This window comes from Leptospira sarikeiensis, from assembly GCF_004769615.1.
Classification (GTDB): domain Bacteria; phylum Spirochaetota; class Leptospiria; order Leptospirales; family Leptospiraceae; genus Leptospira_B; species Leptospira_B sarikeiensis.
On sequence record NZ_RQGF01000030.1, the window covers coordinates 230,685 to 278,101 of the forward strand.

A 47,417-nucleotide genomic window follows, 5' to 3' on the forward strand; every position below is an offset into this window, starting at 1 on the left:
AAAAGAGAAGGTAAATCCACTTCCAGACTTCTCATCTGGATCATCGTTCTGAACTTCGTAAACCTGGCATTCTTCAAGTATTTCTATTTCTTCTTGGATAGTTTGGACTTCTTTACAAACTCTCTTAAGTTTTCGGAATTCGGAAAAGGGTTCCATATCCCGCTTCCTCTTGCGATCAGCTTTTACACATTCCAACTTGTTGCATTACAAGTGGATATTCATAGGGATCATGTTCCGGAAAGAATTTCAGCCTTAGATTATTTTCTGTTTATCTTATTCTTCCCTCAATTGATCGCAGGACCGATCATGAGGACTACGGATTTTCTTCCTAAACTAGATAAACCTGCGATCGATTTCAATCGTGTTCAATGGGGAGTCTTTCTAATTCTTTCGGGTTTGTTTAAGAAGGTTGTGATCGCTGATAATATTTCCGGGATAATCTCCGGAATTTATCAACACCCTGGAGAATATAATTTCTTCAGTTTGTATCTGGTCACTTTCGGATTTGCGAGTCAGGTATATTGTGATTTCAGCGGATATACGGATATCGCGAGAGGTTCCGCTTATCTATTAGGATATGAGATCCCTGAAAACTTTAGAGGACCTTTCCTCTCTCCTACGTTTAGAGAATTCTGGGGACGTTGGCATGTTACCTTATCCACTTGGTTAAAGGATTATCTATATATTCCTCTGGGAGGAAGTAGAGGCGGTTTCTGGAGAACCCAAGGAAATTCCATGATCACCATGACCTTAGGAGGTTTATGGCATGGGGCAAACTTCGGTTATATATTATGGGGAGCTTATTTAGGTCTGATCCTTGGCATCGAAAGATTCTTCTCCGGAGATCCCAAAAAAGAAGTAGAGCCTAGAGGTTGGAAACGATTCTGGAAAGTTGCACTCATCGTACATCTATTTGCCATCTCCGGGATATTCTTTAGGACGGGAGTCGCAGGAAAAGATTCTCTACGACTTGCTGGAGAATATTTTGGCGGTTTCCTAAACTTCATCGGAGGAAAAGCTCTTCTTAGATGGGAAGAATTAGCAGTCTTTATTATTCTAACATTCTTCTGGAATGCGGTTCAATATTACCCACGTATTAGAGAAAAGATCCAACTTCGTTTTAGATGGTTATTGCCTGCCTTCTCCATTATAATACTCTTATTAATGGGTATTTTTGGGGACGGAGGTGGAGAATTTATTTACTTCCAATTTTAAGAGTCTGAGCTAAAAGTTTTAGGCTCTTGAAGCATCGTTTTAGAAACTATTGGAATATTTCCGTTTGCCTTTCGGGAGCCATTAAGGGAATCTGGAGGTCTGATCCTGAAAGAAACTTGCAAATAATGTAATTTTCTTTCAGACGCGGAACTCCTATTATGAAAAGTAAACTAAGGACTTTTGGGATACTCATTCTCTTTTTATCCTTTGTTTACTGTTTTCCTCCTTCCTGGATCCGCCATTTACCGGAGCAACCCGAATCTTCTTCCGATACTTTTCTAAAAGGCAGATACGCAAAAAAACTGCCTCCCTTCTCTCCTCTTACATCCACCTCTTATAAAGAAAACCAATCCGAAATCTTACATTTTTCCGATCTTAAAAAATCTTTCCAAAAGACCTACTTAAGGGAGATCGAAGAAAAAGGAACCGTTCGTCGTATTCGTATAGATGGATCCGGGACTTATGAGTCTAGAGGAAATTGGTTATTACTCTTAACTGAGAAGATCAGAAAAGAAGAATCCGTTTGGAAAGACGGAAAACAAATCTCCGAAACCGAAATAAATTCTCTCGAATCTTCTCACAAACTATTGTATCATTACGATTCTTCGAACGATACTTTGATCCCGATGATCTATGAATCAGGTTATAGGGAAAAACCCTTCGGTGTAGTAGAAGGAACAAAAAAACCATATGAGGAAGACGAACTATTTCGGATCTCTCGTAGGAATTATTCCAAGAAGGAATACCAAGGCCATGCCTATTATAAGGTAAAATGAGAAGTTCTACAACACTCAAACAATATATAAAGGACGCCTGGCCGGTATTGATCGTCCTGAATTTTTCCATTTTGGGTTGTTTGGGGATCGGTTTAAAATTTTACACTCCTCCGGTTAAAGTGCCGATCGTTCTACTCCTCGTCTGTTGTTTTACCCTATTCATTAATTTCTCAGCTTTCGTTCTATTTATCACTGAAAGAATTCTTCCTAAAGAACAGGAATTCGGAAAGATCATCAAACGATTCAGAAGAGGAGACAGTAGGATGCAAAACTACGTTCTTCCTTTGGACTATGTAGATGAGAACTACGAGATCCGCGGAAGATGTATGACCTATAATCCGATCGGTGGGGACTTCTATAATTTTCTAAAAGACCAAAACGGGAATTATTGGATGGGGATCGGAGATACTTCCGGTCATGGTTATGTGGCTGGTCTATTCAGTTTGATGATCATGCACCAGATGAGCCACCTTGTTCATAAATCCGAAACACCTCATGAGATCATAGATCAAATGATAGAACATTTGGAAGAAAGAAGTGCAACCTATCCTCATATTCATAGAAGTTTATATGCTACTTTTCTATTAATGAAGGCAGACAGAAAAGGAAATTTTTTACATTCAGGGATCCATCCTAGTTTGGTCCTATACAGTAGTAAGGAAAATACTACAACTGTTCTTAGCACCGACGGGAAATTCCTTTCTACTGTGATGAACTCTCCCTTAAAAAAAGCAAAACCTTCCCAGAGTTTTAAGATGGAGAAGGATGATATACTTTTCTGTTTTACGGACGGCCTTTTTGAACAAAAAAACAAAAGTATTGGCGGATACTATGGAGAGAACCTCTACAAATTCTTAGAAACTGCCCCCAAAAAAAATATACGTAAACTCATAGATGATCTGTTTACAGACGTAGTCAAACATACCGGCGGTAGGATCCAAGACGACATGAGTCTACTTGTGATCAGAAAATTTTAGGCCGAGAATTTCATCTTGAACAAACCGTATTCTTCCCTGAATCTGTAAGAATGGACCAAGAATACTGGATATCTAGACTTACAGGGACACTTGTCTGGAATGAAAGAGATATCCGAAAGATCCTAAGAGTAGTCACCGATTCCACCTTAGTCACAGGCATGACGGAAGAAGAGACATTGGACTTCCTACAATACGGTTGCGATTCGGAAATCGAATCCTTAAAACATACGTATGATTGGACCGCTTTCAAAAAACAACTCATCTCTAAACTTTCTAAACGAGAAACAAAGGCACCGGGTCTTTCCGTTTTAGCTCCTGATTTAGTAGAAGAAGATTATTAATCCCTTGGTTTAAATAGGCAGAGATGATCTATTTCGAAGGGGAAAATTATCATTTTTTCTTTTGTAATCCGGACTCTGTCGCAAGAGTATCTTCCAAAATTTCTCCCTTTTACGATTTCCCTTTATCAACGATAGAAGAACTTCCTCATCTTTATTCAGAACCTTCTATTATTCCGAAATTTCTATACGAAATGGAATACGATCGAAGAGTGATTCCGAGTTCCGCGATCCAAACACCGCCCTATTTACGTTTCGAAAATGGTGCCCTCTATTCTGAAGAGTCCAAATTCCCTAAAGAATCCTCTGAGATACATGAAGGGAATGAATACCAGATCAAATCCAATCCTTATAGGACCTTAGCCAATCTCCCGGTTCTAATCCAAAGAGAAAATAGACTCACACAGATCGGACCAACTGTGAACGGAAAATTTTCACTTTTTAGAACTCTGAGAAGGAGAATGTTTTCCACAAAATATCTTTCTCTAAGGGATATAGTGAATCCAGAATTGGATGAAGAAGCAGTCATTCAAAAGATAGAAGAACTATATTTCGATCCTGAAAGTAAAACCTACCTGTTCCGTTTGGTAAAGATCTTATATGCAGGAACTCCAAGAGAAGAACAACAATTGGTATCGAATCTTTTCACTTTTGAAATAGAATTCGCGAAATTTCTACGTGATAGGATCTTTTCTATCGAGATCCTTCCTTTAATTCATGGTCCTTTTTTAAATTCTATTTTAAACAAATTGGATGAAAGGATCCTAAAATTTTCAGTTCCAAAACTTTCTCCTCCGGTCCGCAAAATGGTAGAAAGGAACGTTTCCAAAAACAAATGGAAACAGATCTTGGATGGTCCTTCTAAGAAACCTGAACCCGGAGAGTCCTTTCCTGAAATCGTAGAAAAGGAAATATTCAGACGATTTTCCAGAAGGATCTATTATGAAGAAGGAAATTTCTCCGTCTATAAAACTTCCGAAGAAGAAGATAGCCTGAAAATTGAAGTAAAGTTTGAAGGGATCTCTGGAGAAAAATTTAATCTAAATCGAACTCGGAACGAAATAGAATTATATTCCGTTACTTCGGATAAAATCTTATTTAGAGTCCTGAAATATATGGAAGTGATTCGAATGGATATCTATCTTTCTAAAAAAGAAAAAGATACATACGAATTTTTCAAAATTTCACCCGATTCTATTTTAGAAATCCCGAAATATGATCAGGCAAAATTAATCGTAGGAGCAGGCATTAGCTCCGAAAGAAAACCTTTGGAATTTAGCCTGCTCTCTTTTTCTTATTAGTTTAGGATTCTGTGGAAAGTATTCTTTTGACCGAATTTTTCCAAACCCGAATTTCTTTCTCTCTTAAACTTCCTACCAATTTAGGAGTAAATTCCTTACTCGTCTTTTGGTTCTTTTTCAGATCGTTTACGGAAGAATAAAATCCTCTCTCCAATCCCGCTAAGTATGCAGCGCCTAAGACGGTAGTATCTAGGTTAGAAGGCCTTACGATCTTTTTACCCAGAATATCCGCTTGGTATTGCATGAGCCAATTATTAGCGGTTGCTCCCCCATCCACTTTTAGGACTTTCAATTTGGAACCTGTATCATTCTCCATAGCTTCCACAAGTTCATAAGATTGTAATGCAATCGATTTTAAGGCAGCTCTAGTGATCTGCTCTTGGGTAGTGTCACGAGTTAATCCTAAAATAGCACCTCTAGCATTCATATCCCAGTAAGGAGCACCGAGACCCGAGAACGCAGGAACAAATACCACCTCATCTTCTTTGGTCACAGAAGAGGCCATTTTTTCTGAAAGTTTGGATTCTTTAAAAAATCTTAAATTATCTCGTAGATACTGGATAACCGCTCCACCTATAAAGATAGAACCTTCTAAACAATAGACTGTTTTTCCTTCCGGCCCGCATGCAAGTGTAGTGATCAGATTATTTTTAGAGATCTGGAGCTTATTTCCAGTATTGAACAGTAAGAAACATCCGGTTCCGTATGTGTTCTTTGCCTCTCCAGGCTCAGTGCATAATTGTCCGAAAAGTGCACCTTGTTGGTCTCCGACTAGAGAAGAGATCGGTATCCCATCCGAAAGTCCTTTTACACCTTCCGTTCTTCCGAATAGACTACTGGAATTATGGGTCTCAGGTAGGATCGCTTCCGGTATTTGCAGGATTTTTAATAATTCCTTATCCCATTCTTTCTTTTCAATGTTGAAGATGAGAGTTCTACTTGCATTGGTGTGATCCGTTTTATGTGATTTACCTGCTGTCAAACGATACAATAAATACGTATCAATCGTTCCGAATAATACCTTCCCTTTCTCCGCTCTTGCTCGAACCCCTTTTACATTATCCAAGATCCAACGAATCTTGGTCCCGCTAAAGTAGGCATCTACTACGAGTCCTGTCTTTCTTCTGAATGTAGGCTCTAAACCTTCTTTCTTGAGACCGGAACAAAAGTCGGATGTCCTACGACATTGCCAAACAATCGCATTATAAACCGGAGCCCCGGTATCCTTATCAAATAATACAGTAGTTTCTCTTTGGTTTGTGATCCCGATCGCGACCGCTTTTTCAGGTTTTAATTTTCCGTTACGGATCGCTTTTAAGATCAATTTTTCTGTCTTTGCCCAGATCTCTTCAGGGTCATGTTCTACCCAGCCCGGTTTCGGAAAATATTGTTTAAACTCGGAATAGGCGCTTGAGATCACCGTTCCGGATTTACTAAAACAAAAAGTACGTATACCGGTGGTGCCGGCATCGATCCCGATTATATATTCGCTCATCCGATTTCTCCCTGATCGACTAGCTTAAAGATTAAATTTGGATTTCCAGACCTTCTCTGGCCATGATGATCTCTAATTGGTTATCCGGATCAAACATTTCTTTGTATTTGATCGCTCGCAAATAGACTGCGTCCAATTTTTCATCATCATAAGAAGGATCATGGTGGAACATGACTAATTTTTTAACATTCGCTCTAAGAGCAATATCTGTGGCCATAGAAGCAGTGCTATGCCCCCAGTCGATCTTCTGCAAAGATTCTTCAAATGTATATTGAGTATCGAAGACGAGCACATCGGCTCCTCTGAAATAATTCAGATAGTCCTCTATATTCTCCATCTCATCCAGATTGAACTCTGCATCTGACGCGAAGATAAGTGCCTTACCGTCTTCTTCAAAACGATAGGAAAAACTTCCTCCAGGGTGTCGAACCGCCTTGGAAATCGCAGTCACTGAATCCGTGACTCGGAAGGCTCTTCCCTCCGGAACATGACGAAATACTTTTTCTGCCTGGAACCCGTCGAATGCGACAGGGAAATGAGTGAAATTATGTTGGTATCTAAGTCTTTCTTCCAAGTTCTCTACTGAACTTACGAATTCGAATTTATTTCCAGGAGTATAAAGAGGAACGAAGAAAGGAATTCCTTGGATATGATCCCAATGAGTATGGGTGAAGATCCAAACTGCCTTCCCTTTTCCGGAAGCGTAACCTTCGTGAAGGATTGAGTTCCCCAATTCTCGAAGACCTGTACCTCCGTCTATGATGACTAGTTTGTCTTCCTTATCTCTGATCTCGATACAGGTCGTATTTCCACCGTAGGTGCTCCAATTGGATAAAGCCAGAGAGTCTAAAAAATCCTCTATGGCCTCCGGACTTTGGAGATCAGACGGAGAAGCTAGGCTAAGAATTCTGAGAATCTTAGATCGAATCAGGTCACCCTGGACGGGGGAAGAAATGGAGCCCCGCACTCCCCAAAATTTGATCCGCATACAGTCTTAAATATCGTCCGAAACAGGTGGTTTTCGTAAGAAATTAGAGCACTCAGTTTTCCCGAATCCTTCCTTTTTGCGAGCTATTTCTTATTTTATTTGAAATAGATTTCGATCTATTTTCGTTCTAAAAAAGAGTTTACCTCCTCTTTGCCACAAATTAGTCTATTGGATCGGGTTCCCTTCCGGTTTGGAAATTTATTCTCAGTTTTCTTAAGGGATCCGTTGTTTTTTAGCCCCAGGATAGTCAGAGAAATAGAGAGTCGGAGCCACTCATTGGAAGGTTTTCAAACAGATGTATCCCTAGAACAAGGGTCTTGTATAGTCAAGATCCAGGGGAACGTAAGCCTAAAGAACGCATTCGCGTTAAAAGAACTCATCATTCGACAGTTTGACGAGGGGCATAAGGATATCATACTCGATTTCGAGGGAGATGTGTATCTTGATTCCTCTGGCATAGGTGCGATCTTCAATACCCAAAAATACGTCACAGAAAGACATGGTCATCTCAAACTTAGAAATTTGAGTAGAGATGTGATGACGATTTTAAGGATCGCGAACCTAGACAAACATCTGGACATTATCCAGTAAAAAGTATTTCTTCTAATTTCCATGCTGGAAGTTCTGAGAATTTACACAAACAGTCCCTTAAGAAATTTTTCCTATTTAGTTAGAGAACCAGAAACTGGTAAAACTTTATCCATCGATCCATTCGATCCGGATCAAATTTCGGAAATTCTAGAATCCAAATCCTGGAACCTAGATTATATTCTGAATACCCACGAACATCATGACCATACTTCCGGGAACGAAGGCCTGTTCCAAAAATACGGCTGCGAAGTTTTGGCTCATCCGGGTGGAATGAATAAGATTCCCCATGCAAAAAGAGCTCTCTTGGAAAAAGAAAGACTTTTGGAAAATCAATCCGGATCTTCTTATCTAGAAGTTCTCTATACGCCTGGGCATACTTTCGCTCATATATGTCTTTTACAAATGGAGAATGGGACGCCTGTTTCCGTTTTTACAGGAGATACGATCTTCAATTCAGGTGTCGGAAATTGCACAAGAGGTGGAGATCCTTCTACTCTATATGAAACTGTTCTGAAAGAATTCCAAACACTTCCGGGTTCCGTTCGTCTCTATCCGGGTCATGATTATATGAAAAATAATCTTAGATTCAGCCTTTCTATTGATCCGAAAAATGAAGCAGCAAGTAAGGCATTGGCTAAAGTGGAAGGTTTGAAAGATGATGTGGAATTTTGGACCACCAATTTTTCGGAAGAAAGAACATTTAATCCGTTCTTCCTAATATTCGATCCGAAAGAAAATTTAATCTCCGGGATCCGGAATAAATCCGGAAGTCCCACTCTTCCTTCAGATCCAAAAACTCTCTTTATTTCTTTACGTTCCCTCAGAGACAAATGGTGATCCCTGAAATAAGGCCCTCTTTCAGATTTATTTCTCCGAAATGAAAGGCAGATCGATCTAATATTTTGTGGATCAGGAAAACAAAGAGTTTAAAATTCCGAATTTGTTCATAGTTTTCTCAAAAGAATTCTTTTCCAATATTTACCTCCAATTCTCCATTGAATAAGCCTCATGAAAAAGTATGATATTCTTGTAATCGGTTCCGGCGGAGGGACCAAACTAGTCACTCCACCTTCCAAATTAGGATACAAAGTCGCCATTTTAGAAAAAGATCGGTTAGGAGGAACCTGCCTGAATCGGGGTTGCATTCCTTCCAAAATGTTAATCTACCCTGCCGAGATCCTAGCCCAGGCAAAAGATGTTTCCAAATTCCAATTGGGGATTCCCGGCCCATTCTCCGTAGATTTTAAAACCTTGGTGGAAAGAGTTTCTGCAACTGTAGATGCAGATTCTGACAGCATCATTCCCGCTTATGAGAAAAATCCGAATATAGACTTCTATCCTTACGAAGGCAGATTCGTAGAAGATAAAGTCCTCAAAGTGAACGGAGAACTTCTAACCGCAGATAGGATCTTTATAACGGCAGGTTGTAGGCCTTCTATCCCGGATATCCCTGGACTTGCAGGAACTCCGTTTATGACAAGCAGAGAAGCTCTCAGAAGGACCGAACTTCCGAAACGTCTTCTTGTGATCGGAGGCGGATATATCGGTTTAGAGTTAGGCTTCGCTTATTCCGCATTCGGATCCAAGACAACATTTATCGTCCGGAATAGAATGCTCTCTCATGAAGATAAGGATATAGTAGACGGTTTCGAAAAGGCCTTCAGCAAAAAAGAGGATGTAAGACTCGGAACGGAAGTCACCAAAGTAGAATATCAAAACGGCATCTTCCGATTGGAATGCAAAAATTCCAAAGAAACATTCTTTTTAGAGGGAGAAGCTCTTCTTGTTGCAACTGGCATAAAACCCAATACGGACTGGTTGGACCTCCAGCATACGAGCATTCAAACCGATAGGAAAGGTTTTATCAAAACAAACGAATACTTAGAAACCACTGCAGAGGGAGTCTATGCATTTGGTGATATCATTGGAAAACATTTCTTCCGACATTCCGTAAACTTTGAGGGAGAGGCATTATTCCAGTCCTTGTATTTGGACAAAAAAAGAACACCGGTCGAATACCCTCCTGTCCCCCATTCAGTATTTACCCATCCACAGGTGGCAGGAGTGGGCAAAACGGAGCAACAACTCCAAGCAGAAGGCATAGAATATATTTCCGCGATCAATCCATATTCCAGTAGTGCAACAGGAATGGCTAGACTATCCGAGGATCAATTCGTCAAAATATTAGTAAGTCCGAAATCTAGAAAGGTCCTCGGAGCCCATATCATCGGTGACGAGGCATCCAATCTGATCCATCTTTTTATACTCCTGATGACAATGGGTGGGACTCTAGATGACTTGCTAAAAATGATTTATGTTCACCCTGCCTTACCCGAAATCGCGAGGAACGCGGCAAGAAAGGCAAGAGAAATCTTAAGCTCTACCTAAAGCCAAAAGATTGTCTAAACAGGGCTTGTTCAAAATCATAGAACTGGAGCGTTTTTTCGCGAATGAACAAAGCCTTAGAAATAAAAAATTTGGTGAAGACCTATGCCGGGGGGGTGCAGGCCTTAAAAGGGATCGATCTGACCGTTGACGAAGGAGACTTTTTCGCACTCCTTGGTCCGAATGGTGCCGGAAAATCCACAACAATCGGGATCTTAAGTTCCTTAGTAAATAAAACTTCGGGAGAAGTTAAAATTTACGGAGCGGATATAGATACCCAACTCACATTAGCAAAATCTTATATTGGGGTCGTTCCTCAGGAATTCAATTTTAATATTTTCGAAAAAGTAGAACAGATCGTTATGAACCAAGGCGGTTATTACGGACTTGCGAGAAAAGTAGCGATAGAAAGGACCCATAACTATTTAAGCCAGCTCGGACTTTACGAAAAGAGAAAAGAAGGCGCAGGAAGACTTTCTGGAGGAATGAAACGTAGGCTCATGATTGCAAGGGCACTCGTCCATAATCCAAAGGTTCTGATTTTAGATGAACCTACAGCAGGTGTGGATATAGAATTTCGCAGATCACTATGGGACTTTTTAGTTAAACTAAATGAGTCTGGGATCACGATCATCCTTACTACGCATTACCTTGAGGAAGCGGAAAATCTCTGCAAAAAGATCGCGATCATTGATCAGGGAAAAATTGTTGAAAACACTTCCATGAAAGAACTGATCGTGAAATTAGACTCCCAGACGTTCATTCTGGACCTAAAACAACCGATCAATTCTCCAATTGATCTGAACGGATTCCATTTGAATAAAGTGGATGATCTTACCATCGAAGTTGATGTAAGTAAAAACAATTCTTTAAACGAGTTATTTAGGCTCTTGGATAAGAGTGGAGTCCAAATTTCCAGTATGAGAAATAAATCCAATCGATTGGAGGAATTATTCCTAAAATTAGTGGAGAAAAAACTATGAACTTCCAAGAAAAATTTAACGCATTCTCCACAATCGTCAGAAAAGAAACTGTTCGGATCCTAAGGATCTGGATCCAGACTTTGATCCCTCCCGGTATTACGATTTCCTTATACTTTCTGATCTTCGGAAGATTGGTAGGATCTCAGATCGGAGATGTTGGAGGTCATACTTATATCCAATTCATCGTTCCGGGCCTTGTAATGATGTCTGTCATTCTGAACGCATACAATAATGTGGTGTCTTCATTTTTCGGTGCAAAATTCGGCAAAAATATAGAGGAACTTTTAGTCTCTCCTACTCCGGCTTACCTGATCGTATTAGGTTATTCTATCGGAGGAGTGATCCGGGGGGTTTTGGTCGGATTTATCGTGACCTTAGTTTCTTTATTCTTCACTGAATTGAGACTATATGATGCATGGATCGTAATCGTAACCGTTGCGCTTTCGGCTTTGATGTTTTCTATGGGCGGATTTCTAAACGCGCTTTATGCCAAAAAATTCGACGATGTGACGATCATCCCTACCTTTATCCTTACACCACTGACTTACTTGGGAGGAGTATTTTACTCCATCAAGATGCTTCCGGAAGGATGGCAGATCGTTTCCAAGTTCAATCCGATCCTATACATGGTAAACGCATTCCGTTACGGATTTTTAGGAGTAAGCGATATTGACCCTTGGGAAGCGATCACTCTTTTGATTCTAGGAACAATTCTACTTTATTCAGTTTCCGTATTTATGCTTAGCAGAGGATACGGAACAAGGACATGAGAGAATGCAGGATATATTGGTAGAAATGGAAAGGCTTCTCAAAAACGGCCTTTCCCCCTCCGAATTAAAAATAGAGGATTTTTCGGGCGAGCATGCAGGTCATTCCGGCAATCCGGAAGGTAGAAAAAGAACTCATATTCGTATATTCATCACGAGTCCGGATTTCCAAGGAAAATCTCTATTAGAACAACATAGAGCGGTTTATAAAATTATGGACCCCTTTCTAAAAAACTGGGGAGTCCACGCTCTGGAATTAAAGACCTCGGCGCCTTAGAAAAAAGATTGTCCAAGACAGCTTTCTAAAAAGAGCTGATAATAGAAGATCAGAGTCTAAGAAGTAACAGATGACCGTACAAGAAATTCGGGAAAAAATACAAAATGGCCTTCCTGGGTCCGAAGTTGTGATAGAAGATCCGTACAATGACGGAGTTCATATTAAGGCGATCGTAAAGTTTGCCGGTTTTTCCGGAAAATCGATCGTTGAGCAGCATAGAATGGTATATGCCACTTTAAAAGACGAACTAAAAGCGGAAGTCCATGCTTTAGGACTAGAAACTAGGGTATCATAAATTCAATTAGGAATAATACTATGGAAAAAGAATTACAAGATAAGATCGAAGGTTTAATCTCTTCTAAAAAAATTTTCCTTTTTATGAAAGGAACTCCTGACGCTCCTATGTGCGGATTTTCTGCAGGAGTAACCAATGTTCTTCGCAGCCTTGGCGCAGATTACAACACATTCAATGTTCTTTCCGACCAAACAGTTCGTGAAGGGATCAAAGAATTCGCGAATTGGCCGACTATTCCTCAGCTCTATATCGACGGAGAATTTATCGGTGGCCATGATATCGTAGTTGAAATGGCAAGAAGCGGAGAGCTTCAGAAGAAGATCGGAGCTTAATTCAAATGATGAAACTCTACCAATTCCTCACCTGCCCTTATTGCGCTTATGTCCGGGATCATTTTTCCAGACTAGGCCTGAAAGAAGGAAAAGATTATGAATTGGTAGAGGCAAGTAGAGGAACTCCTGGCAGAGAAGAAGTGATCCGATTGGGTGGAATTAGCCAGGTCCCATTCTTAGTAGACGGCGAGATCCTTATGTATGAATCCAGAGATATAGTTGAATACATAAAGGATAAAATCAATAATTTAGGAAACGTAACCTAATACGTCCAAAATTTTCTCTCCTACATTCCTATTCTTGCCTGAATAGGGATAATTATGAATATATAATACAGGATTAAAGTTCAATTCCAAGATCCTGTAATCACCTTCGGACTTCAGATCTTTTACTATAATATCCACACCGCAAATCTTCGCCTTTGCCGCTTTTGCAGCTTCCACAGCTAATTTTTTAAGAGAAGGATGAGCAATATCCGTTACATCTACAGAATCACCACCGGTGCTGATATTTGAATTCTTTCGAACAAAAACAACTTCTCCAGGACTCGGGACAGTATCCGGTGATTTTCCGGCTTCTTTTAAAACTGATAACTCAGTCTCTGCTAATTGGATCTTTTCGAGAGGTGTAACATGACCGACCCCTCTTCTAGGATCTTTGTTTTTCTCTTCTACCAACTCTCGGATCGTTTTTTTGCCGTCACCTAATACGTTTGCAGGGATCCGATTACAAACCGCGACACATTCGTCCCCGATCACCAAAAATCTATATTCATTACCTTCCGCAAATTCCTCTATGATTGCTGTTTCAGAGAAACCTAAGGCGATCTCAAGAGCCTTTTTTCGGTCTTCTTCGCTTGCTGAAGACTGTAAGATACTGATCCCGATCCCAAAGTTCGTAGTCACAGGTTTGACTACCATCTTTCTGTCAGAGGTCTGTTTTAAAAAATCCAACCCGGAAGATATATCAGAGACTGTAATTCCCTTTGGAACGAGTATATTTGATTCTTCTAAAATACGTTTCGTGACTGTCTTATTTTCCATAACCAAAAAGGTCATGTACGAATCCAGTTCTGTTTTAGAAGCTTCTTTTACGAGTCTTGTTTTTCCCTGGCCCTTCAATCGGATAAAATGACTTGGACGATCCAATATTTCCACTTCCAAGCCTCGATTCAAAGCATCTCGGATCACGATCTGTGTGGAAATTTCTAGATCCTCAAATCCTTTTAAAATAAATTCATTCGGATCTAATTTTTCTCCGGGCCCTAATTTATATTTCAATGGTTACAGATCCTTGCAGTAGGATATTTTTTTACTTTCTCGGATTCTTCTATTTTGACTTTTTCTGCCAAGGATCTTTGAACCTCTTTGACGAACATATTGAATTTTCCAGGAGTTAATTCCATCTGAGATTGATTTCTGAAATTTTCCTTAGCTAAGTGGATTCCTAGATCTCTGTATTCCCAATCTTCTTTAATGATACGGTCCATCAATTTGCCGGAAGGAGTGCATTTAGGATCTTCCCAACGAGCTCTCATTACATTCAATGTTTCTTGGTAGAATCTTTTTCCAGTATGGCGATCCAATTCTTCTGCGATCGGGACAAGAGATTCGGTGAATTCTTTTCCTTGTTTCAGAAAATCAGTCTCTTCTCCATTCTCCCCTAAAACTTTTAGGCCCGGCTTTCTGCCTTCCCAAATGATCCGGTTCGTGTTCTCTCTGATCCTGAGTTTTTCTTTTTGATCGATAGACTTACTTTCAGTAAGAAGCCCATTTAACAAAACCATCTGGATATAACCTAAACTAGGCTTATGAATTCCGGTCGGAGATTCAGGTTGTAGATCCAAACAGCGGATCTCAATGTATTGGATCCCACGGCTCTGTAGCGCGTCCAAAGGTCTTTCGTCATTCTTAGGAACTTGTTTCGGGCGAATCGGAGAATAGAATTCATTCTCTATCTGCAAATAATGATCATTGAGCTGGTTCGGTATTCCACCAAAAGGTTGGTATTTAGGATAAGGAGTGCTTACTGCATAACACATTCCATTGATATATTCCTTTAAGGAATTATAATTGATTGGAAGCTCATCCTGGACCTTACTCGTGTATCCGATCTCGCTCATTCGAAGTGAGGTAGCGTATGGAGCGTAGTACGTATGATTTTTATGTTTTACAAACGGAAAATCGCTCGGAACCGGCAGAAATGTTTCATCGAAAACAGGGGTTGCACCGGTAAGATATAATATTTCCGGTACCCTTCTCATAAAATTACGGGTAACGGAAAGATATAACTCCGAAATTTCTTCTTTAGTGAATGCCTGGATCTCTTTTCCTAATAGCTGTTTCAGAAATAGATTAGAGAAGGAAAAATTATAATGAACACCTGAGATTGTCTGCATTCTTCTTCCATAACGTAATCCTAAACCGTTCCTATAGACAGTTTTCCATTCTCCTGAAAAGGAATGGCCATATTGACCTAGAGGGATATGCTTATCTTCCTTTGGAAGGATGGGAGGCATACTGAATGGCCAGATCCATTCATCTTTTAAATGCCTTGAGGTGAAAATATGCAGATCTTGCAATTCTCGGACGATCGCTTCTATCCTTGGTCTCGGATTCGTAGCAAATTCTAATTGTGGTTCAGAAAAGTCAGTTTTAATAAAATGATTTGTTAAACTAGAACCTAAGGACTCCGGATGAGGAGTAGTGGAAATTTTTCCGTCAAAAAAAATACGCATGCTTTCTTTTTCCAAACCGTGTTTGGCTTTTACCGCATGCCTTAAATTCGGGTAAACGGAAGATTGGGCGGGCCGATTCATTCTAAATTCCTTTTTTATATTATTCCCCTAGAGGGATTCCATCGCCCCTAGGATCCGCAGCACCGTATAATTTACCGTTCTCTCTTTTTACGCAGAAAAGTTTCGCGGCATTATTTCCGAGTCGTATCTCGTGTTTTTTCGCTTTTAATTGATTGAATGTAGCAGTATCCGTTGCAGGACCTTCGACAGATAAAGCATCCGGAAAGAATTGATGGTGGATACGTCCCCTTGCCACCGATTCGTACAAGGTGAGATTTAGATCCAGAGTGAACAGTATAGATTGTAAAACTGCATTAACGATATAAGAACCACCGGGAGCACCGGTCACTAAAAAAGTTTCTCCATTCTTCAGAACGATCGTAGGAGACATCGAACTTAAAGGAGTTTTTCCAGGTTGGATAGAATTTGCTTCTGCACCTATTAAGCCGTATACATTTGGCTCTCCAGGAGAACGACTAAAATCATCCATCGTATCGTTTAAGACAAAACCGTATCCATCCAAAACAACAGCTGCACCAAATCTATAATTGATAGAATGAGTGGTCCCAACTGCATTTCCTTCTGCATCCACAACGGATAAATGTGTGGTTTGAGGTGACTCTGCTTTCAAATTTAAACGGCTTAAATAAGTGGAACTCGCAGTCGCTTTCCCGGGATTAAAATCTGCGATCTTATCCTTTGCGTATTCGGAAGAGATTAAAGTCTCTACCGGAACCTTTGTGTATTCAGGATCTCCTCCTAAAACAGCTCTATCAGAATATCCCCTTCTCATCACTTCGGCAAGAAAATGATAATAATCGCTTTGGGAAAAATCGAACATGGAATGAAGTTCTTTTGTTTCCAGCATCTTTAACATCGTAAAAAGATGAACCCCTGAAGAAGGGGGAAACATGGTACGGATCGTATAATTTCTATAAGTAATTTCTAATGGCTTTCCTTCTCGTACCTTATAGTTCTTTAGGTCAGAGAATGACAAAAGGCCTCCATTAGAAGAAACTTCTTCAGCAAGGGCCTTTGCAATTTTTCCGTTATAAAAATCTGAATCTCCTGTTTCAGAAATGATCCTGAGGGTTTTTCCTAGATCCTTTTGGACCAGGACTTCGCCGGGTTCCGGAGCCTTCCCGTTCGGCAGGAATATTTTTTTCATGCTCGAACTCATATCTTTTTCGGATTCTTGGATAGCTTCGGTAAGATCCGGATATACCACAAAACCTTCTTCTGCCAATCGAATGGAAGGAGCCAAGACATCCTTTAAAGGAAGTTTACCGAACTTCTTATGTATCTGCACAAGTCCTGCAACCATTCCTGGAACACCTACAGATCTATATCCAAGAAGAGAATCTTCCTTCGGTTTTCCCTTATACATATTGCGGTTTGCAGAAGAGGGAGCTCTTTCTCTAAAATCGAATGCGTAGGACTTCCCACTCTTAGCATGATGATAGACTAAAAATCCCCCACCACCAATCCCAGTAGAAGAAGGACGAGTTACTGAAACCGCAAAGGAAGCAGCAACCGCAACGTCGATCGCATTTCCACCTTTCTTATAAACTTCCAAACCGACCTTAGAGGAATCTATCGAGTCGGTGGAGATCATGATATTCTTAGATTCTGCGAATAATGTGTTCGCATCTATGCCGAACTTAGGGGCCACTAAATTCTGAGTGGATACTTCCCTGCCTTCTATGAATAGAACGTTCTTTTTACAAGAACCGAAAGCAAGTAGTAGAAAGATGGAAAATAGGAAGAAACTTTTAGAAACAATTGTAGTTCTTGGGAAAAACATTATTTTTCTCTCGAACGGAATACTAATTTAAGTTCCTCATTTTGTATTTCCAAATTTACATCCCCACCTGTTTTTAATTCCCCAAAGAGAATCTCCTCGGAAAGCCTTTTAGAAATATTGGAATCGATCCATCTTTGCACCGGTCTTGCCCCGAACAAAGGATCATAGGACTTTTTAGCGATCCAAAGAAGTACATCCTCTCCATAATGGATTTGGATACTTTTCTCTTTCAGTCGGACCTCCAACAATTCCAACTGTTTACGGACTACCTTGGAGACTGTACTTTCTTCCAGAGAGGAGAATTCAATGACCGCGGTCAGCCTATTTCGGAATTCCGGAGAGAACTGCTTTTCTATCGCTTTTAAGCCCCGATCCGTAAGAGCAGTATTATCAAATCCTAATGGATTAGAAGCCCTTTCCCTGGCACCCGTATTTGTGGTCATGATCAGGATTACCTGTTTGAAATCCGCCTTTCTTCCGTTGTTATCCGTAAGAGTGGCATGGTCCATGATCTGTAGAAGAATATTATAAATATCCTCATGGGCCTTTTCTATCTCATCCAAGAGTAGAACACAATGAGGTGTGCGAATGATTGCATCCGTCAACTGCCCACCTTGTTCGAAACCGACATAGCCTGGAGGAGATCCGATCAACCTAGAAACTGTATGCTTCTCCATATACTCGCTCATATCAAAACGGAGAAACTCAACGCCTAGAATGGAAGCAAGTTGTTTGGAAAGTTCCGTTTTTCCCACGCCAGTAGGCCCCGCAAACAAGAACGATCCTACAGGTTTTCCAGGTTCCGAAAGTCCGCTTCTGGAAAGTCGGATCGCCTGTACAAGTTCGATCACAGCCTTGTCTTGGCCGTAAATTTTTCCTTTTAATTCCTCATCCAAGTTTTTTAATTTTTCGCGATCGTCCGCTTTGACAGTCCTCGGAGGGATCTTAGAAATTTTAGAAACTAATTCTTCTATTTCTTTCACGCTTACGATCTTGGATTTGGAACTGGCTCTTAATTTTACTTTTGCACCGGCTTCGTCGATAAGATCGATCGCTTTATCTGGAAGCTTTCTATCGAGGATGTAGCGTTCAGCAAGTCTTGCCGCCTCTTCTACAGCGCCTGAAGAATATTTTACAGAATGGAATTGTTCGTATTTAGGAAGAAGTCCTTTTAGGATTTGGATCGTTTCATCTACGGAGGGTTCGTTTACTTCTAATTTCTGGAATCTTCTGGATAGTGCGTGGTCCTTTTCAAAGATCGCCTTATATTCTTTATAAGTAGTCGTTCCAATACAACGAAGTTCCCCATTAGACAATGCAGGTTTTAAAAGATTAGAAGCATCTAAAGAACCTCCGGACACGGCCCCAGCTCCTACGATCGTATGGATCTCGTCCACAAACAAAACATTATTCGGATCTGCTGAAATGGCCTGGACTACATTTTTGAGCCTTTCTTCAAATTCACCTCTGAATTTCGTTCCCGCGAGAAGTAATCCCATATCTAACGAATACACTTTCGTATTTTTTAATACATCCGGAACATTTCCGTTCACGATCTGAAGTGCGAGGCCTTCTACGATTGCGGTTTTTCCGACCCCGGCATCTCCTACAAAGATCGGATTATTCTTCCTACGTCTTGCTAAGATATGGATCGTTCTTTCTATCTCTTCCGCTCTTCCTACAAGAGGATCCAATTTTCCTTGGCTTGCTTTTTCAGTAAGATTCACACAGAAATCGGACAGAGCATCTCCGTTCTGTTTTTTATTGGTCTCTTCTGCGCCGGAACCTTCGCCCACTTTTTCGCCGGACTTTTTGATCCCATGAGAAATATAACGAACCACATCGTAGCGAGTGATATCCTGTCTTCCTAAAAAGAATACTGCATGAGACTGATCCTCTCTAAATAAAGAAGCGAGAACATAGCCACCGTCCAATTTTTTCTTTTGAGTGGATTGCACATGGAAGGCCGCGAGTTGTAATACTCTTTGGGCGCCTATCGTATATTCAGGTTCTATCTCTCCGAAAGTTTCCGGGACAGATTCCATCTCTGTATCTAAAAATTCTTTTAATTCGGAACGTAATTGTTCCAGATCCGCGCCGCAAGCCAAAAGGACTTCCGCAGCAACAGGATCATTGGTTAAGGAAAGAAGAATATGCTCGAGGGTAATGTATTCGTTCCTTCTAGTGAGTGCTTCTGCTCTAGCTTGGCCCAGAGATTTTTCTAATTCTTCGGATAAGGTCATAATTCTTCCCCCTCTTCTATTTCCATTTGGCAATGCAAAGGATGTCCATGTTCCTCTGCGAGCATATGTGTTTCGTTTACTTTGGTTTTTGCGACGTCATGAGAATAGACTCCACAAAGAGCCTTTCCGGTCGTATGAGCCTGGAGCATTATTTGTTCGCTCTCGACTTCAGTCCTATAAAAGACCACTCTTAGGATCCAGACCACGAAATACATTGGAGTATAATCGTCATTTAAGATCACAACCCTATACTTTGGAGGTCTTTTTAGTTTAATTTTTTCTTTAGTAAGAGTCTGCTCTTCTATTTTCAGATCGCTCATAGTTCGGTTTCTCCCCGCCCGGAGTTGGACTCTTCCTTCAATGGGGAGGAAAGATTGGTTTCTCGGATCATTTCCTGCATATGCATTCTTTCGCTTTCTAAAAAACGTTCAATCGCATTTCTGGCCTGGTCATGGAAAATAAAATGAGAACTATAGGTCGGAACGGCAGGAAACCCTCTTAAAAATTTCTGTTCTCCCTGAGCTCCTGCTTCAAAGATCTCGAAGTTATGAGATATCGCATATTCTATCGGAGCATAATAACAACATTCGAAATGTAGAAAAGGATAATGTCCTTCAGAGCCCCAATACCTTCCGTACAGTTTTTTTCCCTTCTTTAAATTGAATGTCCCACCAATGGTTTGGCCTTCTTTCTTCGCTAAAAATAATACAAGGTTGGAGGAAAACTTTTCCAGAATGATCTTAAAGAACTTTCGATTCAAATAGGGAGATCCCCATTTTCTGGAATAAGTTTCCGTGTAAAATGAATAGATAGAGTCCATATCTTTCTCTGAGATATCTTTTCCTTCCTTACATACGATTTGGATCTCAGACTCCCGGATTGTTTCTCTTTCCTTCTTGATCTGGATCCTTTTTTTAGAACGAAAATCTCCTAAAAAATTCTCAAAACTCGTATATCCTCTATTCTTCCAATGAAATTGATGAGTGATCCGAGTCGCAAAGCCCCGTTTCTCTAAAGCCTTTGCCTCTTCTTCTTCCAAAAATAAAAAATGGACACTGGAGAGCCCTTGGTCCTCAGCATTTGCTAAAAGTTCGGGAAGTAGGATATCCAACGCCTCTTCCAAAGACACGTCTTGTCTTCTTAGGATCTTTTTGCCGTTTACCGGAGTGAATGGATAAGCAACGAGTCCTTTAGGATAATAGGATAAGCCATTCTGGGAGAAAAAATTGGCCCAAGAATGATCGAAAACATATTCTCCGTACGAATCATATTTATGATAGAATGCTATGGAAGAATGTACTCCCCTCTCATCTTCTGCGACCAAATATTCAGGTTGCCAACTAGTCTTTCCTCCTACGCAAGAAGAAAGTTCTAAGGAATGCAGAAATTCATGATTCGAGAAAGGATTTTCTGGATCTCCCAAACGATTCCAGTCCTCGGAAGAGATTTCGTTTAGGGATCGGATCCATTTAAGCTTCGGATATTCGGGCATTTTCTATTTCTTGGACGTTTTTGACCTCGGGGTCGTTCTCTCCGGCTCGGAAAAAATGCGTTTTATCTTCTCGATCGAACGATGAACGATCACCTTTACATTGGACTCGGAAAGTCCAGTACGTTCCGAAATTTCCCGAACGGATCTACCTTCTAATTTTGCCATAGTCAGGATTTGCCTTTGTCTGGGCTCCAGGACACTTAGCCAGGATTCCAGCCCTTGTTGGAGTTCCCACTCATCCTCCGGAGAAGTTTCCTTTTCTACAGGAAAATGTTCCATCTCAGCGGATACAATTTTATCCCGAGAACTTGTCCTACGAATATAGTCTATGGTCTTGTAACGAGCAATAGAGAAAAACCAGGGAGCAAAGGGTTTCTCCTTTCTGTAGGTAATCCTTGCCTTATGAATACCGACCAGAATATCTTGGATCAGATCCTCTCTGTCGTCCTTATCTCGAACCTTGGAACTCAGGTAATTGAGCAGAATTTCCCGGCATTTGGAAAGAAGAAGTTCATATTCCTTCGAATCCCCTTCTTGGGCCTTTCTCATTCGTTCCGAAAGAATTTCCCAGATTTCTTGCTTTTCTGCCATGTAACCTTTTGCAGTTTGACTCGAATGATAAAAAGAGTCGGCTAAAGAAAAGCTATTCGACTGGATTTTTTAGGGATGTCCAATCTTTCTTACTTTCAAGCGGAAAATCTAAACAGGAGGTATCATGTCTAAAGCCAAACCGGACAAAACGGAAGAACTAATCCAAGTATTAAGTGCTGACCTGAAAAAAGGCAGTCTGAATTTATCTATATTATTCCTCTCTTGGATGGGCCTATTAGTGTCCGGCATTTTGCTTGGCTGGTCCGTTTCCCTACTGACCAATCGACCTGTATTTCCTGGCTGGTGGCCTGAGCCTGTTTTAGTTGTCGCCTGGGGAGCTTTTTCCGGTTATTTTTTAAGTAGGCTTGCATACCCGGAAGAGAATTCGATCTGGATGTTTTGGGGAGCTGGTGCTTCTATCTTTCTTTGGATCGGATATAATATCGTTCGATTCTTTACAGAATTCGATCTAGGGCATGTTCATATAGGTTTTTGCCCTGGGATCTTAGCGATCAGTTCCGTACTATTTGGAACACTCGGCTCTTTTCTTTTAAGTAAGATGTCCAGTTCTCGTCCCGGACTTTCCGCGTTTTTATTTTTAAGCCTTCTATTCGCAAGTTCTAATATAGGTTTAAAATTCGTTTGTCCCGTTCAAGACGCTTCTCATATTTTTCTTTCTCATGTGGTATTTACCCTAACCTGGATCGGTTTGTTTTGGATCCCTGTAAGAAAAAAATTCAGTTGGTGAGTTAGTCCATAAACTCCCAAGCAGTCTTCAATTCCCCCACTTCTTCAACCGTAGTTATTAGCTCTTGGAAGAATCCATTTTGGCCCAGAGTAGAACCATCTCCTATAAGGACCAAAAGTTTCTTTGCACGTGTCATTCCTACATTCCAGCGCCTTGTCTCGGATAAGAATCCTATTTGACCTTCAGGATTAGAACGAACCAAACTGAATACTACAGCATCAGTTTCTCTTCCTTGAAATGAATCCACAGTTTCTACATCTAGTTGATCGACAAATTCAGGAAGTAGTTCTTCCAGTTTTTGCTTTAGTAAATATCTTTGGTATCTATAAGGAGAAAGTAGGATCAGATTTTTAGGATCCCATCCTGCTTCTAAGATCCTTTTTACGATCCCAACTGTAAACTCAGCTTCCCAGGGATTCCCGAGACTTGCCTCAGAAATTTCTTCTGCAGTATCCGTTCCGGAACTATCTAAGAATACGAGACTTGAGGAGAAAAGTTCGTCAGAGGAAAAAGGAACTCGATTACGCGAACTCTGATCTAACCCTGATTTTAGCTTACTCTCATAAAACTTACGATTTGGGAATTCTTGGATCGGATCTGTCATCCTATATTGTGTATCCAAAAGATAGACTCTTTCCTTTTCTTGAAAAATAGGAAGTAACCTCTCCATTAAAGAAACCTTAAGCAACGGATCTTCGGAAATTACCGTTGGAGGTAGCTGGCAAGGATCCCCCGCAATCACGAATCTTTGTGCCTTTAAAATAGGGATCCAGGAAGAAGGCTCGATTGCCTGGCTCCCCTCGTCCAAAATCGCATAATCAAATTCCATATTATGCAATTGAAAAGAAGAAGCTCCAGTATGAGTGCAAACGATCACTGGATGGGATTCCAAAAGATAACGGATTAAAACTTTCTGTCTTTCTTTGATCCCTTTGCGAAGAGAATCGGCTTCTTTATAAAGACTTCTTCTCTCTTCTGCTTCTTGTTTTCCGAAACTTCTTTTGAATTTACGTGCTTTTTTTAAGAGTTCCTGGACCTCTTTTCGATCTCTCTCGATCAGTTTCGCTTCCGCAGAATGGTTTAGTTTCATCTCTAATGAATTTTCCAGAACATCAGAATGAATACGAGCTGGATGACCCATCCTTAAAACAGGAACCTTTAGTTTTGCAAGAGACTCCACTAAAAGATCGGAAGCTGAATTTGTAGGGGCAGAAGCGAGAACCCTTTTGCCTTCTGACACCAGGATACGGATCGCTTCTACAATCGTTCTTGTTTTTCCGGTCCCAGGAGGCCCGTGAACTAAAACAAAATCTTCCGTTTGTAAAATTGCGGAGATCGCTTTTTTTTGAGAATCGTTCAGATCCTCTGAAATTCCGGAAAGAGATTTAAAATTCGGTTTGGAGATCTCTATTTGATCGGAGAAAAGATCTGCAAAAAATTTTGCACGAGAACCCTTCTCAGCATGCATTACTTTATCTAAAGCTCTATCCCATTCTTTAAAACTTGTTTCGTCCGGTAGGATCTCCAGACCAAGTTTACCTTCTTCTACCCAATCAGGAACCTCTTCCATATACACAATGTAAGAGTCTTCGTTCGCTTTCAGAAGAACCGAAATATATTCTTCCGTTTCTTTTACGATCCGGACAGGCGTTCCAGGACGAAATAGCTCCGGAATATTTTTTTGTTTAGTGGGTTTTAGGATTACTTTCCAGTTTCCGTCAGCACCTAATTCTGCATCTTCAAAGACTAAAGGGAAAACAGTAAATCCGTCTCGTATCCTTTGATTCAGATCGGAAGAAGAAAGATCTTCCTTATATTTATCCAGCTCTGCCTGTCTTTCCTTTTTAAGAGATTCTCGGAGAGAAGAATAATAGGACTCGGACATTCCGATTAGAGTCTATCTGGAGAAAGAACGATGATCTTATAGCTTGGAGTTTTTTGATCGTCTCTCGTAGGAAGACTTTCTGCATAATGGATCGCAGAAGCAAGAGTGGTCCCTGTTGTTAGCCCCGCAAAGATCCCTTCTTTCTGATAGAGTTCGGATTGATAACGAAGTGCCTCGTCACGATCCACACCAATATACTGGTCAGTAACCTTTGGATCAAAAGATTCAGGAAGTCGAATGCTTGAATCTCCCTGAACCATTTTACGAATGAAGCGAGAATTTTTACTCACTCCCATAATAACTCTAAGAGAAGGTTTTTTACTCTTCAAATATCTTCCTACACCGGAAAGAGTTCCGCCGGAACCTCCACCCGCAACGAATGCATCCACATTTCCAGCTAGGTCTCTCCAGATCTCAGGGCCTGTAAAAAGAAAATGAGCGTTTGTATTTGCCATGTCCTTAAACTCGTTTAAGATCACGCTTCCCTTCTCTTTTTCTTTTGCAGCTTTAGCAGTTTCCAAAAGAGAATCGTCCCAATTTCCTTTTGCGAGTTGAACTACTTCGACAGTAGCCCCATAGGATTTTAATTCTTTGATCTTTTCTTGTTCCGTATCCGGAGCCAAAAATACTTTGAATTTATACTGACGAATTGTAGAGATCCAAGCAAGAGAGATCGCAGTGGTATTATAACCTGCCTGGAAAACGGAACCTCCAGGTTTTAGTTCTCCTCTTCTCTCAGCAGCTAGGATCATAGAAAGTGCAGTCCTGTCTTTCACACTTCCTGTAGGATTACAAAACTCCGCCTTGAGATAGATTTCCACATTGGGGATATGAGATCCGATCTGATTCAGACGAATGAGAGGAGTATTTCCGATCATCTGGAGAACATTCTCTTTGATCGGTTTGGCTACACTGAGTTCCCGTCCAAAAGCGTTTTGGACATTATTCAGAGCCCCAAGAAGGCTATTGCCGAATTCATCGATGGAACGGGAAATTTCGTCGAACATAGTCTCCTTTTTGCGCCCTGTATATTTTAGAAAATTAATTTTTAGAGGCGTACAACCAAGGAAGATCTTTTCGATTTTTATCCTCATACGTCTGGATTTCACCAGCATGTTGCAGAGTTAAACCGATATCATCCAAACCGTTGAATAGACAATATTTGCGGAAAGAGTCCACTTCGAAACTATAAACAGCTCCGGAAGGACTGATCACGTTTTGTTTGTCCAAATCGATCTTGATTTTGGCGCCAGGAGTCTTATCTACGATCTTAAAAATTTCGTCTACTTCTTCCGGCTTTAAAACGACAGGAAGCATCCCGTTTTTAAAGCAATTATTATAGAAAATATCAGCGTAAGATGGAGCAATGATCGCTCTAAATCCGTAATCTTCCAAGGCCCAAGGGGCGTGCTCTCTGGAAGATCCGCATCCGAAATTATCTCTAGTGACTAGGACTGAAGCCCCTTTATATCTCTCTTGGTTTAAAGAGAATTCAGGATTTGGTTTGGTGCCCGCATCATCCAAATATCTCCAATCATGGAAAAGATGGATCCCGAAACCGGTACGTTCTATCTTTTTCAAAAATTGTTTCGGAATGATTGCGTCCGTATCTATATTCGGGCGATCGATTAGAACAGCAAGACCTTCGTGTTGGGTAAAAGCTTTCATATAAATTCTATCCTTATTTCCAGTTCCGAATATCTACAAAATGTCCTTCGACGGCTGCAGCAGCGGCCATTGCGGGACCGACCAGGTGGGTTCTTCCCCCCTTACCCTGTCTTCCTTCGAAATTACGATTGGAAGTAGAAGCACATCTGTCTCCAGGCTCAAGAACATCATCGTTCATCGCAAGACACATGGAACAACCTGGTTGTCTCCATTCGAATCCCGCTTCTATAAAAATTTTATCTAATCCTTCTTGTTCAGCTTGGCGTTTCACTCTACCAGAACCAGGAACTACGATCGCTTGCACTTTTCCGGAAACTTTTTTACCTTTCACGGTGCTCGCAGCAATTCTTAAGTCTTCGATCCTAGAGTTGGTACAAGAACCGATAAACACTTTGTTTACGAAAACATCTTCTATCTTCTGCCCAGGTTTCAGATCCATATATTTGAGAGCATTCTCGATACTGATCTTATCTACTTGGTCCACAGCATCTTTTGGATCAGGCACAATTCCAGTTACCGGAACCACTTGACCTGGAGAAGTTCCCCAAGTCACTTGAGGAGCGATCTCTTCTGCCTTTAAAATAACAGTAGTATCGAACTTAGCTCCTTCATCGGTCACATAACGTTTCCATTTTTGGACTGCTAGATCCCATTCTGCACCTTTAGGAGCAAAATCTCTTCCTTTCAAATAATCGAATGTGATTTGGTCCGGAGCAATGAGTCCTGCTCTTGCACCAGCTTCGATAGACATATTACAAACTGTCATACGAGCTTCCATGCTTAGAGAAGAGATCGCAGATCCACGATACTCGATCACGTATCCGGTTGCTCCTCCCGTTCCGATCTTACCGATGATCGCAAGAACGATATCCTTTGCGGTCACATGTGGAGAAAGTTGCCCGTCTACTCGGATCTCCATCGTTTTCGCTCTTCTTTGCAGAAGTGTTTGGGTCGCAAGCACATGCTCTACTTCGGAAGTACCGATCCCGAATGCGAGTGCTCCGAATGCTCCATGAGTAGAAGTGTGGGAGTCCCCACAAACGATTGTCATTCCAGGATGAGTGAGCCCCATCTCAGGAGCGATCACATGGATGATTCCTTGGTCAGGGTGATTTAGATCGTATAAAGTGATCCCATTCTCATTACAATTTTTGATGAGAGTTTTCATCTGATTTGCAGAAATTGGATCGGATAATTCCAGATTACGGATCCTGGTGGAAACGTTATGGTCCATGGTTGCATAAGTAGCTTCCGGGCGACGGACTTTTCTTCCGGCCATTCTAATCCCATCAAAAGCCTGGGGACTAGTTACCTCATGGATTAGGTGGCGATCTATATAAAGAAGATAGGAACCCCCATCCATTTCGCCGACCAAATGGTCTTCCCAGATTTTTTCGAACATCGTTTTCATGGTCAACAGATCCCCCAGGGGATAATTCAAGATTATAGATTAGACTTCCCTGGTTCTCCGAGTATGGAACAGGAATGGTACGGGAAGTTCTCTTCCATGCTAAAAATCAGGGGTTTTTCGTAAAGAAGGTTCCGTAGGACCTCCAACGATTCTAACTATTTGCCTCGGAATACCAGAAGCGCTTTTCCGATTCCGATCTCATCGAAATCATAAAGGATCCTTGGTCTCAAAATTTTTTTTCCGTTTAGAAAGGTCCCTGCCTCAGAGACTAGATCATAGAGTATATATCGATTTCTTACCTTTCTGATCCTGGCATGATTTTTACTGACGGATTGTTCATACAAAACTAGATCGCATAGATCAGAATTCCCAATATTTGTCTCAGCTCTTCCTAACGAATATTGTTTGCCTGGATTTCTACCTTCTTTGAAAACCAACGTAGCTTTCTCGTAGGATTCTCCCTGCTCGAATTCTTTTAATGCGACTGGAGCGGCTCTTTCTGTTTCGATCCGATCTTCTTCCGAATAGACTAACTGGTATTGATTCCCATACATCTTTCGATAGGCGTCTTGTTCGAATTCTATCGTATGAAGTCTTTCTTCCGGGCTGACAGTCCCTTCAGGATTCTGCCTTTTCCCCTTTTTCAAAACGATGATCAGAGCAACCAATGTAAGAACTAGTAAGAATGTAAAGCTTGGAAGAAAGATAGAAGGATGTAAAAGAAATACGGCGAGCCTGGTCCGGAAAGGAAGATCGTAGGAGAAGCTGATCCTTCTGGAATTTTTGGTCTCTAATTCTACTTCTACAAAACCGTTTCCCTGGAATTGCCATTCGTCTTGAAAAGGTGATTCGTATACGAGGGACCAAGGTTCTTTTCTGAAATAATCTATATCTCCAAAAAGTTGGCTTCTGAAATCAGCACTATTTAAAGAGTAGAATGTTCCACCATATCTTTTGGCCAAGAATTTGGCTCCTGTAGATGGAAATGAAAGAACATGGATCGGGATATTCGGAGTATATTCCCCGTTCTGTGCCTCATTGGAAGGGATAAGATCCTGATCATAAAATAGGGTTAGAATATAATCCGTTTCCTTCAAACGAGGAGAGATTTTCTGAAATACATAATCTAAATTGGCAGAACTGTTTCTGTTGGACTTCCCACCAGGAACCTTAGCTTCTTTTAAAGCGTCAGTTTTACTGAGATCATCTTTTGAAAAGAACACATCATCTGTAAAAAATATGAAACTGAATCGATCAGCAGAGTCCGCTCTTTCAACAATCGTTTTTAAGATCTCGGTCGCCTGCACATTATGATCAAATGAGTTTGTCATCTGGGTGATCAGATAAATATGGACCGGTCTTGTTCCCTCAGGCCTTTGTATTTTCAATGGCCCGACTCTTCTATAACGATTTTCTTTCTGTTCTGAAACGGTCAGGATCTCTTGATCCAGTGCAACACCCTTGCTTGTTCTAAGTTTGAGTTCCAATTTCGGATATCTGGATATATCGTATTCTTCCAGATGAATACTTTCAGATCCGACAAACGATGGATAAATGCAAACCGCAAAGATCAGAGCATATTTGTAGAAGGACCGAATCATATGGTTTGGCAATTTAAGCTGGATTTTGATCCAAAGTAAACAGTTTTCTGGAGTACTCAGAATTAGGGTTCCAAGTCCCCTTCTCCTTTTTTATAGTCTCCAGCTTCTGCCCGCTTTTCATTACTGTTATAGTATCGGCGAATTCCATAGCAGAACTAAGATCATGACTGATAAATAGAAGCCCTGCATCCAAATCCCGGACCCTCTTTTGCAAAAGTTTCAGGATGGATCTGCCAGTATCCGGATCTAGGGCTGAACTAGGTTCGTCTGCGAGGATCAGATCCGCTCCGGAATACACCGAAAGTAGTACGAGTATTCTTTGCCTTTCTCCACCCGAGAGTTGATGAGGCTTGGAATTCCATGCAGCCTTCGGATCAGAGAGTCCGAATTCTTCCAACAAACGAATTCCCGTTTCGTCGTTTGCGAGCCGAGGTTGAACAAGGTGAAAATATTCCAAAACCTGGGAACGAATACTTAGAAAAGGATGTAATCCGATCGCTGAAGTTTGAGGAATGAGACTGATCCTTTTTCCTCTCCAATCTTTCCAAAGGGAAAAATCTGCGGCTTGTATTTCTTGGGAGAAGATCTTAAATTTATTCCAAGAGATGAGGGCCTCTTCATTTAAAAGTCCAAGGACAACATTTGCAAATGTGGATTTACCGCTCCCGGATTCTCCGACAAGAGCATGGATCTCTTTTTTATGGATTTGGAAATCGAAATTTTTTAAAATAAAAGAAGATCCGATCTGAACATCTAGACCTTCTACAGATAAAATTTGCTCCGAAAACACATGTTCCAAAGTTTATCCCAATTGAAACAGTTCGTATTCAATGATGGAACAAATGATATGTCCGATCAAAATATGAGATTCTTGGATCCTTGCGGTTTCTTTTCTAGGAATGATCAGATCCAAATCCGCCATTCCTTTCAATTTTCCTCCGTCCCCTCCGAGTAATGAGATCGTTTTCATTCCGATCTTTTTTGCGGCCTCGGTAGCGGAGATCACGTTTTTGGAATTCCCACTTGTTGAAAGTCCTACAAGCAGATCTCCCGGTTTTCCGAAAGCTTCTACCTGTCTAGAAAATACGTCTTCGTATCCATAGTCGTTGGAACAAGCCGTTAAAACCGCAGAGTCCGCAGAGAGTGAAATTGCAGGCAAGGCCCTTCTCTCATTCCCTGATTTATAACGAACCACTAGTTCCGCAGCAATATGAGAAGCGTCACAAGAAGATCCCCCATTCCCACAGAATAGGATCATATTTCCTTTTCTTAATACTTCGGAGGCAATCTTACCCGCTTGTTCTATCTCGGGAAGAAGTGTATCTAACACTGCCTTTTTTGTCTCGATTGAATCCAATATTTGTTTGGAAGCGATTTCTTTCAGTTCCATATTTATCTTTCCTTTTTAGACCGGATTTTTAACAGCACTGACTCGAATTCTTTTTTGGCAGAATCGAACTCATACAATGTTAAATTCTCGGAATGAGGAGAATTACGATTTCCACTCACGTTTAAAAAATATAATTCCTTAGAAACAATTTGTCTGACCCGTTCCGAGGAATTTGCTTGGAATAATTCTTCGAATTCTTTCCCTAAAAATATCAATAGTATTGCGATTGTGCTGGGTCTAAGTTGGATAACGATCTGTTGTTTCCACATCGGTTCCCAGTTTAAGATCTCTTTCCAAGAATCCACAGAACGTTTCAGTTCAGGTTCTTCCTGTAGAACAGACCAAGATTCCTCATCCCAGTTCGGTGCAGAGATCCCGGACAAGACCGATTTTAAACTCTTATGATCTCCTCCGAGGAGACGATTCAGATCCGCTTCTCCTAAGAATAAAACACCGCTGACTTTTCCGCCCTGATCCGTAAGATAATTTCCGGTCGCGATCACCAAGGAATATTCTCTTCCGGATTTTTCCTTACCTTCCAAACGGAATAGATGTCGATTGTTCTTGGTAAGTTTTAGAGAAGTGTTTTCAAAAATTGGACCGGAAGGTTTTTTACGAGTAAGAAAGAAACGATCCGCTTTTTCTCTAAGGTCTTTTAATTCCCAGGTATAACCTCTACTATCGCGGACTAATTCTTTATCCGATTCTGCGACTACGTATTTCTTTTTTCTCCAAAAGAAGATCTTATTCCAAAAACCGGATTTCTTTTTGCCCTTGGCCATCTTAATTTCCGTAATCTTTTCTGAGATTGGATGGTCTTTCTATCAATTTTCCTTCCATCTCAAAGACCTTGGCTTCTTTTAAAAAAGTGGAATATGCGGAAGAAACTGCGATCGTAAATCCGGGAAATCCGTCTAGAAATCCGAATTTGAAAAAGAAGATCTCCACGAATTTCCCGAATGGTTTAATGATCGTTCTAAGAACTGAGAATTTTTTATTCTTTTTCCAGCGGGTCCAGGAAACGATAGAAGAGAATTTATTGATCGTATCCACTTGCTGGGAAAGATCAGCGAAACTATAGTGAAGAATATCTCCTTTGATCTTCTTTCCCTTACCTTCCACGACAAGATAATCATGAGGATTTTCTCCGATCCATTTTGATTTGGACTTTCGAATGATCCTGTATTTCGTTTGAGGATACCATCCGGAAAAACGGATAAACCTTCCCATATGAAATGTAAGTCTGGAAACTTTTAAACCGTTCAGATTTGAATCTTCCGGACTTTCTAAAAATGATCTAAGAGAATCTTGTAATTCTTCACTTAGTCTTTCATCGGCATCTAAAGAAAGGATCCATTCATTCTTACAAAGGGAGATTGCATCATTCTTCTGCTCCACATGCCCTTTAAAATTCTGAGAAGAAAAACGCACCTCCGGGAAAGACTCACTGATCTCTTTCGTCCTGTCCGTACTATTCGAATCTAGAACGATGATCTCGTCAGCGATATCTCTACAAGACCGGATGCAGTCTCCGATATTTTTCTCTTCGTTATACGTAATGATCGCGACTGAAAGTTTTTTTAGGAACCTCTCCCGGACAGAACTCCTGCTTAAGGGAGCTTTCGGCTTGGTTTTCTTTTTTTTAGGGGAAGAAGGTTCCTTTGTTTTAGAGGTTTCCGTCATAGTCTGCAGATGGCCCGAATCCTTTGGCTCGGAGGAATTCCTAAAATAGTAGGAATTCCTTCTTTGTCAGCGGTTTTTTCTGGAAATCTGAGGGGAAAAGGAAAGTCTGGGGACCGGTGAAACTTCCTTCGATTTCAGGTATTCCCGAGCGGTCCAGAAAACTATCCTTCTATTCTTTATTACTATTTTTAGTTGCCTTTCCCTTATCCGTCTCGGCCTCTCAGATCTTCGCAGGTTTTTGTATATTCTGGTTTTTATTCTCTCCCAAAGAAAATTTTCCGAAAGTAAAACCATTTCTACTTCCTTGGGCTTTCATATTAGGAGCCTATGCACTCGTTTTTCTATCTTCCTTGTATCATTGGGGAGAATATGCTAATTTTTGGAAAACGTTTACTAGGCAATCCGAGGCGGGAGATTTTTGGTTATCAATAATCTTTCCAATCGCAGCAGTCCATGCTTCCGAAGAAAAGAATAGAGATCTGATCTATAGATTTGTATGGATCTCTTTCTTGCTAGTTCTTGTTTCCGGGATCGCCTCCGTATTCAGCGAGTATAGATTAGGAAAATTTATCTCCAACGGATTTTCTCCGGCTCCAGGAGATAGAAGACAACATCCAGCAGGTCCTCTTTTCGGATTTGAGACCTATTTGCCGATCGGTCTTATGAACACTCATTTGACCTATGGAGGTTTGCTTTCCTTTTATATCCCGGGGATCTTTTTAATTACCCTTAAAAAACTACAAGAGAAGAAGCTAAAACAGTTTGTCGTTTTTTTAATCCCTCTGCTATTCTCTCTTTGGGTATTTCTACTCAACCAAAGTAAATCCGCTTGGTTGGGAGTATTTGCAGTTCTTCTCTATTTCTTAATTTCTCATTCGAGATCTTTCCAAAACCAATTTCCGAGAGTGACCGTATTTCGAATTTCCATTCTTCTTTTCTTTGTTATTCTGATCGGTTTTGGGATCCGTTACTTTTATCAAAAGAATTGGCTTTTACAAAGAACACTCGGGCAACTCACCGAGATCCAAACTCCTGAAAATCAAAGATATTGGATCTATAAACTTAGCCTACCTTTGCTTTCTGAAACCGCTCTGCTCGGAACAGGTGGAGGCAGATTTAAGGAAACGAGTTCAGAAGTCTCAAAATCATTCATCCAAAAGAATGAACAACTTTGGTACGAACTATATATCACTCCGAATAAACACGCGCATAATGATCTTTTGGAATTTGCGATCGTAGGAGGCTGGCTTTCCGGAATTTTATGGATCGGATTCTTTTATCTACTTTTCAGAAGGGTCCAATCAAGCGATTGGAAGGATGGAAATTTTCCTATAGTGGGAGTTGGATTCATCTGGGTGGCCGGATTTTTCCAATGTTATCTTTTAGATGACGAGGTTGCGCTTCCCTTTTTTGCACTAGCAGGGATCTTATGGGGTCAAAATCCAAAGGAAGAAAAAGGATTTTCCAAAGGTTCCGTAATATTCATCTCCATCACGTTTCTATTGAATACAGTATTTTGGATCTGGAGACTCTCTATTCCTCCGGAACTCGCTTATGGAAGACAGGTATTCGCAAATTCATCTAAACTCACAAAACAAATTGAAAAAAGGATCTTACCTTTTCGCAAGCAAACGGAAGAAAGATCAAAAAAGCTTGGAGAAGAATTACTCGTCCAAGGTTCTGATGCAGGATCAGAATTTTCTGTGGAAGGATGTCTTACCCATAGATATCCGAATCCAGCGAAGTTAAGAGAAGAAGATTACTCCCTTGGTTTTTATATTTCTCCAAGCGCAAAAAATCCTCCGACTAAAATACAAATCACTGTTTTCTCAGAAGAAGCCTTCGATGAGGATAAGCTGTATTGGTCTCATAGAAAATTCGATTTGGACCAGAAGGAAATCATTCTGAAATCAGGTTGGAATTCCTTCGTTTGGAAAGAGAGCTTGGGACTAGCTAAGGTTACGATCTTTCCTGATATCGTATTTTTCAGGAGTTTTAAGATCAGATTTGGAGGATTTGATCCGGCTATGCCGGTAGATTTTCCGGCATTGGATCTGGGAGATCTCTGCGATTTTAAATCAGAGTAAAGTTTGGTACCTGGAGCGGGACTTGAACCCGCACGAGCGTGAACTCACAGGATTTTAAGTCCTGGGTGTCTACCTATTCCACCATCCAGGCGTTTCGAAGACTCTGCCAGGCGTCGCCCGGATTCGAACCGGGGATCAAGCTTTTGCAGAGCCATGCCTTACCACTTGGCCACGACGCCGATATGAGGTATGATTTTGTGTCTGGGCGAGGTGTCAATAGAAAAGTGGAGGAAAGACTTTGAGGATCTATTTCTACAGGATCGATTCAAACGGCAGACTCTTCCATGAGGATTCCGAGCTGACGGACAAAAAATTCTTAGATTTCTTTTTTACTCATTTGGAAAAAAACCGGAGCGGTTCTTATCCGGAATATTCTTATATCTCCCCTTGTGGGAATGAAATGAATTTTGTACAAACAAATACCTATCCTATTTTGTTTAAGCATAGGATTGGAGATGAAATTTTCTACGGAGGAGAGAAAGGGATCCATTTCCAACCGGAAAAATTGAAATTCGATCCGAACGAGAACCTGATCCATCCATTTAAAAATGAAATTTGGGGAAGGATCTCCATTGAAATTCTATTGGATCCGGAACTAGAATGGAAAGAAAACCCCGAAAACTGGGATTTACTCTGGAAGGAAAAAGAATACAGGATCCCTAAATCCGGAACTTCCTTAGAACCTTAGAACTTACTCCCACTCGATCGTGCCTGGAGGTTTATTCGTAAGATCAAAAAATACATATTCTATTTCAGGGACCTTGACTACTTCCGAGACCAACTTTTCTAAAACGTCCTTTTCCAATCGGAAAAAGCTAGCGGTCATCGCTTCCTGAGAATCTACGGGTCGAAGAACGATACTTCTTTTTCCTTTTTCGGATCCGATCGGTAGAAGTACCACTGGCATTTGCCAAATCTTGTCGTAGATCTTTCTATTCTGTAAAACTCTCTCTACAGCTGCATCCGCTTCTCTCAAAATATCAGAATCTTTTTGGTCCAAGTCGATTGCCTGAAACTGGAAATTTGCCTTTTCGAATTCTGCTTTCTTCCCTAAGAACAGAACGACTCGATTAATGGAAGCGATTTGGTTCGTAATTGCAGTGGAGATCTTATCCAGTTTATCCCAGTTTTCTTCGCCAGAAATTGCTGCACAATGAGCGTAGGATCTTTGGTCTCCCTTTACTCCAACAGAAGCAACAGGAAGAAGTTTTCCTTGTAGAGAAGGATCAGAAGCCAAGAGCTCATTCAATTTGGTCTGAACAGCTTCTTCTACCGGTTTTTCTTGGGCGATCATTCTCACTACAAGACCAGGCCCTGGGAAAGGATGTCTTCCAGTCCATTCCTGAGGAAGTCCTAGATAATTTCCAAGTTCACGAACCTCGTCCTTGTATAAGTCTTTGATTGGCTCTACTACTTTGCCCTCTTCCATCAATTTTTGGATGGCTTCTACTCTATTATGATGGGTTTTAATCGTATGCGAATGTTTCGTTCCGCCGCTTTCGATCGTGTCCGGATAGATCGTTCCTTGCCCGAGAAGCCATTCGTCCGCATTTAAATTCAGACTTCTTGCGCAATCCGCCTGGGCTTGTAAGAAAAGATTTCCTACAATTTTACGTTTTTCTTCCGGATCTTTTTTACCCTTCAGGTTCGTATAAAATAATTCGGAAGCATCGTGAACATGTAATTGGATCCCTTGAGGAGCCAGTTTTTCTTGGAGAGAAGAAACTTCGTTCTTTCTCATAAAGCCGGTGTCTATGAGAACCCCTTTCACTCTATCTTTCCCTAATGCTCTGGAAAGAAGAAGATAAGAAACGGTAGAATCCACTCCTCCGGAAACGAGTAAAAAGATCTTTTTATCCTTTGGAACGACTGTATGTAATTCTTCTTCTTTTAGATCTAAAAATTGTTTTAGATCCCAGGTTCCTTCCGCTCCTGAAATTTTTACGAAATTTTCTAAGAGAACGGAACCTTTTTCTGTATGAGTTACTTCCGGGTGAAGCTGGATCCCGAACCATCTTTGGGCCGGATTTTCCACCACTGCGTACTCACAATCCTGACTGGATGCAGTTCTAACAAATCCTTCCGGAAGCCTGGTAACCTCGTCTCCGTGGCTCATCCATGCGACCTCTCCTCCTTTAAATCCTTGGAGAAGTTTTGTTTTTGAAGTATCAATAAAATCTAAAGCGGCTCTTCCGTATTCTGCGGTTCCCGCTTTTTTGACTTCTCCACCGAGAAGTTTCATCATGAGCTGGTGACCGTAACAAATTCCTAAAACAGGAATTCCGAGTTTTAAAACTTCGACTGGCAAGGAAGGAGAATCTGGCTCGTATACACTTTCCGGTCCTCCGGAGAGGATCAGGCCAGATAGTTTGGAATAGGTTTCGATCGGTTCGTCGTTACTTAAAATTTCAGAATAAGCTCCCAGGCGACGGATCCTAGAGGCGATCAAATGGGCATACTGCCCTCCAAAATCCACAATCCCAATGACATTTTGGTGCTTCATTCCGAGTAACCTAAAAGTTTCCTTCCAAAATAGAAATGTAAAAAGATTCCCAGAGACAAAGTCCGGAAAACTCTGGTTTTAAAGAGGGAATCATGAGCCATCAACAAGAGTCGATCGGAATCTCTGCTTATGAGGGAAGACAGGATCATATCCCCAATCTGAAACTTCCAGAGATAGAATCTTTCGCCAATGTGTACGAAGGTAAGGATTACACAATCGATTTTACCATTCCGGAGTTCACAGCAGTCTGTCCTAAAACCGGACTCCCGGATTTTGGGGTAATTGAGATCAGCTATATTCCTAAGGCAAAATGTATAGAGCTTAAATCTCTAAAAGAATATATTCTCGCCTACCGAAATCTTGGGATTTTCCATGAAAACGTTGTGAACCATATTTTAGAAGATCTAGTCCAATCAGTAGATCCGAAATTTATCCGAGTCAAGGGTGATTATAACTTGAGAGGCGGGATAAAAACTATAGTCACAAGAGAATACCAAAGCAAATGATGGATCCGATTTCTTTACTAGGATTTATCGCCTGCACTCTTACCACCTTGGCGTTCGTTCCACAAGTGATCAAAGTGGTCTTGGAAAAGAAGACCAGAGACATTTCCAGAAATATGTATCTGATCCTTTCGGTCGGAGTTTTTTTCTGGTTCTGTTATGGGATCTTAAGAAACGATTTCCCGATCACTTTAGCAAACGGTTTCACTCTACTTTTTACCTGCACCATTCTTTGGTACAAAATTAGATCCAAGGAATAAGAATAAAAAAAGCCGCCCCTTCGGACGGCTTTTTACCAATCGGCTTTTTCCAAAGATTATTTAGGAGCCGCCTGGTCTTTCAAAGATTTACGCTGGTTTTCCAGTTCTTTCTTTGCGTCGTCTATAGAAGATTTTACTTTTTCTTTCTCTTCTTTTCCAGCTTTTTCAATCGCCGCCTTTTCTTCTTTTCCGGCGCTTTTTGCATCCTCTATAAGTTTACGATTTTCTTCCTTCGCGCCTTCGATAAGCTCTTTATTTCTTTGTTTCTGCTCTTCGAGGCCTTCGAGTATCCTTGCTTTATTTTCTTGGAAGTCTTTCAAGATCTCTTGGATCCGAGCTCTTTGTTCTTCAGTAATAGATTGGATCGTAGCGGAATCATCTTTTAATTCTTTCAATTCGTCTTCTGTCAAAGGCTCTTCTTTGAAATTATTTCCGTCGGAGCTGACTTCTTCACCTGAATCTGCAACTGCTTGGCTTTCAGGATTATCTGAATCCGCAACTTCTACAGATCCGTCGGAAACTCTGGTACTTGTTCCTTTACCGGTTTCTTCTACTATGAATTCGGTTCCTCTAACGGAAGCTACGACTGTAGGAGTGGAAACTGTGAATTTGGAAGTTTTGGTTAGCTTGGTTGCAACTTTTGCGAAAACTTTCCCCTTGGTTAGTCCAAGATCCGCGTAAGTTTCTCCGTTTGCTGAATCTATGAAAATTTTCTTTAATGTAAGGCTTGTATTTTCTTTGATACGAACAAGCACACCTTCGGTTAATTGAAGGTCAGCATAGGAATCCTTTCCTGTTTCTATCTTATCTTCCGGAAGTAGAAACGTATCTACTGATACAGGTTTTTCTTTTCCTGCTTTATCGAATATTTTTACGGTTCCCTTGGAGAAGGTGATCACTCCCCCTTGGAGATCTTCCTTGGCTTTTTTACAATCTACAAAAACAATACTCAGGGCCAGAAAGAAGGCTATGGCTATCCGTTTCATTTAGTTCTGATTCTCCCTTAATTAGGTTTAGGAAGAATATCGATGAAAGAAATTTCCGTCCACATTTTTACAGCAGCTATACTGAATAATTCAGGCGATAGAAGTATCATTAAAGAAAGCCATTCAAACCCGCTGAGATTGACAATCAACGCCGGAGAAACCTTTCTGAAAAGGTATTGCGCGTTACCCCCCAGGCCGAAATTGTAGCCCTAGACCGCCAAATAGATGAACTTTAGTATGTTCCGAGGAGTGACAGAATGACCAAAATAGCTTACGTGGACAAGGACAACTGTACCTCATGCAACCAGTGTGCAGACAATCTTCCTAAATACTTTCAAATGGATGATAATGATACTTCCGAAACCCATATCGGTGGAGAGAATGTAAACCAAGCTCAGATCCCTGAAGAAGATTGGAAAACCGTTCAAAAAGAAATGGATGAATGTCCTGGTGAATGTATTCACTGGAGAAAGTAATCTTATAAAAATATAAAATTCTTTTTGAATGAGAAGCGGGATGTTTATCCCGCTTTTTTTATATCTTAGTATTCTTGCTCGGAACGAGTAGAACCAAGTAATTCGTCCGGAATATCTTCTACCCTCTCTCCGATCTGGATCGCAAGTCTGTTCCCTACGCGGCCAGGAAGACATTTAAACTTCTTACGCTCTCCCACTTTTACGAGCATATCGGATCTGGTAGTAGTGTTTTCCAGTTTTACAACATCCCCAACAGTTAGATTCATAAAATCCAAAATGGAAATGTCTACGGATCCTACTTCTGCGATTACCGGGATTTGGACCTGATCCAAACGTTCCTGGATGATTGCGCGGTTCTCGTCCAATTCTCCCTTGCGGATGGAGGAATACCAGTATTGAGCGGAGAGTTTATTGATGATCGGCTCGATCGTGATATAAGGAATACAAAGATTGGTTAGACCTTCCACTTCCCCGATCTTAGTTTCCAAGTTGATCAAAACCACCATGTCATTCGGAGGTACAACCTGAGCGAACTGAGGGTTTGTTTCGATGTTTCCCAAACGAGGACGAAGGTCGATCACTGTGGACCATGCTTCCCTCATGTTTCCTAAGATACGAACTATAATCCCTTCCATTACGCTCATCTCTATCTCTGAAAGTTCCCTGGAGATCTTTGCAGTTTCTCCCTTACCACCGAAAAGACGGTCGATGATCGTGAATGAGATAGATGGGTCGATTTCTAAAATTGCGGAACCACGAAGAGGGTCCATATTGATGACTGCAAGAGTCGTAGGATTCGGAATGGAACGAATGAATTCTTCGTATGTTAACTGATCCACAGCAGCAACGTGAACGTGAACTAAAGCTCGTAACTGAGCGGAAAGTCCTGTGGTTGCAAGACGAGCGAAAGTCTCGTGCATCATTTGTAGAGTACGGATCTGGTCTTTAGAAAATTTATCCGGGCGTTTGAAGTCGTAGATTTTGACCTTTTTTTGTTCTCCCACGGAGGAATATTCGTCTTCCGCCACTTCCCCGCTGGAGATCGCGTTTAATAATGCGTCAATTTCGTCCTGGGATAATATCTCGGTCATTTTCTTACCTTCGCTATGAGATTAGCCACTTTCCAAAACATTCCGGAATCTTCCGGCACTCTTCTTAAAGTAAATTCGTATTCGTATCTGACTGGAACCTTATTCACTCTTCTTTCCACTGCAACTCTTACTTTGGAAAGATTAGAATTCACTTTTTCTACTCCCAGGATCTTATAGTATTGTAACACACCGGATCTGTTTTCTGAGAGATAATTTCTGAATTCTTCCAATACAAAATCTTTTTCCGCTTCTTCCGATTGTTGCCAATCTCTGGCATATCGATCATATGCCAAAATATATTCCGGGAAGTGGATCCATTTAAAATGTAATTTCCAATTCTTCTTCTTTTCTGCGCCTAAGAATAAGTGAATGACTTCTTCAGGCTCGAGCCCGTCGGTTTCAGGATCCTGATAAGGAACTCCAGGAAGCACCCAATCTTTCTTACGCTCTTCTACGCTGAAATAAGGATGGCTTTCGGAACGAAGGAAATGATCTCCATATTCGGAGATATTCGGATAGAAATATGCGGTTACAAAATACTTTTTGCCTGGTTCAAGCTCGTATAGATGATCAATCCGGATCTCTTTCGAGAAGATCTCGTCCTTATGAAGTATGATCTCTTTGACCTCGTCCCCTACTAAGTTTTCTACCTTATTGCGTCTTTTTAAGACAGGGTCTTGTTTTCTTTCCTCTTCTACGCGAGTGACAGTTCTTCCGTCTTCGTCTCTAACGATCACTTGGAAGGAACGCAGATCTTTCCCGTATGGGAATATTCTTAATACTTCGTTTCCTGTATTTTTAACGGATAATAATGCGGATACTGGTTCTTTTTCCCGAAATTGCATTTTTGGGAGTTTGATATCCACGATCCCTTGGGCTTGGATATAATTTTCGGAAACTTCTCCCCTTGCATTTCTATTCGGAAATGCATGAAGGCTTACATTTAAGAGTAAAACTGTAAAGATCAGAATTCGTTTCATTCTAGATTCGGTTTTTCGTTTTTCCAGGCCAGACGGCTATGGCCTAGGAAGTTTATATTCTACCGCTCTATACTAGATTTCGGCAAAAAGAGACAAAACCAATTGAAAAATACCGGAAAATTATTAGAGAAAAGAAGAATTAAAGGCCTTCCGCGTCCTCTATGATATAGTCTGCGATCCGGATCAAACGGCCGAGCACAGGTTTCAGTTTACTATATTCCTGAAAACATTCTTCATATTTGTCTAGTATTGGCTGGATCTGAGAGACCGACTTGGGAGAAAGATTGAGGCTGGAGATATTTGCCTCCGAAAGTTTTTCTGCAGATTCGAGCCCGTCAAAAAACCTGGTGATCTCTTTTAATATGGACTCGTCCGCTCTGTCATTCTTTTCGAAATTGGATTCTATTTTGAGAATGTAATCCGTTAAAGTCTGCTTGAGGCGAACTTCTTCCTCATTCGCCTTTCTTTTCGCAGTTAAAGTATTTACCTTACTATAACGGGCCATTGCTTCTTCGTAAGAATGACTGACTGATTGCCTATTTTGTTGGATGAGCCGGATCAGAAGTGCTACAGAACGAAAGTCCCAAGCGGTTTCCTTCTTATTTCGGATCTCCGAGAATAGCTCCTCACCTTTGGATCCGTCGACAGACAATCCGGATACTTTTTCTAGGACCCTTCCCGTAGACGCAGATCCCTGGATCTCTCGTGCAACCGAAAGAAAAATAGGATCCTGATCCGGGGAAGGACTCATTATTTTGTCCTCTTATCGAAGATAGAAACTTTTCGGATCGTGGTCTTTCCGTTTCCGGAAGCAATGATCTTATTCACTACGTCTTCGCCTTGGATCAATTGTCCGAAAACGGTATGTAGTCCTTCCAAATGAGGAGTATCTACTTGGTTGATGAAGAATTGGGAACCGTTTGTGTTCGGACCTGCATTTGCCATAGCAAGGGCTCCCTTGATCGCCTTCTTACTTTTAACTACATTATTATAGCGGTAACCTAGTCTGTAGAGAATTTCCATCACGGAAAGATTTTTAGCTTTTTCTAAATTACTTTCCAATTCCTCTCTTCTTTCATCCGCTTCTCTTTGGCTGCGGATACCTAGTTCCCCGCCGACATATCTGTAGAGATATCCTGTATAATATTGAGATTGCCCTGCTTTGACTTGGTCCAGCCCTAAACTTGCAGCATTGATCTCGTCAGCGAATCTATATCCAGGAGTTCCGGATCCATCCCCATAAGGGCATCCACCTTGGATCATAAATCCTTCGATCACTCTATGAAATGTAAGACCATCATAGAAAGGTCGTTTCTGAGGTTGTCCGTTACGAAGAGTGAATTCTTTCTCTCCTTGAGCAAGATCGATGAAGTTTTGGACAGTCTTAGAAGCATCCTTATCGTATAATTCGAAAAGCATATCTCCTTGTGTAGTTTGCATAAGAGCATAAATTGCAGGTTTTTCAGGAAGTGGAGAACGAGGTTTTTCTTCCTTTTTGACTACTACATCAACTGGAGTATAAGCTTCCGGCACATATCTTTGTTCTGCATATGGATTTGCCTTGCAGGCAAAGGAGAATAATAAAATCAAGAATAGGGAAAATGCACCCAGGCTTGATTTTAGAAGAAGACGATTCATATTGTTTTCCTTTGGATTGATTTAATAGATTGTTTCGCTAATTCCAATTGCTCTAATTGTCTTGTCTTAGAAGTTCCACCATAACTGGATTTTTTATCCGTGGACAGTTCCAAACTTACCGCTTTCGTATATTCTTCTCCTGTAAAATAAGGAGAAATCCCTTTTCGGATTTCTTCGGAGATAGTGAATAAATTCTCTTTTTTTTCCACACATTCCGAAACAAGTCTTCCTACAAGCTCATGAGCAGTTCTAAATGGAATATTCTTCTGACCTACTAAGAAGTCCGCTAAGTCCGTAGCGGTTGCAAATCCTTCTTTCAAGGATCTTTCTCCCCTTTCCGGTCTGAAAGACATTTCGGAAACCATTGCCTCCAATCCTTCCAAACTAAGTAGAACAGTTTCCACAGCATCAAAAACAGCTAACTTGTCTTCTTGTAAATCACGATTATACGTTAGTGGTAAACCTTTTAGAAGTCCGATCAAATGATTCAGATTTCCAGCGACCCTTGCGGACTTTCCGCGGATCAATTCTGCAATATCCGGATTCTTTTTCTGGGGCATGATAGAAGATCCGGTAGTCAGTGAGTCAGGAAGTTTGATCAGTCCGAATTCCTGAGAAGAATAAATGATGATATCCTCGCAAAAACGAGAAGCATGCAACATAGTTTGCACAGAAGCAGACAAGAATTGTAGAAGATGATCTCTACTTGCTACTGCATCCATACTGTTCGGAGAGATAGAATCCGTCTTTAGTTCGGAGGCCAAAAAATTCCGGTCATTCTCATAATTGACCCCAGCCATCGCTCCGGATCCAAGAACTAAAATATTTGCCGTCTTACTTGCGAATTCGAAAAACTCCAAGTCTCGAGTGAACATCCAAAAATATGCTAATAGGAAATGAGAGGCTCTGATCGGCTGAGCAACCTGTAAATGAGTATAACCCGGAATGATCGTATCTATATTTTTAGAAGCCTGCTCGTAGAGTGCTTCTCTCAATAAATCTAATCTAAGTAAAATTTCAGAGATCCTATTTCTAACATAGAGTCTCGTATCCTGGGCGACTTGATCATTTCTGGATCTTGCGGTATGAAGTTTTTTACCCACTTCTCCCTTTAGTTCAGTGAGCCTAGATTCCACATGCATATGAATATCTTCCAGCTCAGAACTGTATTTGAAGTTTCCGGACTCGATCTCTTTTTCAACTTGGTCCAGACCTTCTAAAATATCTGATAATTCCTTTGAGTTTAAGATGCCGATCTTTTCCAACATCTTTGCGTGGGCTCTACTTCCTGTTAGATCTTCTTTGTATAATTTTTTATCGAAAGAGATCGATTCCCCGATCCTTTCCATGATAGAAGAAGCCTGCTCCTTAAATCTTCCTCCCCAAAGTTTCGCTCTCTGTTCTTTTGGTGTTTGCATTCCGATTCTTTCTTTTATTAATTTTCCGAATAAGATTGAAGCCAATCTCTTAGAATTTCTATCTCTTCCTTATCTAGCTTGGAATTAGAGTGAAGAAAAATATAATCTTTAGGAGGCATATGGCCCTCTTCTACTTCTTCTAAAATTTCCTCGGCTAAATCCGCTTTTTTATCCTTGGAAAGAGTTTCCCATTCGGAAAAATTCAGCTCCTCGCGACCTTCTTCTATATGATGAGAGATATATAAGGAAACAGGAAAAACTTTGGAATACCAAGGCCATTCCACCAGATCGGAATGACAGTCATAACAAGACTTTCGAAAAATCTTTTTGACGCGTTCTTCCGTTTTGATTTCATTAGCATTCTTTCCCAACGGAGGTTGTACGGGGATAAATTGAAGAACAAGGAATACGAACAGTAAACCGATTCCCAGACGAATCCAAATTTTATTCATCGTTTCCCGCTAAGAATATGGACGGGAATCTTTTTGAAAATAGAATTTTCCCCTTCCAAAAGATTAAACTATGGACTTTTTACAAGACGGACATAACCTCTCTTACCTTTGGATCGCATCCGGGATCCTTCTGATGATTTCGGAACTCTTTCTACCTGGTGGTTTTGTATTCTTTTTAGGCTTGTCCGCGACGATCGTGGGAGCTCTTACCTATTTTATAGAAATCCAATTTTGGACCCAATCTCTCATCTGGGCAGTATTGTCAGGCTTACTGATTTGGGCTGGAGGAAGTTTCTTAAGAGCATTCTTCCCTTCTGCGAGTGAAAGAGTGATCCTAAATCCGGAAGAAGGTCCGGGAAGGATCGTTCTAGTTTCAAAAGACATTTTAGTAGAACGGAAAGGTGGTAGGGTCCAATTCCAAGGAACGGAATGGGACGCGATCAGTAAGACCAAAAGGATCCCTGCGGGAAAAAGAGCTAAAATAGTCTTTAGGGAAAATTTAACCTTCGTAGTAGAACCGATCGAATTTCCAGAAATATAATATTTAAAATAAGAAAGAAAAGGAGAAAAAGATGTTTGGGCTATATTTCACAGTGTTGTTTATCTTAGTCATTTACCTGGTCTTAAAAACATTCATTGTAGTTCCTCAAAACTACTGTTTCGTGGTGGAAAGATTAGGTGTGTTTAGAGGAGCCTTCGGTGCAGGTTTCCATTTTCTGATCCCGGTTATTGATCAGATCAGATACAGACAAAATCTGAAAGAGATCGCGATCGATATCCCTCCTCAAACCTGTATCACAAAAGATAACGTTTCGATACTAGTAGACGGGATCTTATACATCCGAGTGATGGATGCATACAAGGCTTCTTATGAGATCGAGAACTTCAGAAATGCTACCATCCAGCTAGCACAAACCACTCTACGTTCGGAGATTGGAAAACTGGTCTTGGACCATACATTCTCAGAAAGAGATGATATTAATGCGAATGTGGTCCGCGCTTTAGACGAGGCCACAGATCCTTGGGGGATCAAAGTGACCCGTTATGAGATTAAAAACATTTCTCCTCCAAAAGAAATCTTGCATGAAATGGAAGAGCAAGTAAAAGCAGAACGAGTTAAACGTGCTGAGATCACGATCTCCGAGGGAGAAAAGGCCGCAAGGATCAATCGATCCATGGGAGAAAGACAGGAAGCGATCAATCTTTCCGAAGGAGAGAAGATCAAGAAAGTGAACGAGGCGGAAGGAAAAGCAAAAGAGATCGAATTTATCGCCCAAGCAAAAGCGAAAGGGATCCAAATGATCTCCGACGCGATCGGGAACGAAGGTGGAGCGGAGGCAGTTAATCTTCAGATCACTGAGGATTATCTCTCTGGCCTTGGAGTTATATTAGAAAAAGCAAAAACTACGGTCCTTCCTACTGAGATGGCAAACGTAGTCGGGTTCTTCGAAGGAATTTCCAAAGTCACGAACAAATTTCCCGGCTTAGGTTCGGAAAAGGAATAAGGTAGATCATGCTTACTTCAATTTTTTTAACGATCTTCTGGATAGGTTTTGCAGTATATCTAGGATACAAACTGTATCGATCCCTCAGGATCATTTCTGCTCAGGAATGTATCATTGTAGAAAGACTTGGAAAGTATAATCGGACATTGCATGCAGGTTTTCATATACTCATTCCATTCATAGACGAAGACGCATATTATCACACTTTAAAAGAGCAAGCGATCGACGTACCTCCTCAGACATGTATCACTAAGGACAACGTGAAAGTGGAGATGGACGGAATTCTCTACCTAAGAGTTTTGGATCCACAGAAAGCAAGCTACGGAATAGATGATTATAGATTTGCCGTGACCCAACTTGTACAAACCACAATGAGAGCGATCATCGGAACCATGGATCTGGATACTACCTTTGAAACAAGAGAAGTGATCAATAGTAAGATCCTAGAAGTTCTAGACCAAGCGGGAGAACCTTGGGGAGTCCGGGTCAATCGTTATGAGATCGTAAATATCGCTCCCCCAAAATCAGTTCTCGAAGCAATGGAAAGAGAGAAAAAGGCACAAATCAGCAAAAAAGCTCAAATCTCTCTTTCTGAAGGAGATAGAGATTCCAGGATCAACCGTTCTTTAGGTATTAAGGAAGAAGCGATCAATAAGTCCGAGGGAGAAAAGCAAAAAAGGATCAACGAAGCAGAAGGTCAGGCGGCGGAAATCGAATCCATCGCAATCGCTACCGCAAAAGGGATCGAATTACTCGCCTCCTCCATCAAAACAAAAGGTGGAAAAGAAGCAGTTAAACTAAGGATCGCTCAGAGATTTATTAAAGAAGTGGAAAAATTAGGACAGGACGGAACAGAACTTGTTCTTCCTCTGAATCTTTCGAATTTTAAATCTGTAATGAAAGCAGTTTTAGGAAACGAAGAGAAAAAGTCTTAAAAGATTTAGATCGTATCCGGAGAGATCCGGATACGATTTTTCGTTAGATCATCCTTCTAGAAGGATCTACGATCTCAGTGATCCGGATGCCGTAATAATCATCCAATAAAACGAGTTTTCCTTTTCCTACCAATTTGCCGTTCGCAAGAATATCCAGATCTTCCCCGACAGCATTGTCCAATTCCACAACTGCACCTTCGTTTAGACCAAGCACATCTTTGATATACATATTGGTCCTGCCGAGCTCTACGGTAAGAGCAACATTTACATCTAATAGTAAATTTAGATTCGCTGTATTAGAAGAAACAGAACTAGAACGACTGCTTGTTTTCTGGGGAGATGGACTTGGAGTAGCGGAAGGCCCGAGAGCAGCTGCAATATCCGCAAAGGAAGGTGCGCCACCCGCAGCAGGAGAAGTAGAAGATCCAGCTCCGCCTGTATCACCAAGTAGAGAATCCAGTTCTCCGCTTAGATTAAAATCGCAAAAATCCCTTAAATCCCGGCCGGAATAGGTTTCCAGTCGTTGAGATATTGTTAAACGTTCGGATTC

The 47,417-nt window shown here is 40.9% G+C and carries 50 protein-coding genes and 2 tRNA genes (1 of these 52 only partly in view); 23 read left to right on the forward strand and 29 right to left on the reverse strand.

Annotation, left to right across the window (positions count from 1 at the left end; all coding sequences use genetic code 11):
• The 5 genes from EHQ64_RS15990 to EHQ64_RS16010 all read left to right on the forward strand — a co-directional run.
• Window positions 1-1,215, forward strand: partial view of an MBOAT family O-acyltransferase gene (locus EHQ64_RS15990; protein WP_135650805.1) — the 3' portion only. Its footprint begins 201 nt before the window's first position; the window shows 1,215 of its 1,416 coding nt (coding positions 202-1,416); its start codon lies off the left edge, out of view; it ends in the stop codon at window positions 1,213-1,215.
• Between the two features lie 158 nt (window positions 1,216-1,373).
• Window positions 1,374-1,991, forward strand: a complete 618-nt coding sequence (locus EHQ64_RS15995) for a hypothetical protein (protein ID WP_135650806.1) — start codon at window positions 1,374-1,376, stop codon at window positions 1,989-1,991.
• On the forward strand, window positions 1,988-2,968 hold the full coding sequence (locus EHQ64_RS16000; protein WP_135650807.1) for a PP2C family protein-serine/threonine phosphatase: 981 nt from the start codon (window positions 1,988-1,990) through the stop codon (window positions 2,966-2,968). The genes EHQ64_RS15995 and EHQ64_RS16000 overlap by 4 nt, the downstream gene beginning before the upstream one ends.
• Window positions 2,969-3,018: 50 nt before the next feature.
• Window positions 3,019-3,309 carry a hypothetical protein gene (locus EHQ64_RS16005; RefSeq protein WP_135650808.1) on the forward strand — a complete coding sequence of 97 codons (291 nt, stop codon included), beginning with the start codon at window positions 3,019-3,021 and terminating at the stop codon, window positions 3,307-3,309.
• A 23-nt stretch (window positions 3,310-3,332) separates the two neighbouring features.
• The gene (locus tag EHQ64_RS16010; RefSeq protein WP_135650809.1) at window positions 3,333-4,607 is read left to right on the forward strand and encodes a hypothetical protein; all 1,275 of its coding nucleotides are present in this window, start codon (window positions 3,333-3,335) and stop codon (window positions 4,605-4,607) included.
• 1 nt (window position 4,608) lies between these two features.
• Here the strand turns inward: EHQ64_RS16010 and glpK are convergent, their stop codons facing one another.
• Together glpK and EHQ64_RS16020 are read right to left on the reverse strand one after the other, a co-directional pair.
• Window positions 4,609-6,102, reverse strand: coding sequence for a glycerol kinase GlpK (glpK, locus tag EHQ64_RS16015; RefSeq protein ID WP_135650810.1), 1,494 nt, complete (start codon window positions 6,100-6,102; stop codon window positions 4,609-4,611).
• A 31-nt stretch (window positions 6,103-6,133) separates the two neighbouring features.
• Window positions 6,134-7,090 carry an MBL fold metallo-hydrolase gene (locus EHQ64_RS16020; protein WP_135650811.1) on the reverse strand — a complete coding sequence of 319 codons (957 nt, stop codon included), beginning with the start codon at window positions 7,088-7,090 and terminating at the stop codon, window positions 6,134-6,136.
• A 276-nt stretch (window positions 7,091-7,366) separates the two neighbouring features.
• Here EHQ64_RS16020 and EHQ64_RS16025 point away from each other — a divergent pair, with 276 nt between their 5' ends.
• From EHQ64_RS16025 to EHQ64_RS16065, 9 genes are all read left to right on the forward strand, one after another.
• Complete coding sequence (locus EHQ64_RS16025; protein ID WP_135650812.1) at window positions 7,367-7,681, forward strand: STAS domain-containing protein; 315 nt, start codon at window positions 7,367-7,369, stop codon at window positions 7,679-7,681.
• A gap of 21 nt (window positions 7,682-7,702) precedes the next feature.
• Complete coding sequence (locus EHQ64_RS16030; RefSeq protein WP_135650813.1) at window positions 7,703-8,518, forward strand: hydroxyacylglutathione hydrolase family protein; 816 nt, start codon at window positions 7,703-7,705, stop codon at window positions 8,516-8,518.
• A gap of 171 nt (window positions 8,519-8,689) precedes the next feature.
• Window positions 8,690-10,069, forward strand: a complete 1,380-nt coding sequence (locus tag EHQ64_RS16035) for a dihydrolipoyl dehydrogenase (protein ID WP_135650814.1) — start codon at window positions 8,690-8,692, stop codon at window positions 10,067-10,069.
• A 62-nt stretch (window positions 10,070-10,131) separates the two neighbouring features.
• Window positions 10,132-11,049, forward strand: coding sequence for an ABC transporter ATP-binding protein (locus tag EHQ64_RS16040; RefSeq protein ID WP_135650815.1), 918 nt, complete (start codon window positions 10,132-10,134; stop codon window positions 11,047-11,049).
• A complete protein-coding gene (locus EHQ64_RS16045; RefSeq protein WP_135650816.1) occupies window positions 11,046-11,819 on the forward strand; it encodes an ABC transporter permease in 774 nt (257 codons plus the stop codon). Before EHQ64_RS16040 ends, EHQ64_RS16045 begins: the two co-directional genes overlap by 4 nt.
• Before the next feature lie 4 nt (window positions 11,820-11,823).
• Window positions 11,824-12,093 (forward strand): BolA family protein, encoded by a 270-nt coding sequence (locus tag EHQ64_RS16050; RefSeq protein ID WP_135650817.1) that lies wholly within the window; start codon window positions 11,824-11,826, stop codon window positions 12,091-12,093.
• 70 nt (window positions 12,094-12,163) lie between these two features.
• A complete protein-coding gene (locus EHQ64_RS16055; RefSeq protein WP_135650818.1) occupies window positions 12,164-12,388 on the forward strand; it encodes a BolA/IbaG family iron-sulfur metabolism protein in 225 nt (74 codons plus the stop codon).
• Between the two features lie 20 nt (window positions 12,389-12,408).
• A complete protein-coding gene (grxD, locus tag EHQ64_RS16060) occupies window positions 12,409-12,720 on the forward strand; it encodes a Grx4 family monothiol glutaredoxin (protein WP_135650819.1) in 312 nt (103 codons plus the stop codon).
• A 5-nt stretch (window positions 12,721-12,725) separates the two neighbouring features.
• A complete protein-coding gene (locus tag EHQ64_RS16065; protein ID WP_135650820.1) occupies window positions 12,726-12,986 on the forward strand; it encodes a glutathione S-transferase N-terminal domain-containing protein in 261 nt (86 codons plus the stop codon).
• On the opposite strand, the gene gshAB is transcribed toward EHQ64_RS16065, so the two are convergent.
• The 7 genes from gshAB to EHQ64_RS16100 are packed head-to-tail and all read right to left on the reverse strand — an operon-like array spanning window position 12,969 to window position 21,647.
• Window positions 12,969-14,000: a bifunctional glutamate--cysteine ligase GshA/glutathione synthetase GshB gene (gene gshAB, locus EHQ64_RS16070; RefSeq protein ID WP_135650821.1), complete on the reverse strand. Its 1,032-nt coding sequence runs from the start codon at window positions 13,998-14,000 to the stop codon at window positions 12,969-12,971. The genes EHQ64_RS16065 and gshAB overlap by 18 nt on opposite strands.
• Window positions 13,997-15,538 (reverse strand): glutamate--cysteine ligase, encoded by a 1,542-nt coding sequence (gene gshA / locus EHQ64_RS16075; protein ID WP_135650822.1) that lies wholly within the window; start codon window positions 15,536-15,538, stop codon window positions 13,997-13,999. Before gshA ends, gshAB begins: the two co-directional genes overlap by 4 nt.
• Before the next feature lie 19 nt (window positions 15,539-15,557).
• Window positions 15,558-17,321, reverse strand: coding sequence for a gamma-glutamyltransferase (gene ggt / locus EHQ64_RS16080; RefSeq protein ID WP_135650823.1), 1,764 nt, complete (start codon window positions 17,319-17,321; stop codon window positions 15,558-15,560).
• On the reverse strand, window positions 17,321-19,564 hold the full coding sequence (gene clpA, locus EHQ64_RS16085) for an ATP-dependent Clp protease ATP-binding subunit ClpA (protein WP_135650824.1): 2,244 nt from the start codon (window positions 19,562-19,564) through the stop codon (window positions 17,321-17,323). The genes ggt and clpA overlap by 1 nt, the downstream gene beginning before the upstream one ends.
• On the reverse strand, window positions 19,561-19,884 hold the full coding sequence (locus EHQ64_RS16090; RefSeq protein ID WP_135650825.1) for an ATP-dependent Clp protease adaptor ClpS: 324 nt from the start codon (window positions 19,882-19,884) through the stop codon (window positions 19,561-19,563). Before EHQ64_RS16090 ends, clpA begins: the two co-directional genes overlap by 4 nt.
• Window positions 19,881-21,056 (reverse strand): GNAT family N-acetyltransferase, encoded by a 1,176-nt coding sequence (locus EHQ64_RS16095; RefSeq protein ID WP_135650826.1) that lies wholly within the window; start codon window positions 21,054-21,056, stop codon window positions 19,881-19,883. The genes EHQ64_RS16090 and EHQ64_RS16095 overlap by 4 nt, the downstream gene beginning before the upstream one ends.
• 3 nt (window positions 21,057-21,059) lie before the next feature.
• The gene (locus EHQ64_RS16100) at window positions 21,060-21,647 is read right to left on the reverse strand and encodes an RNA polymerase sigma factor (protein ID WP_135650827.1); all 588 of its coding nucleotides are present in this window, start codon (window positions 21,645-21,647) and stop codon (window positions 21,060-21,062) included.
• A 124-nt stretch (window positions 21,648-21,771) separates the two neighbouring features.
• Between EHQ64_RS16100 and EHQ64_RS16105 the strand changes: the two genes are divergently transcribed.
• Window positions 21,772-22,395, forward strand: a complete 624-nt coding sequence (locus EHQ64_RS16105) for a DUF1109 family protein (RefSeq protein ID WP_135650828.1) — start codon at window positions 21,772-21,774, stop codon at window positions 22,393-22,395.
• Window position 22,396: 1 nt separating this feature from the next.
• On the opposite strand, the gene EHQ64_RS16110 is transcribed toward EHQ64_RS16105, so the two are convergent.
• The 9 genes from EHQ64_RS16110 to EHQ64_RS16150 all read right to left on the reverse strand — a co-directional run bounded on the left by EHQ64_RS16110 (window position 22,397) and on the right by EHQ64_RS16150 (window position 32,033).
• On the reverse strand, window positions 22,397-24,280 hold the full coding sequence (locus tag EHQ64_RS16110; protein ID WP_135650829.1) for an AAA domain-containing protein: 1,884 nt from the start codon (window positions 24,278-24,280) through the stop codon (window positions 22,397-22,399).
• 5 nt (window positions 24,281-24,285) lie between these two features.
• Complete coding sequence (locus tag EHQ64_RS16115; RefSeq protein ID WP_135650830.1) at window positions 24,286-25,287, reverse strand: PLP-dependent cysteine synthase family protein; 1,002 nt, start codon at window positions 25,285-25,287, stop codon at window positions 24,286-24,288.
• 34 nt (window positions 25,288-25,321) lie between these two features.
• A complete protein-coding gene (gene leuD / locus EHQ64_RS16120; RefSeq protein ID WP_135650831.1) occupies window positions 25,322-25,948 on the reverse strand; it encodes a 3-isopropylmalate dehydratase small subunit in 627 nt (208 codons plus the stop codon).
• A gap of 13 nt (window positions 25,949-25,961) precedes the next feature.
• Window positions 25,962-27,359, reverse strand: coding sequence for a 3-isopropylmalate dehydratase large subunit (leuC, locus tag EHQ64_RS16125; RefSeq protein ID WP_135650832.1), 1,398 nt, complete (start codon window positions 27,357-27,359; stop codon window positions 25,962-25,964).
• A gap of 155 nt (window positions 27,360-27,514) precedes the next feature.
• Window positions 27,515-28,960, reverse strand: a complete 1,446-nt coding sequence (locus EHQ64_RS16130) for an FHA domain-containing protein (RefSeq protein WP_246048802.1) — start codon at window positions 28,958-28,960, stop codon at window positions 27,515-27,517.
• A 13-nt stretch (window positions 28,961-28,973) separates the two neighbouring features.
• Window positions 28,974-29,750 (reverse strand): ATP-binding cassette domain-containing protein, encoded by a 777-nt coding sequence (locus EHQ64_RS16135; RefSeq protein WP_342775372.1) that lies wholly within the window; start codon window positions 29,748-29,750, stop codon window positions 28,974-28,976.
• A 12-nt stretch (window positions 29,751-29,762) separates the two neighbouring features.
• The gene (gene gmhA, locus EHQ64_RS16140; RefSeq protein ID WP_135650835.1) at window positions 29,763-30,350 is read right to left on the reverse strand and encodes a D-sedoheptulose 7-phosphate isomerase; all 588 of its coding nucleotides are present in this window, start codon (window positions 30,348-30,350) and stop codon (window positions 29,763-29,765) included.
• A gap of 2 nt (window positions 30,351-30,352) precedes the next feature.
• The gene (locus EHQ64_RS16145) at window positions 30,353-31,132 is read right to left on the reverse strand and encodes an LBBP_01157 family protein (protein ID WP_135650836.1); all 780 of its coding nucleotides are present in this window, start codon (window positions 31,130-31,132) and stop codon (window positions 30,353-30,355) included.
• Between the two features lies 1 nt (window position 31,133).
• Window positions 31,134-32,033: a glycosyltransferase family 2 protein gene (locus EHQ64_RS16150; protein ID WP_135650837.1), complete on the reverse strand. Its 900-nt coding sequence runs from the start codon at window positions 32,031-32,033 to the stop codon at window positions 31,134-31,136.
• Between the two features lie 116 nt (window positions 32,034-32,149).
• On the opposite strand from EHQ64_RS16150, the gene EHQ64_RS16155 reads away from it, so the two are divergent.
• Window positions 32,150-34,120 carry an O-antigen ligase family protein gene (locus EHQ64_RS16155; RefSeq protein WP_135650838.1) on the forward strand — a complete coding sequence of 657 codons (1,971 nt, stop codon included), beginning with the start codon at window positions 32,150-32,152 and terminating at the stop codon, window positions 34,118-34,120.
• Window positions 34,121-34,124: 4 nt separating this feature from the next.
• On the opposite strand, the gene EHQ64_RS16160 is transcribed toward EHQ64_RS16155, so the two are convergent.
• Both EHQ64_RS16160 and EHQ64_RS16165 read right to left on the reverse strand, forming a co-directional pair.
• Window positions 34,125-34,211, reverse strand: a tRNA-Leu gene (locus EHQ64_RS16160).
• A 17-nt stretch (window positions 34,212-34,228) separates the two neighbouring features.
• A tRNA-Cys gene (locus EHQ64_RS16165) sits at window positions 34,229-34,299 on the reverse strand.
• Between the two features lie 59 nt (window positions 34,300-34,358).
• Here EHQ64_RS16165 and EHQ64_RS16170 point away from each other — a divergent pair.
• Window positions 34,359-34,808: a DUF4505 family protein gene (locus tag EHQ64_RS16170; RefSeq protein WP_135650839.1), complete on the forward strand. Its 450-nt coding sequence runs from the start codon at window positions 34,359-34,361 to the stop codon at window positions 34,806-34,808.
• A gap of 3 nt (window positions 34,809-34,811) precedes the next feature.
• Here EHQ64_RS16170 and guaA read toward each other — a convergent pair whose 3' ends face one another.
• On the reverse strand, window positions 34,812-36,623 hold the full coding sequence (gene guaA / locus EHQ64_RS16175; protein ID WP_135650840.1) for a glutamine-hydrolyzing GMP synthase: 1,812 nt from the start codon (window positions 36,621-36,623) through the stop codon (window positions 34,812-34,814).
• Window positions 36,624-36,715: 92 nt separating this feature from the next.
• Between guaA and queF the strand changes: the two genes are divergently transcribed.
• Together queF and EHQ64_RS16185 are read left to right on the forward strand one after the other, a co-directional pair.
• Window positions 36,716-37,129 carry a preQ(1) synthase gene (gene queF / locus EHQ64_RS16180; RefSeq protein WP_135650841.1) on the forward strand — a complete coding sequence of 138 codons (414 nt, stop codon included), beginning with the start codon at window positions 36,716-36,718 and terminating at the stop codon, window positions 37,127-37,129.
• Window positions 37,129-37,386 carry a SemiSWEET transporter gene (locus EHQ64_RS16185; RefSeq protein ID WP_167882424.1) on the forward strand — a complete coding sequence of 86 codons (258 nt, stop codon included), beginning with the start codon at window positions 37,129-37,131 and terminating at the stop codon, window positions 37,384-37,386. The genes queF and EHQ64_RS16185 overlap by 1 nt, the downstream gene beginning before the upstream one ends.
• Before the next feature lie 56 nt (window positions 37,387-37,442).
• Here EHQ64_RS16185 and lsa33 read toward each other — a convergent pair whose 3' ends face one another.
• The gene (gene lsa33 / locus EHQ64_RS16190; protein ID WP_135650843.1) at window positions 37,443-38,372 is read right to left on the reverse strand and encodes a surface adhesin Lsa33; all 930 of its coding nucleotides are present in this window, start codon (window positions 38,370-38,372) and stop codon (window positions 37,443-37,445) included.
• Between the two features lie 257 nt (window positions 38,373-38,629).
• Here lsa33 and EHQ64_RS16195 point away from each other — a divergent pair, with 257 nt between their 5' ends.
• Complete coding sequence (locus EHQ64_RS16195; protein WP_100766811.1) at window positions 38,630-38,848, forward strand: ferredoxin; 219 nt, start codon at window positions 38,630-38,632, stop codon at window positions 38,846-38,848.
• Window positions 38,849-38,913: 65 nt separating this feature from the next.
• Here EHQ64_RS16195 and fliM read toward each other — a convergent pair whose 3' ends face one another.
• The 6 genes from fliM to EHQ64_RS16225 all read right to left on the reverse strand — a co-directional run bounded on the left by fliM (window position 38,914) and on the right by EHQ64_RS16225 (window position 44,427).
• The gene (gene fliM, locus EHQ64_RS16200) at window positions 38,914-39,939 is read right to left on the reverse strand and encodes a flagellar motor switch protein FliM (RefSeq protein WP_135650844.1); all 1,026 of its coding nucleotides are present in this window, start codon (window positions 39,937-39,939) and stop codon (window positions 38,914-38,916) included.
• On the reverse strand, window positions 39,936-40,919 hold the full coding sequence (locus EHQ64_RS16205) for a hypothetical protein (RefSeq protein WP_135650845.1): 984 nt from the start codon (window positions 40,917-40,919) through the stop codon (window positions 39,936-39,938). The genes fliM and EHQ64_RS16205 overlap by 4 nt, the downstream gene beginning before the upstream one ends.
• Window positions 40,920-41,058: 139 nt before the next feature.
• Window positions 41,059-41,670 (reverse strand): hypothetical protein, encoded by a 612-nt coding sequence (locus EHQ64_RS16210; RefSeq protein ID WP_135650846.1) that lies wholly within the window; start codon window positions 41,668-41,670, stop codon window positions 41,059-41,061.
• Window positions 41,670-42,557 carry a peptidylprolyl isomerase gene (locus EHQ64_RS16215; RefSeq protein ID WP_135650847.1) on the reverse strand — a complete coding sequence of 296 codons (888 nt, stop codon included), beginning with the start codon at window positions 42,555-42,557 and terminating at the stop codon, window positions 41,670-41,672. The genes EHQ64_RS16210 and EHQ64_RS16215 overlap by 1 nt, the downstream gene beginning before the upstream one ends.
• Window positions 42,554-43,975 (reverse strand): argininosuccinate lyase, encoded by a 1,422-nt coding sequence (gene argH / locus EHQ64_RS16220; protein ID WP_135650848.1) that lies wholly within the window; start codon window positions 43,973-43,975, stop codon window positions 42,554-42,556. Before argH ends, EHQ64_RS16215 begins: the two co-directional genes overlap by 4 nt.
• Before the next feature lie 17 nt (window positions 43,976-43,992).
• Window positions 43,993-44,427: a heme-binding domain-containing protein gene (locus tag EHQ64_RS16225; protein ID WP_135650849.1), complete on the reverse strand. Its 435-nt coding sequence runs from the start codon at window positions 44,425-44,427 to the stop codon at window positions 43,993-43,995.
• Window positions 44,428-44,497: 70 nt separating this feature from the next.
• Here EHQ64_RS16225 and EHQ64_RS16230 point away from each other — a divergent pair, with 70 nt between their 5' ends.
• From EHQ64_RS16230 to EHQ64_RS16240, 3 genes are read left to right on the forward strand one after another with little or no spacing between them, the layout of a single operon-like run.
• Complete coding sequence (locus tag EHQ64_RS16230) at window positions 44,498-44,968, forward strand: NfeD family protein (RefSeq protein WP_135650850.1); 471 nt, start codon at window positions 44,498-44,500, stop codon at window positions 44,966-44,968.
• A 31-nt stretch (window positions 44,969-44,999) separates the two neighbouring features.
• Window positions 45,000-45,932: an SPFH domain-containing protein gene (locus tag EHQ64_RS16235; RefSeq protein WP_135650851.1), complete on the forward strand. Its 933-nt coding sequence runs from the start codon at window positions 45,000-45,002 to the stop codon at window positions 45,930-45,932.
• Between the two features lie 8 nt (window positions 45,933-45,940).
• Complete coding sequence (locus tag EHQ64_RS16240) at window positions 45,941-46,867, forward strand: SPFH domain-containing protein (protein WP_135650852.1); 927 nt, start codon at window positions 45,941-45,943, stop codon at window positions 46,865-46,867.
• A gap of 43 nt (window positions 46,868-46,910) precedes the next feature.
• On the opposite strand, the gene fliN is transcribed toward EHQ64_RS16240, so the two are convergent.
• Complete coding sequence (gene fliN, locus EHQ64_RS16245) at window positions 46,911-47,399, reverse strand: flagellar motor switch protein FliN (protein ID WP_246048805.1); 489 nt, start codon at window positions 47,397-47,399, stop codon at window positions 46,911-46,913.
• Window positions 47,400-47,417: the final 18 nt, after the last annotated feature.

Excerpts from the sequence above, each read along its gene's own strand:
- clpA (WP_135650824.1), bottom strand. The coding sequence starts at position 19,564 with ATGACCTTATCCGAAGAATTAGAAAAATCTCTGGGCCAAGCTAGAGCA.
- EHQ64_RS16010 (WP_135650809.1), top strand. The coding sequence starts at position 3,333 with ATGATCTATTTCGAAGGGGAAAATTATCATTTTTTCTTTTGTAATCCG.
- EHQ64_RS16100 (WP_135650827.1), bottom strand. The coding sequence starts at position 21,647 with ATGGCAGAAAAGCAAGAAATCTGGGAAATTCTTTCGGAACGAATGAGA.
- EHQ64_RS16235 (WP_135650851.1), top strand. The coding sequence starts at position 45,000 with ATGTTTGGGCTATATTTCACAGTGTTGTTTATCTTAGTCATTTACCTG.
- EHQ64_RS16130 (WP_246048802.1), bottom strand. The coding sequence starts at position 28,960 with ATGATTCGGTCCTTCTACAAATATGCTCTGATCTTTGCGGTTTGCATT.
- EHQ64_RS16110 (WP_135650829.1), bottom strand. The coding sequence starts at position 24,280 with ATGTCCGAGTCCTATTATTCTTCTCTCCGAGAATCTCTTAAAAAGGAA.
- EHQ64_RS16030 (WP_135650813.1), top strand. The coding sequence starts at position 7,703 with ATGCTGGAAGTTCTGAGAATTTACACAAACAGTCCCTTAAGAAATTTT.
- leuD (WP_135650831.1), bottom strand. The coding sequence starts at position 25,948 with ATGAAAGCTTTTACCCAACACGAAGGTCTTGCTGTTCTAATCGATCGC.
- queF (WP_135650841.1), top strand. The coding sequence starts at position 36,716 with ATGAGCCATCAACAAGAGTCGATCGGAATCTCTGCTTATGAGGGAAGA.
- EHQ64_RS16035 (WP_135650814.1), top strand. The coding sequence starts at position 8,690 with ATGAAAAAGTATGATATTCTTGTAATCGGTTCCGGCGGAGGGACCAAA.
- EHQ64_RS16205 (WP_135650845.1), bottom strand. The coding sequence starts at position 40,919 with ATGAAACGAATTCTGATCTTTACAGTTTTACTCTTAAATGTAAGCCTT.
- EHQ64_RS16145 (WP_135650836.1), bottom strand. The coding sequence starts at position 31,132 with ATGGCCAAGGGCAAAAAGAAATCCGGTTTTTGGAATAAGATCTTCTTT.
- EHQ64_RS16050 (WP_135650817.1), top strand. The coding sequence starts at position 11,824 with ATGCAGGATATATTGGTAGAAATGGAAAGGCTTCTCAAAAACGGCCTT.
- EHQ64_RS16230 (WP_135650850.1), top strand. The coding sequence starts at position 44,498 with ATGGACTTTTTACAAGACGGACATAACCTCTCTTACCTTTGGATCGCA.
- EHQ64_RS16150 (WP_135650837.1), bottom strand. The coding sequence starts at position 32,033 with ATGACGGAAACCTCTAAAACAAAGGAACCTTCTTCCCCTAAAAAAAAG.
- EHQ64_RS16020 (WP_135650811.1), bottom strand. The coding sequence starts at position 7,090 with ATGCGGATCAAATTTTGGGGAGTGCGGGGCTCCATTTCTTCCCCCGTC.
- EHQ64_RS16005 (WP_135650808.1), top strand. The coding sequence starts at position 3,019 with ATGGACCAAGAATACTGGATATCTAGACTTACAGGGACACTTGTCTGG.
- EHQ64_RS15995 (WP_135650806.1), top strand. The coding sequence starts at position 1,374 with ATGAAAAGTAAACTAAGGACTTTTGGGATACTCATTCTCTTTTTATCC.
- EHQ64_RS16105 (WP_135650828.1), top strand. The coding sequence starts at position 21,772 with ATGTCTAAAGCCAAACCGGACAAAACGGAAGAACTAATCCAAGTATTA.
- EHQ64_RS16215 (WP_135650847.1), bottom strand. The coding sequence starts at position 42,557 with ATGAATCGTCTTCTTCTAAAATCAAGCCTGGGTGCATTTTCCCTATTC.
- EHQ64_RS16055 (WP_135650818.1), top strand. The coding sequence starts at position 12,164 with ATGACCGTACAAGAAATTCGGGAAAAAATACAAAATGGCCTTCCTGGG.
- lsa33 (WP_135650843.1), bottom strand. The coding sequence starts at position 38,372 with ATGAAACGGATAGCCATAGCCTTCTTTCTGGCCCTGAGTATTGTTTTT.
- guaA (WP_135650840.1), bottom strand. The coding sequence starts at position 36,623 with ATGAAGCACCAAAATGTCATTGGGATTGTGGATTTTGGAGGGCAGTAT.
- EHQ64_RS16095 (WP_135650826.1), bottom strand. The coding sequence starts at position 21,056 with ATGCCCGAATATCCGAAGCTTAAATGGATCCGATCCCTAAACGAAATC.
- grxD (WP_135650819.1), top strand. The coding sequence starts at position 12,409 with ATGGAAAAAGAATTACAAGATAAGATCGAAGGTTTAATCTCTTCTAAA.
- EHQ64_RS16040 (WP_135650815.1), top strand. The coding sequence starts at position 10,132 with ATGAACAAAGCCTTAGAAATAAAAAATTTGGTGAAGACCTATGCCGGG.
- EHQ64_RS16210 (WP_135650846.1), bottom strand. The coding sequence starts at position 41,670 with ATGAGTCCTTCCCCGGATCAGGATCCTATTTTTCTTTCGGTTGCACGA.
- EHQ64_RS16225 (WP_135650849.1), bottom strand. The coding sequence starts at position 44,427 with ATGAATAAAATTTGGATTCGTCTGGGAATCGGTTTACTGTTCGTATTC.
- EHQ64_RS16065 (WP_135650820.1), top strand. The coding sequence starts at position 12,726 with ATGATGAAACTCTACCAATTCCTCACCTGCCCTTATTGCGCTTATGTC.
- EHQ64_RS16115 (WP_135650830.1), bottom strand. The coding sequence starts at position 25,287 with ATGTTCGACGAAATTTCCCGTTCCATCGATGAATTCGGCAATAGCCTT.
- EHQ64_RS16000 (WP_135650807.1), top strand. The coding sequence starts at position 1,988 with ATGAGAAGTTCTACAACACTCAAACAATATATAAAGGACGCCTGGCCG.
- EHQ64_RS16195 (WP_100766811.1), top strand. The coding sequence starts at position 38,630 with ATGACCAAAATAGCTTACGTGGACAAGGACAACTGTACCTCATGCAAC.
- argH (WP_135650848.1), bottom strand. The coding sequence starts at position 43,975 with ATGCAAACACCAAAAGAACAGAGAGCGAAACTTTGGGGAGGAAGATTT.
- ggt (WP_135650823.1), bottom strand. The coding sequence starts at position 17,321 with ATGTTTTTCCCAAGAACTACAATTGTTTCTAAAAGTTTCTTCCTATTT.
- glpK (WP_135650810.1), bottom strand. The coding sequence starts at position 6,102 with ATGAGCGAATATATAATCGGGATCGATGCCGGCACCACCGGTATACGT.
- EHQ64_RS16090 (WP_135650825.1), bottom strand. The coding sequence starts at position 19,884 with ATGAGCGATCTGAAAATAGAAGAGCAGACTCTTACTAAAGAAAAAATT.
- EHQ64_RS16185 (WP_167882424.1), top strand. The coding sequence starts at position 37,129 with ATGGATCCGATTTCTTTACTAGGATTTATCGCCTGCACTCTTACCACC.
- gshA (WP_135650822.1), bottom strand. The coding sequence starts at position 15,538 with ATGAATCGGCCCGCCCAATCTTCCGTTTACCCGAATTTAAGGCATGCG.
- EHQ64_RS16240 (WP_135650852.1), top strand. The coding sequence starts at position 45,941 with ATGCTTACTTCAATTTTTTTAACGATCTTCTGGATAGGTTTTGCAGTA.
- EHQ64_RS16045 (WP_135650816.1), top strand. The coding sequence starts at position 11,046 with ATGAACTTCCAAGAAAAATTTAACGCATTCTCCACAATCGTCAGAAAA.
- fliM (WP_135650844.1), bottom strand. The coding sequence starts at position 39,939 with ATGACCGAGATATTATCCCAGGACGAAATTGACGCATTATTAAACGCG.
- gmhA (WP_135650835.1), bottom strand. The coding sequence starts at position 30,350 with ATGGAACTGAAAGAAATCGCTTCCAAACAAATATTGGATTCAATCGAG.
- leuC (WP_135650832.1), bottom strand. The coding sequence starts at position 27,359 with ATGAAAACGATGTTCGAAAAAATCTGGGAAGACCATTTGGTCGGCGAA.